The 55,924-nt window shown below is 69.1% G+C and carries 54 protein-coding genes, 2 tRNA genes and 3 pseudogenes (1 of these 59 cut by a window edge); 25 read left to right on the top strand and 34 right to left on the bottom strand.

Features of this window, described 5'->3' with window-relative positions:
• The 3 genes from IE212_RS11925 to IE212_RS11915 form a co-directional block, all read right to left on the bottom strand.
• Positions 1-486 carry the start of a lipase/acyltransferase domain-containing protein gene (locus IE212_RS11925; RefSeq protein ID WP_190197757.1) on the bottom strand. It extends 951 nt beyond the left edge of the window, so the window shows 486 of its 1,437 coding nt (coding positions 1-486); the start codon lies at positions 484-486; its stop codon lies off the left edge, out of view.
• Between the two features lie 150 nt (positions 487-636).
• On the bottom strand, positions 637-1,350 hold the full coding sequence (locus IE212_RS11920; protein WP_190197756.1) for a YidC/Oxa1 family membrane protein insertase: 714 nt from the start codon (positions 1,348-1,350) through the stop codon (positions 637-639).
• A gap of 88 nt (positions 1,351-1,438) precedes the next feature.
• The gene (locus IE212_RS11915; RefSeq protein ID WP_190197755.1) at positions 1,439-1,750 is read right to left on the bottom strand and encodes a DUF6412 domain-containing protein; all 312 of its coding nucleotides are present in this window, start codon (positions 1,748-1,750) and stop codon (positions 1,439-1,441) included.
• Between the two features lie 233 nt (positions 1,751-1,983).
• Here IE212_RS11915 and IE212_RS11910 point away from each other — a divergent pair, with 233 nt between their 5' ends.
• The 10 genes and pseudogenes from IE212_RS11910 (at position 1,984) to IE212_RS11865 (ending at position 13,480) form a co-directional block, all read left to right on the top strand.
• Positions 1,984-3,459 carry a glycoside hydrolase gene (locus tag IE212_RS11910; RefSeq protein ID WP_190197754.1) on the top strand — a complete coding sequence of 492 codons (1,476 nt, stop codon included), beginning with the start codon at positions 1,984-1,986 and terminating at the stop codon, positions 3,457-3,459.
• Positions 3,460-3,562: 103 nt separating this feature from the next.
• Positions 3,563-4,585, top strand: a complete 1,023-nt coding sequence (locus tag IE212_RS11905) for an SEC-C domain-containing protein (RefSeq protein ID WP_190197753.1) — start codon at positions 3,563-3,565, stop codon at positions 4,583-4,585.
• Positions 4,586-4,646: 61 nt separating this feature from the next.
• Positions 4,647-4,847, top strand: a complete 201-nt coding sequence (locus tag IE212_RS11900; protein ID WP_190197752.1) for a DUF5988 family protein — start codon at positions 4,647-4,649, stop codon at positions 4,845-4,847.
• A 421-nt stretch (positions 4,848-5,268) separates the two neighbouring features.
• Positions 5,269-6,254, top strand: a pseudogene (locus tag IE212_RS11895) (alpha/beta fold hydrolase).
• Positions 6,255-6,622: 368 nt separating this feature from the next.
• Entirely contained in the window at positions 6,623-8,176 is a 1,554-nt protein-coding gene (locus IE212_RS11890; RefSeq protein ID WP_190197751.1) for an ATP-binding protein, read from the top strand.
• A 59-nt stretch (positions 8,177-8,235) separates the two neighbouring features.
• Positions 8,236-11,229, top strand: coding sequence for a Z1 domain-containing protein (locus IE212_RS11885; RefSeq protein ID WP_190197750.1), 2,994 nt, complete (start codon positions 8,236-8,238; stop codon positions 11,227-11,229).
• A gap of 11 nt (positions 11,230-11,240) precedes the next feature.
• Positions 11,241-12,203, top strand: a complete 963-nt coding sequence (locus IE212_RS11880) for a NaeI family type II restriction endonuclease (protein ID WP_190197749.1) — start codon at positions 11,241-11,243, stop codon at positions 12,201-12,203.
• A 12-nt stretch (positions 12,204-12,215) separates the two neighbouring features.
• The gene (locus tag IE212_RS11875) at positions 12,216-12,725 is read left to right on the top strand and encodes an NgoMIV family type II restriction endonuclease (protein WP_190197748.1); all 510 of its coding nucleotides are present in this window, start codon (positions 12,216-12,218) and stop codon (positions 12,723-12,725) included.
• Entirely contained in the window at positions 12,647-12,973 is a 327-nt protein-coding gene (locus IE212_RS35405; protein WP_190198003.1) for an NgoMIV family type II restriction endonuclease, read from the top strand. Before IE212_RS11875 ends, IE212_RS35405 begins: the two co-directional genes overlap by 79 nt.
• 12 nt (positions 12,974-12,985) lie before the next feature.
• Entirely contained in the window at positions 12,986-13,480 is a 495-nt protein-coding gene (locus tag IE212_RS11865; RefSeq protein WP_190197747.1) for a very short patch repair endonuclease, read from the top strand.
• Between the two features lie 7 nt (positions 13,481-13,487).
• Here IE212_RS11865 and IE212_RS11860 read toward each other — a convergent pair whose 3' ends face one another.
• Positions 13,488-14,711 carry a DNA cytosine methyltransferase gene (locus IE212_RS11860; RefSeq protein ID WP_190197746.1) on the bottom strand — a complete coding sequence of 408 codons (1,224 nt, stop codon included), beginning with the start codon at positions 14,709-14,711 and terminating at the stop codon, positions 13,488-13,490.
• A gap of 161 nt (positions 14,712-14,872) precedes the next feature.
• On the opposite strand from IE212_RS11860, the gene IE212_RS11855 reads away from it, so the two are divergent.
• The gene (locus IE212_RS11855; RefSeq protein ID WP_190197745.1) at positions 14,873-15,622 is read left to right on the top strand and encodes an HNH endonuclease; all 750 of its coding nucleotides are present in this window, start codon (positions 14,873-14,875) and stop codon (positions 15,620-15,622) included.
• Here the strand turns inward: IE212_RS11855 and IE212_RS35620 are convergent.
• Positions 15,619-15,711, bottom strand: a pseudogene (locus IE212_RS35620) (ATP-binding protein); the annotation flags it as partial. The gene IE212_RS11855 and the pseudogene IE212_RS35620 overlap by 4 nt on opposite strands.
• 201 nt (positions 15,712-15,912) lie before the next feature.
• Here IE212_RS35620 and IE212_RS11850 point away from each other — a divergent pair.
• Entirely contained in the window at positions 15,913-16,485 is a 573-nt protein-coding gene (locus IE212_RS11850) for a hypothetical protein (RefSeq protein WP_190197744.1), read from the top strand.
• 429 nt (positions 16,486-16,914) lie between these two features.
• On the opposite strand, the gene IE212_RS11845 is transcribed toward IE212_RS11850, so the two are convergent.
• Together IE212_RS11845 and IE212_RS11840 are read right to left on the bottom strand one after the other, a co-directional pair.
• Positions 16,915-17,454 carry an AAA family ATPase gene (locus IE212_RS11845; protein WP_190197743.1) on the bottom strand — a complete coding sequence of 180 codons (540 nt, stop codon included), beginning with the start codon at positions 17,452-17,454 and terminating at the stop codon, positions 16,915-16,917.
• A 113-nt stretch (positions 17,455-17,567) separates the two neighbouring features.
• Complete coding sequence (locus tag IE212_RS11840; protein WP_190197742.1) at positions 17,568-20,735, bottom strand: AfsR/SARP family transcriptional regulator; 3,168 nt, start codon at positions 20,733-20,735, stop codon at positions 17,568-17,570.
• Between the two features lie 191 nt (positions 20,736-20,926).
• On the opposite strand from IE212_RS11840, the gene IE212_RS11835 reads away from it, so the two are divergent.
• Positions 20,927-21,196 carry a hypothetical protein gene (locus IE212_RS11835; protein ID WP_190197741.1) on the top strand — a complete coding sequence of 90 codons (270 nt, stop codon included), beginning with the start codon at positions 20,927-20,929 and terminating at the stop codon, positions 21,194-21,196.
• A 122-nt stretch (positions 21,197-21,318) separates the two neighbouring features.
• Here IE212_RS11835 and IE212_RS11830 read toward each other — a convergent pair whose 3' ends face one another.
• Together IE212_RS11830 and IE212_RS11825 are read right to left on the bottom strand one after the other, a co-directional pair.
• Positions 21,319-21,816 (bottom strand): DUF2267 domain-containing protein, encoded by a 498-nt coding sequence (locus IE212_RS11830; RefSeq protein WP_190197740.1) that lies wholly within the window; start codon positions 21,814-21,816, stop codon positions 21,319-21,321.
• A 135-nt stretch (positions 21,817-21,951) separates the two neighbouring features.
• On the bottom strand, positions 21,952-22,374 hold the full coding sequence (locus IE212_RS11825; protein ID WP_190197739.1) for an Hsp20/alpha crystallin family protein: 423 nt from the start codon (positions 22,372-22,374) through the stop codon (positions 21,952-21,954).
• A 204-nt stretch (positions 22,375-22,578) separates the two neighbouring features.
• On the opposite strand from IE212_RS11825, the gene IE212_RS11820 reads away from it, so the two are divergent.
• On the top strand, positions 22,579-22,881 hold the full coding sequence (locus tag IE212_RS11820; RefSeq protein ID WP_190197738.1) for a hypothetical protein: 303 nt from the start codon (positions 22,579-22,581) through the stop codon (positions 22,879-22,881).
• 255 nt (positions 22,882-23,136) lie between these two features.
• Here the strand turns inward: IE212_RS11820 and IE212_RS11815 are convergent.
• From IE212_RS11815 to IE212_RS11805, 3 genes are all read right to left on the bottom strand, one after another.
• Positions 23,137-23,209: transfer RNA gene (locus tag IE212_RS11815), tRNA-Arg, on the bottom strand.
• Positions 23,210-23,277: 68 nt separating this feature from the next.
• Positions 23,278-24,819 (bottom strand): MFS transporter, encoded by a 1,542-nt coding sequence (locus IE212_RS11810; protein WP_190197737.1) that lies wholly within the window; start codon positions 24,817-24,819, stop codon positions 23,278-23,280.
• An 88-nt stretch (positions 24,820-24,907) separates the two neighbouring features.
• Positions 24,908-26,248, bottom strand: coding sequence for a DUF445 domain-containing protein (locus IE212_RS11805; protein ID WP_229864230.1), 1,341 nt, complete (start codon positions 26,246-26,248; stop codon positions 24,908-24,910).
• A gap of 194 nt (positions 26,249-26,442) precedes the next feature.
• Between IE212_RS11805 and IE212_RS11800 the strand changes: the two genes are divergently transcribed.
• Positions 26,443-27,831 carry an SGNH/GDSL hydrolase family protein gene (locus tag IE212_RS11800; protein ID WP_190197735.1) on the top strand — a complete coding sequence of 463 codons (1,389 nt, stop codon included), beginning with the start codon at positions 26,443-26,445 and terminating at the stop codon, positions 27,829-27,831.
• A 712-nt stretch (positions 27,832-28,543) separates the two neighbouring features.
• Here the strand turns inward: IE212_RS11800 and IE212_RS11795 are convergent.
• The 4 genes and pseudogenes from IE212_RS11795 to IE212_RS11780 form a co-directional block, all read right to left on the bottom strand.
• Positions 28,544-29,224: pseudogene (locus tag IE212_RS11795) on the bottom strand (DUF1707 SHOCT-like domain-containing protein); the annotation flags it as partial.
• Between the two features lie 33 nt (positions 29,225-29,257).
• A complete protein-coding gene (locus tag IE212_RS11790; RefSeq protein ID WP_190198001.1) occupies positions 29,258-30,235 on the bottom strand; it encodes an ABC transporter ATP-binding protein in 978 nt (325 codons plus the stop codon).
• A gap of 13 nt (positions 30,236-30,248) precedes the next feature.
• Positions 30,249-31,070, bottom strand: a complete 822-nt coding sequence (locus tag IE212_RS11785; RefSeq protein WP_190197733.1) for an ABC transporter permease — start codon at positions 31,068-31,070, stop codon at positions 30,249-30,251.
• The gene (locus tag IE212_RS11780; protein WP_190198002.1) at positions 31,063-31,863 is read right to left on the bottom strand and encodes an ABC transporter permease; all 801 of its coding nucleotides are present in this window, start codon (positions 31,861-31,863) and stop codon (positions 31,063-31,065) included. The genes IE212_RS11785 and IE212_RS11780 overlap by 8 nt, the downstream gene beginning before the upstream one ends.
• Positions 31,864-32,294: 431 nt before the next feature.
• Here IE212_RS11780 and IE212_RS11775 point away from each other — a divergent pair, with 431 nt between their 5' ends.
• On the top strand, positions 32,295-35,183 hold the full coding sequence (locus tag IE212_RS11775; RefSeq protein WP_444545057.1) for a transglycosylase domain-containing protein: 2,889 nt from the start codon (positions 32,295-32,297) through the stop codon (positions 35,181-35,183).
• 99 nt (positions 35,184-35,282) lie between these two features.
• Here the strand turns inward: IE212_RS11775 and IE212_RS11770 are convergent, their stop codons facing one another.
• Entirely contained in the window at positions 35,283-35,639 is a 357-nt protein-coding gene (locus IE212_RS11770) for a GroES family chaperonin (RefSeq protein WP_030241656.1), read from the bottom strand.
• 44 nt (positions 35,640-35,683) lie between these two features.
• Positions 35,684-36,013: a DUF3618 domain-containing protein gene (locus IE212_RS11765; protein WP_190197732.1), complete on the bottom strand. Its 330-nt coding sequence runs from the start codon at positions 36,011-36,013 to the stop codon at positions 35,684-35,686.
• Between the two features lie 94 nt (positions 36,014-36,107).
• Between IE212_RS11765 and bcp the strand changes: the two genes are divergently transcribed.
• The 4 genes from bcp to IE212_RS11745 all read left to right on the top strand — a co-directional run bounded on the left by bcp (position 36,108) and on the right by IE212_RS11745 (position 37,957).
• Entirely contained in the window at positions 36,108-36,575 is a 468-nt protein-coding gene (gene bcp, locus IE212_RS11760) for a thioredoxin-dependent thiol peroxidase (RefSeq protein ID WP_190197731.1), read from the top strand.
• Between the two features lie 140 nt (positions 36,576-36,715).
• Positions 36,716-37,357: an HNH endonuclease signature motif containing protein gene (locus IE212_RS11755; protein ID WP_190197730.1), complete on the top strand. Its 642-nt coding sequence runs from the start codon at positions 36,716-36,718 to the stop codon at positions 37,355-37,357.
• On the top strand, positions 37,354-37,854 hold the full coding sequence (locus tag IE212_RS11750; RefSeq protein ID WP_190197729.1) for an HNH endonuclease signature motif containing protein: 501 nt from the start codon (positions 37,354-37,356) through the stop codon (positions 37,852-37,854). The genes IE212_RS11755 and IE212_RS11750 overlap by 4 nt, the downstream gene beginning before the upstream one ends.
• Positions 37,855-37,873: 19 nt before the next feature.
• Positions 37,874-37,957: transfer RNA gene (locus IE212_RS11745), tRNA-Leu, on the top strand.
• 47 nt (positions 37,958-38,004) lie between these two features.
• Here the strand turns inward: IE212_RS11745 and rdgB are convergent.
• The 4 genes from rdgB to IE212_RS11725 all read right to left on the bottom strand — a co-directional run bounded on the left by rdgB (position 38,005) and on the right by IE212_RS11725 (position 40,326).
• A complete protein-coding gene (gene rdgB / locus IE212_RS11740; protein WP_190197728.1) occupies positions 38,005-38,607 on the bottom strand; it encodes an RdgB/HAM1 family non-canonical purine NTP pyrophosphatase in 603 nt (200 codons plus the stop codon).
• A gap of 96 nt (positions 38,608-38,703) precedes the next feature.
• On the bottom strand, positions 38,704-39,102 hold the full coding sequence (locus IE212_RS11735; protein WP_190197727.1) for a hypothetical protein: 399 nt from the start codon (positions 39,100-39,102) through the stop codon (positions 38,704-38,706).
• Between the two features lie 145 nt (positions 39,103-39,247).
• On the bottom strand, positions 39,248-39,985 hold the full coding sequence (gene rph, locus IE212_RS11730) for a ribonuclease PH (RefSeq protein ID WP_190197726.1): 738 nt from the start codon (positions 39,983-39,985) through the stop codon (positions 39,248-39,250).
• Positions 39,986-40,077: 92 nt separating this feature from the next.
• Complete coding sequence (locus IE212_RS11725) at positions 40,078-40,326, bottom strand: PTS sugar transporter subunit IIB (protein ID WP_268250660.1); 249 nt, start codon at positions 40,324-40,326, stop codon at positions 40,078-40,080.
• 257 nt (positions 40,327-40,583) lie between these two features.
• On the opposite strand from IE212_RS11725, the gene IE212_RS11720 reads away from it, so the two are divergent.
• Complete coding sequence (locus IE212_RS11720) at positions 40,584-41,846, top strand: PTS transporter subunit EIIC (RefSeq protein ID WP_190197725.1); 1,263 nt, start codon at positions 40,584-40,586, stop codon at positions 41,844-41,846.
• 64 nt (positions 41,847-41,910) lie between these two features.
• On the opposite strand, the gene IE212_RS11715 is transcribed toward IE212_RS11720, so the two are convergent.
• Positions 41,911-42,663, bottom strand: a complete 753-nt coding sequence (locus IE212_RS11715; RefSeq protein WP_190197724.1) for an MBL fold metallo-hydrolase — start codon at positions 42,661-42,663, stop codon at positions 41,911-41,913.
• A 212-nt stretch (positions 42,664-42,875) separates the two neighbouring features.
• On the opposite strand from IE212_RS11715, the gene IE212_RS11710 reads away from it, so the two are divergent.
• Entirely contained in the window at positions 42,876-43,319 is a 444-nt protein-coding gene (locus IE212_RS11710; RefSeq protein ID WP_190197723.1) for a type II toxin-antitoxin system PemK/MazF family toxin, read from the top strand.
• 58 nt (positions 43,320-43,377) lie between these two features.
• Here IE212_RS11710 and IE212_RS11705 read toward each other — a convergent pair whose 3' ends face one another.
• From IE212_RS11705 to clpS, 7 genes are all read right to left on the bottom strand, one after another.
• Positions 43,378-44,328, bottom strand: coding sequence for a PLP-dependent cysteine synthase family protein (locus IE212_RS11705; protein ID WP_190197722.1), 951 nt, complete (start codon positions 44,326-44,328; stop codon positions 43,378-43,380).
• Positions 44,329-44,334: 6 nt separating this feature from the next.
• Positions 44,335-44,613, bottom strand: a complete 279-nt coding sequence (locus tag IE212_RS11700) for a MoaD/ThiS family protein (protein ID WP_190197721.1) — start codon at positions 44,611-44,613, stop codon at positions 44,335-44,337.
• 114 nt (positions 44,614-44,727) lie between these two features.
• Positions 44,728-44,823: a putative leader peptide gene (locus tag IE212_RS35615; RefSeq protein WP_324605807.1), complete on the bottom strand. Its 96-nt coding sequence runs from the start codon at positions 44,821-44,823 to the stop codon at positions 44,728-44,730.
• A 98-nt stretch (positions 44,824-44,921) separates the two neighbouring features.
• Complete coding sequence (locus tag IE212_RS11695) at positions 44,922-45,344, bottom strand: M67 family metallopeptidase (protein ID WP_190197720.1); 423 nt, start codon at positions 45,342-45,344, stop codon at positions 44,922-44,924.
• A 135-nt stretch (positions 45,345-45,479) separates the two neighbouring features.
• Entirely contained in the window at positions 45,480-46,904 is a 1,425-nt protein-coding gene (locus IE212_RS11690; protein ID WP_190197719.1) for an amino acid permease, read from the bottom strand.
• A 365-nt stretch (positions 46,905-47,269) separates the two neighbouring features.
• Positions 47,270-47,878 (bottom strand): DUF2017 domain-containing protein, encoded by a 609-nt coding sequence (locus IE212_RS11685; protein WP_190197718.1) that lies wholly within the window; start codon positions 47,876-47,878, stop codon positions 47,270-47,272.
• Between the two features lie 35 nt (positions 47,879-47,913).
• Positions 47,914-48,231 (bottom strand): ATP-dependent Clp protease adapter ClpS, encoded by a 318-nt coding sequence (clpS, locus tag IE212_RS11680; protein WP_190197717.1) that lies wholly within the window; start codon positions 48,229-48,231, stop codon positions 47,914-47,916.
• Between the two features lie 107 nt (positions 48,232-48,338).
• On the opposite strand from clpS, the gene IE212_RS11675 reads away from it, so the two are divergent.
• Both IE212_RS11675 and IE212_RS11670 read left to right on the top strand, forming a co-directional pair.
• Positions 48,339-49,685 (top strand): nicotinate phosphoribosyltransferase, encoded by a 1,347-nt coding sequence (locus IE212_RS11675; RefSeq protein ID WP_190197716.1) that lies wholly within the window; start codon positions 48,339-48,341, stop codon positions 49,683-49,685.
• A gap of 115 nt (positions 49,686-49,800) precedes the next feature.
• Entirely contained in the window at positions 49,801-50,391 is a 591-nt protein-coding gene (locus IE212_RS11670; protein WP_190197715.1) for a nicotinamidase, read from the top strand.
• A 382-nt stretch (positions 50,392-50,773) separates the two neighbouring features.
• On the opposite strand, the gene IE212_RS11665 is transcribed toward IE212_RS11670, so the two are convergent.
• The gene (locus tag IE212_RS11665) at positions 50,774-51,115 is read right to left on the bottom strand and encodes a hypothetical protein (protein ID WP_190197714.1); all 342 of its coding nucleotides are present in this window, start codon (positions 51,113-51,115) and stop codon (positions 50,774-50,776) included.
• 134 nt (positions 51,116-51,249) lie between these two features.
• Positions 51,250-53,604 (bottom strand): immune inhibitor A domain-containing protein, encoded by a 2,355-nt coding sequence (locus tag IE212_RS11660; protein ID WP_190197713.1) that lies wholly within the window; start codon positions 53,602-53,604, stop codon positions 51,250-51,252.
• Positions 53,605-54,013: 409 nt separating this feature from the next.
• Between IE212_RS11660 and IE212_RS11655 the strand changes: the two genes are divergently transcribed.
• Positions 54,014-54,286, top strand: coding sequence for a hypothetical protein (locus IE212_RS11655; RefSeq protein WP_190197712.1), 273 nt, complete (start codon positions 54,014-54,016; stop codon positions 54,284-54,286).
• 62 nt (positions 54,287-54,348) lie between these two features.
• Here the strand turns inward: IE212_RS11655 and IE212_RS11650 are convergent, their stop codons facing one another.
• Positions 54,349-55,098, bottom strand: coding sequence for an RDD family protein (locus IE212_RS11650; protein ID WP_190197711.1), 750 nt, complete (start codon positions 55,096-55,098; stop codon positions 54,349-54,351).
• Between the two features lie 75 nt (positions 55,099-55,173).
• The coding region (locus IE212_RS11645; protein ID WP_190197710.1) for an RDD family protein at positions 55,174-55,924 on the bottom strand (751 nt) is incomplete at its 5' end.

The raw sequence follows: 55,924 nt of genomic DNA, 5'->3' as shown, positions 1-55,924 counted from the left end.
CAGGGGGCCCAGCCAGTACCGGGCGACCAGACCGCCCATCGAGTGGGCGACCACCACGACCCGGCCCGCCCGCTCGGACGGGGTGAGATCCTTCAACCGCTCGCGGACGTCGGCCGCGAGCAGCTCCGCGGCGTGCCGGACTCCGAGCCGGAAGTCGTACGGGAACAGCACCACGTTCGCGGCCGGGTTCCGCCGGTCCGGATGCCCGGTGTCGACGACCGCGCCGGGCAGGGCCTGGAGGTTCGCCGTCAGCCGCTCGTAGCCGGGGACGACGGTCCAGCCCGGCAGCAGCCGCTTGGAGCCGATCAGCCCCACCGCGCGCAGCGGCTCGTCCACCGCCAGTCGGCGCGGCCGCGACAGCAGTCCGGCGATGTCACCGAACCCCGCGTCCCACACCACCCGCGGCTCCCCGGACCCGCCCCCGGGCCGTTCCAGCACGCTGCCACCGATCCCGGGCAGCACGTACACCAGATGCCTGCGTCCCATTTCCCCCGCCTCCACCCGGGCCGTGTTGCACGACCCGCGCCCTGCGGCTTCTTCTACCAGCAACAGGGAGGGCCACGGGGGAAGTTCCGGGAATATCATCCTTTCGAAGCACCCGGGGCTTGCCTGATCGCCCAGCCGCCGACCCGGCCGCTACCGATACAGCGCAGCCCGCTCGACCACACTCCACGTCGTACTGGTCACCACGTACAGCGCGGCGGCCAGCGGCACCACCGCCACGGTGACCAGCGTGAAGAAGGACATGAACGGCATCACCTTGGTCACCGCGCCCAGGCCCGGCACCTGCTCCCCGCCACCGACCCGCACGGCCGCATTGGCGGCCATCATGCGCTTGCTCAGCCGGTAACCGAACACGGCGACGCACCCGACGACGACGAACAGCCCGGCGTACACGAGCCCCGCACCACCGAAGGCACCGCCCTCCCCGAGCGAGTCCACCCAGCGCCCACCGAGCGGCGCGGCGAACAACCGATGCCCCAGCAGCTCGTTGGCCCGCCCGCCGATCGTGTCGCTGGAGAACAGGTGGTACAGCAGGAAGAAGGCCGGCACCTGGAGCAGCCCGGGCAGACAGCCGGCCAGCGGCGACACCTTCTCCTCCGCGTGCAGTTCCAGCACTGCCCGCTGCAGCTTCTCGGGGTTCTTCCCGTGCTTCCTCCGCAGCTCGGCGATCTTCGGCTGGAGCGCCGTACGGGCCTTCTGACCACGCGCGGCGGCCCGGGACAAGGGGTGGACGAGGAGTCGTACGAGCGCGGTGAACAGGACGATCGCGGCGGCGGCCGCCGAGGCGCCGAACAACGGCTGGAGAAGGTCGGCGAGGTGCTCGACCAGGTTGGCGAAGACGGACATGCGTGAGCCCTCCGGGGGTCTCGTCGTGCCGGGAGTGGGTCATGGCGGCATGACGACCCGCGCGGGGCCGGACTACGTGGAGATGCCCCTACGCGAAGGTCGCCCAGAGGGCGTGACCGGGTGCCCGGGGCCGGGTGCGCCCCCGGGCGTCGGGGTCGCGTTGCGGCAGGAAGGCCGTACGGAGATCACGGTCGCGGATGGCCGTACGCACCCGGGTGCGCGGCACGGCGGGCGCGCAGCGGGAGGCGACGAGTGCACAGACCGCGAGCGCGGCCGAGGCCGCGGCGGTCGCGGCGAGGGCGACGGTGGCGGAGAGGCTGCCGGTGTCGAGCAGGGCCACTTCCACGACCAGGAAGAGCAGCACGAGAGCGGGACGCAGAGTGGACCAGCCGCGGCTCATCGACTTCCTCCCCTCGCGCCTGTGTATATGCCCTGCTGCCGTTATACAGGATCAGCTCCCGGGACAGGCACGAGACTTTGTACACGGCTTTGAGGAAGGTTCGTCACAACTCTCGACAACGCACCTGCCGCACCCGATGCTTCTCGATGCCACGAACGGGCAACCCCGCGACGCCGGACCGGGTGCTTCCCGAACACCCCGACGCCTGCCCCGAATTCCCCTACGGAGGAGCCGTGATACGACGCAGATCCCTGCTGGCCGCAGCAGGCGGTACGTTCCTCGGCAGCGCCCTGGCGACCGGCACCGCACACGCGGACGCCACGATCGCCATCAACCCGTCGACCACGTACGGCACGTGGGAAGGCTGGGGCACCTCCCTCGCCTGGTGGGCCAACGTCTTCGGCGCCCGGGACGACTTCGCGGACCTCTTCTTCACCACCAAGTCGGTTGCGTACAACGGCCGTTCCCTCCCCGGCCTGGGCCTCAGCATCGCCCGCTACAACCTCGGCGCGTGCAGCTGGAACAGCGTGGGCGGCGAGACGATGGTGAAGTCGCCCAACATCCCCGGCTTCAAGCAGATCGAGGGCTTCTGGCAGGACTGGAACAACGAGGACCCCGCCTCCTCGGCCTGGAAGTGGTCGGCGGACGCCAACCAGCGCGCGATGCTGGTGAAGGCGACACAGCGCGGCGCGACCACCGAGCTCTTCGCCAACTCCCCCATGTGGTGGATGTGCGCCAACCACAACCCCTCCGGAGCGGCGAACGGCGGCAACAACCTCCAGACCTGGAACTACCGCCAGCACGCCGCCCACCTGGCCGCGACGGCCCGCTACGCCCGCGACAACTGGGGCGTGAACTTCGCGACGGTCGACCCCTTCAACGAGCCGGCCTCCACGTGGTGGACCGCGACCGGCACCCAGGAGGGCTGCCACATGGACCCGGCGGTCCAGGCGGCCGTACTCCCCTACATGCGCAGCGAGCTGGACAAGCGCGGCCTGACGAACATCCGCATCGCCGCCTCCGACGAGACGAACTACGACACCGCCCGCTCCACCTGGGCCTCCTTCGACTCCTCAACCAAGGCCCTGGTCTCCCAGGTCAACGTGCACGGCTACCAGGGCTCGGGCGGCCGCCGCGACCTCCTCTACACGGACGTGGTGACGACGTCCCGCAAGAAGCTGTGGAACTCCGAGACGGGCGACAGCGACGGCACCGGCCTCACCATGGCCTCCAACCTCTGCTACGACTTCCGCTGGCTGCACCCCACCGCCTGGTGCTACTGGCAGGTCATGGACCCGTCTACAGGCTGGGCGATGATCGCCTACGACCCGAACACGCTCCAGCCGACCACCGTCCAGACCAAGCACTACGTGCTGGCCCAGTTCAGCCGCCACATCCGCCCCGGCATGACGATCCTGGACACGGGCGTGAGCTACGCGGTCGCCGCGTACGACGCGACGTCCCGCCGCCTGGTGATCGTCGCGGTGAACACGGCGACGTCGGCCCAGACCCTCACCTTCGACCTCTCCCGCTTCTCGACCGTGACCGGCGGCTCCGCGGGCCTGGTCCCCCGCTGGAACACGGTGACGACGGGCGGCGGCGACCTCTACACCCCGCGCTCGGACATCCGCCTGAACGGAAAGTCGGTCAGCGTCCCCTTCGCCGCGAAGTCGGTCCAGACGCTCCAGATAGACGGCGTAACCCTGTAGCCCGCGTAGAGCCGGAGTGGCGGGCATGGGGAACTTGCGCAGGCCGGAGGCCTGGCCTGCGTCCCCCTCACGCTCGCCACCTCCCGGCAGTACGGTGTCCCCCATGCGCCCCGACACGCCTGCCGAAACCGTCGACCACACCGCCGAGGCGGCACGCCTGGAGCGGACCGCCGGCCTGTATCCGGAGGACGCCGAGGCCCTGCTGCTGCGGGCGGCGGCCCACCTGGAACTCTCCGGCGACCGCCCCGCGGCCACCGCCCTCTACGACCGCCTGCTGTCCACGTCGGACGGCCTGGACAACCCCCACCTGGTCCGCGCCCTGAAGGCCTCGAACCTCTGGGAGTACGGCCACGAGGCCGAGGCCCGAGCGATCATCGACGGCGTCCGGGCCGCGGCCCCGAAGGACGCGGCCCCCTGGGTGATCGTCGCGGAGGCCCTGGAGTCCCACGACGAGCTGGAAGCGGCGCACGACACGTTCACCGAGGCCGTACGCCACCTTCTGACCGGCGTACCGCAGCCCCCGCAGCCGACCCACCCCCTCCTCTTCGGCCGCCACAGAGTCCGCCGCATGCTGGGCGTGTCCCACGACGAGTGGGACGCCCTGGCCGACTCGGTCCACTCCCTCCCCGTCTCCCTGGACGAACTCCACGACCCGAAGCGCGTCTGGTCCCTGGGCTCGGAGAACCCGGCGGAGCTGGAGGCGGAGATCCTCCGCCTCCGAGCCGAACTGGGCGCCTACCGGGAGGCCCTCTCCCGCCCCTTCCCGGTGGCGATCCTCCACTGGCCGGCGTCGGAACTCACCGAGCTCCTGGAGGCGTACCCGACGCTGACCTCGGAATACCCCTCCCACGAGGAACACCTGGCCTCGATAGAGCAGTCCCTGCGCGAACTCTCCGCCTCCGGCACCCCGAACCTGGGCATCGTCACCGGCACGGTCCCCTCCTACGAGGCCTTCGCGGCATCGGAGCTCTCCTCCCCGTCCGACCCCACCCTGCTCCCCCAGTACGCGACGACCCTGGCGGCCCGGGGGCGTGCGGTGGCCTGGCCGCCACAGCAGGCATCGGCCTGCTGGTGCGGCTCCGGCCGGCCCTACGGCCACTGCCACGGCGGCCCGACCGCGGCCTGACCGGGCCCGGCGGCCACGGCCCCCGAGATGCGCCGTCCAGCCACACGGCAAAACTGGACCTATGAGCACCAAAGCACTCCTGGACGGCGGACCGGACGACCTGGCAGGCAAGGTCGTCCCGGTCACCCCGCCCGGCCAAGAACTCAAGATCCCCCACCGGGGCGGCTACGAGCACTACAAGGTCACCACCCGCCACGAGGACACCGAGCAGGGCTCGGCGACGGTGTACCGGTGGTGGGAACGGACGGAGGTGGCGGAGTAGCGGGGGCCGCGCACCGGAACGGCACACTCGGCGAATCCGATCGGCGACCGCAACTGTCGTTTGAGTCTCAGCGGCACGCCGGGCGTGCGGCGTGCCGCTGCGACTGAGTGGACACTTGGCTCCAGCTGCCCGGATTCGCCAACATCATCCGGACGAGAGCCGGGCCTCGTCGGCCACGCCCGCCGCCCAGACCCGGCCGACAGCTAGCTCCGAGACGCCCCAAGCCAGCACGAAATCTCTGGTCGTCACCGGGTGCGAGCAACAGCCGCCCGTATAGGCCGCTCTCGGTCCGCGACAGCGGACGGGGCGAGCTGGCCCGCAAGCCTTGCCGGAACGGCAACTCCGATCGCGCCGAGCGGCCGCCGCGCCGCATGATCGATGGGCACCGCCGGGCTGCCCGCGAACCGAGGAGAAGCCGCCCATGCGATCCGAGCCGACCGCCGTACTCCGCCACCGCATCGTCGAGGCCCCGCCGGGCGCCTGCACCTGGCCGAGCAGGGCTGCGGCCCGCTGATCCTGCTCGTGCACGGCTTCCCCGAGTCCTGGTACTCCTGGCGCCGCCAGCTCCCGGCCCTCGCCGCGGCCGGGTACCGTGCGGCGGCGATCGACTTACGCGGTTACGGCCGCTCCTCCAAGCCAGCCGCGACAGACGCCTACCGAATGCTCGACCTCGTGGCGGACAACATCGCCGTCGTGCGCGCCCTCAGCGAGGAAAGCGCAGTGGTCGTCGGCCACGACTGGGGCTCCAGCATCGCCGCCGCCTCCACCTTGCTCCACCCCGAGGTCTTCAACGCCGTCGGCTTACTGAGCGTCCCCTACGCGCCGCCCGGCGGCCCCCGCCCCACCGACATCTTCGGCCAGATCGGCGGCCCCGAGCAGGAGTTCTACGTCTCCTACTTCCAGCAGCCCGGCCGCGCCGAGACGGAGATCGAGCCCGATGTCCGGGGCTGGCTCGCAGGCTTCTACGCGGCCCTGTCCGCCGACACCATGCCGGCCGAGAGCGAGCCCGACCCGCACTTCCTCACCCCAGGCTGTCAGATGCGCGATCGCTTTCCCACCGGCCCGCTCCCGGCCTGGTTGAGCGAGGAGGACCTCGACGTCTACGCCGGGGAGTTCGAGCGCACCGGCCTGACCGGCGCCCTCAACCGCTACCGCAACATGGACCGCGACTGGGAAGACCTCGCCCCCTACCACGGAGCTCCGATCACACAGCCCGCCCTGTTCATCGGCGGCGCGCTGGACGCCTCCACCACCTGGATGGCCGACGCCATCAACGCCCACCCCACCACCCTCCCCGCCCTGTCCGCCTCCCACCTCCTGGACGGCTGCGGCCACTGGATCCAGCAGGAGCGCCCCGAGGAGGTCAACAGCCTGCTGACCGACTGGCTCGCAACCATCCGGGACTGAATCAGGTGCGATACCGGGCAGCTTGGCGTGCTTTCCGGGGGGGACGTGTCGGGGTAACGCATGGCGGTCTGACCGGTGATGCCGAAGGGAGCCACCGCACTTACTCCGCCTACGCCAGTGACAACAAGCCTGCCTCTGTGACAGCTAACGTGCCCCCGCTCACAACACTGACCCTACCGAAGATCAAAAGCGGATATGTGCGAACCATCCTTGGCCAAAGCTACTGAACAATAAGGGACGTATCGACCCCGTTCAGCGTTCAACTCCCTCTATGTCCAACCTTTGCAGTACGGTCACACTCTCCGTCTGTTGGATGTATGGGGCTGCTACTTGGTGGTGCATGCCCTGACCTGTGCATTTGAGGAAGCATGCCCTACGAGCCCGGCGCTGACTGGCAATACGACGTCCCTACGACCGGCAGCACGCACTTGCCACCAGATGCGGGATACGGCAGGGCTCTGACCAATCAGGGCTACGGTTTCGAGGTCGCCGTCGCTGACCTCATCGACAACTCCATCGACGCGGAAGCAGACAAGATCGTCGTGCACTTCCTGCGTGACGCCGACCGCATCCTCACGCTGTTGATCATCGATAACGGCAAAGGCATGGACGACGCCGGGCTGGATGCCGCGATGACTGTGGGGCGCCGACGTGACTATGGCAAGGGTGCCCTCGGCATGTACGGCACAGGCCTGAAGGCCGCTTCTCTCTCCCATGCTTCTTCGCTCACCGTGGTCAGCCGCACCAAGCGAAGCCGAGCTGCCGGGCGGCGTGTTACCGCAGAGGGCATCGAAGACAGCTTCCGGTGCGACACCGTCGACCCGCGGTACGCCCAGGACCTCGTAGACCGGTACGACGGGGTCATCGAGTGGCAGGGAACCGTCGTGCGCTGGGACGGCGTCCGGGCCTTCGAGACAGTCGCGCGCGGCCAGAGCGACCAGTTCCTCTCCAAGGCAATCTCCCGCCTTGAGACTCACCTTGGCCTCTATCTGCACCGGTATCTGCAGCGCGGCCTGCAGCTCGACATCGCTGTGTGGGACGTAAGCAGCGGGGAGCGTGGCCTTGGCGAGGAAGTGGACCACATCGCCGTGGAAGCCCTGGACCCGTTCGGCTACAAGGTGCCGGGCAAGCCGGGCTACCCCCGCGAGTTCACGGCACCGGTGGAAGGCCTGGGAGACCTGTGCCTGACCGCTCACATCTGGCCTGCCAAGTCCAAGCAGGCGGGCTTCCGGCAGATCGGTTCACTCACGGAAAGGCAAGGCTTCTACTTCTATCGGAACGACCGCCTCGTGCAGGCGGGGGGATGGAACGGCTGGCGAAACCCTGAAGGACATCATGTCCTCGCCCGGGTCGCCGTCGACCTTCCGTCTCGTGAGAACAACGTCCTGAGCCTCGATGTGAAGAAGGAGAACGTTACCGTCACCCCGGCCTTCACGGACGGCCTCGATAAGGCAGTGGACTCCACGGGGCACACATTCCGGGGTTACCTGCTGGACGCCGAGAATGCCTACAGAGACGGTTCGAGGCGAAACGAGATCGTCCGCAAGCCGGTCACATCGCCGGGCAAGGGCCTAGATCCCAGGGTCAAGCGAGTCATCAAGGAAGAACTGCCTGAGAAGCCGGGCGAGGAACCGATCAGCTTCACGTGGGGTGTGCTCCCGCCCAACCAGTTCTTCGACCTCGACCGTGAGCGCAGCGCAATCATCCTCAACAAGACCTACCGGGAGGACTTTAACGACGGCAGGCGCGGCGGCGCGAACGATGCCCCGGTCACCAAGACGCTGTTGTATCTGCTCCTGGAGGATTGCTTCGGGCTGGGGCGCTGGGAGCGGAGCCGCCAAGACCGCTTGGACTACTGGAACACCATCCTCCTAGCCTCGGTGGACGCACAGCGCACACGGCGTGCACAGCAGCTCTCCTGACGCCAACGGTCAGCAATCACTCCTTTTCCACACCTCTGAGCGGACTGAGGACCTCGCACATGCGTAACACCCCAGCCAGCGTGCTACTTGAGATTCACACGCACGTGCTGGCCGGCATGCTGAATGTTCCAAGCCACTTCGCGCGTTGGGCCGCTGTCGCAGCCGACGACGACCATCCGGACGCCGACCTGAGCGAAGAACTGTTTCACGCTTACCTCGTCAACGGCGACGAGCCACTCAGAGCCCTGTGGAGCCGTCACCTAACAGCCTGGGACTTCGCCGAAGATGCTCAGTGGGCACCAGGAACTCCCGCCCGCACCGATGCACGGCGTGCAGCCGTGTATGAGCGGCTGCGTTTTGGAAGTGACCTGCGGAAGGCGCTGGATGACGCAGTACCGGTGGCGAAAGTCCCGGGCCCCACGGTGATCACACGTGATTTCACCCCTTGGTACACCCCTGAGCGGGCTGCCGCCCGTTCCTTCTATTGGACGTCGTATGAGCAGAAGCTCCGTGCCAAGGGGTGGTCCGATGCTGCGATCGCAAGCCTCGATGAGGCAAGCCGGGCAGTCGTGGAACGCCTCACCGATCCAGAGCAGCCGACAGCCCGACAGGCGAAGGGCCTGGTCGTCGGATACGTGCAGTCAGGCAAGACAGCCAACTTCACTGGCGTTACCGCCAAGGCGATCGACGCCGGCTACCGCCTCGTCATTGTGCTGGGAGGCACGCTCAACCTGCTGCGTGCGCAGACCCAGCGCCGTCTCGACATGGAGCTGGTCGGGCAGGAGAACATCCTGCGAGGGGCCGATATCGCGGATTTGGACTCCCTCGTAGGCATGGACTACGTAGGCGACGACGAGGACTGGGACGACTTCGTCCAGCACGGGGCACTCCCGTCTGTACTCGGTGCGTTTGACATCGAGCGCCTGACAACTCGCGACAAGGACTACATCAGCCTCGCTCAAGGCATTCGGGCGCTTCAGTTTGAGAAGCGCGAACCGACCCGCCCGCTACATGACCCGGCAAACCTCCACCATGCAGCGGCCCGCATCCTGGTGGTGAAAAAGAACAAGTCTGTTCTGACCAAGCTCGTCAAGGACCTCAAGCAGATTCACGGACTACTCGGTGAACTGCCCGCCCTGATCATCGATGACGAGTCCGACCAGGCATCCGTGAACACCCTGGACCCCAAGAAGTGGGAGCAAGGAAGCACTGAACGGACGGCCATCAACGGGCTGCTCTCCCATCTGCTGAAACTACTACCGCGCGCGCAGTACGTCGGCTACACGGCGACCCCCTTCGCCAACGTCTTTGTTGATCCCGGAGACGACGAGGACATCTTCCCCAGCGACTTCCTGATCTCACTGCCTCGCCCCTCTGGATACATGGGCGCCCAGGACTTCCACGACTTGGACCTGGCGATACCTCGGGACGAGCGGTCGTTCGCAAACTCCCAGGAGAAGGCGCACATCCGGGACATCTACGAATCCACTGGCGATCGCCTTCAAGAGGCCATGGACGCCTTCGTCCTGTCGGGTGCGTTGAAGCTGTACCGAGCCGACCACGGCGTCGATGACGGCCCGTTCCGGCACCATACGATGCTCGTGCACCAGTCTGTACGGAAGGATGATCACGCGGAGCTCGCGCTGCGCATCAATTCCATGTGGCATCAGGCGGGATACAGCTCGGCCGTCGGCCACGAGCGCCTTGCCGGGCTCTGGACTTCCGACTTCTCAGCAGTCAGTGAGGCCCGGGCGTCAGACCTACCCGCTCCAACCTCCTATGAGGACCTGCGCCCCTACGTCAATGCCGCACGTCAGCGCATCGGCTCAGGAGGACAGCCAGTCGTTGTCGTGAACGGTGACTCCGATCGCTACTTCGACCAGCTGGACCTCGACTTCGACCGGACACCACACGTCTGGAAGATCCTGGTAGGCGGAACGAAACTGTCTCGCGGCTTCACCGTGGAAGGCTTGACCATCACCTACTACCGGCGCACGACCCAACAGGGGGACACTCTGATGCAGATGGGACGCTGGTTTGGGTTCCGGCCCGGCTACCGGGACTTGGTGCGGCTCTACATCGGGCGGGAGGAGCCCTTCGGCCGCAACAGATACGCCGACCTGTACGAGGCGTACGAAGCGATCTGCCGTGACGAAGAGACGTTCCGGGAGCAGCTAGCCCAGTACGCTGCAGTTGTCGATGGTCAGCCTCAGATAACGCCCATGCAAGTGCCGCCCCTTGTGGCACAGCACTTGCCCTGGATCAGGCCTTCCGCTCGCAACAAGATGTTCAACGCAGAGCTGGTGGAGATCCGGTCGCCTGGCCGCCCCATTGAGCCCGCGTCATACCCACTCAGCAACGCGGCGTTGAAGAGGAACACCGAGCGCTGGCGCCCCTTGCTGGACTCGCTCAGCGCAGTCCCCGCTTCCTTCAGCAATCCGCCAGATCATTCCAGCTCGCTCACGCGGACCTTCGAAGCGCTGACGGGAACCGTCCCTCACAGCGACCTTCTCAGCGTGCTGGCTCAGCTCGAATGGGAACGACCAGGGCATTTCGACCCCCATCTGACCTACCTCAGCCAGCTCGATGGCACGCTCGCCAAGGTGGACGACTGGCTGCTCCTGTCCCCCCGCCTGGCCACCACCACGCGCACAGAGGCACGCGTGCTCGGTTCGCTGCCACTGTCTCTTGTTCGCCGAAATCGGCAGGACGGCAAGGCCTCCTTCGGTCGCATCGCCAGCGTCGAACACCGTATGGCGGCACAGCGCCTGATCGATGCGGCGCACTCGCCGGCTGAGACGCGACCGGACGGAAGTGCCGGTATCGGTCCTACGACAGGGGTAGCGCTGCTGTACGCAGTTGCGGTGGGACGCAGCCATACCGATGTGCAAGCGGTCGTGCGGAATGGCTCAGCGGACCCGGCAAAGATCGTGATGGCCTTCACCTTGATCCCGCCGACCTCAGCGGTTAGCGCCGACCGGCGCCTGGTGCGTTTCCGTGCCAAGGATTCACGACACATGCACGACGCTACTATCCCAGTCAGTTCGCCTTGAGGGGACCCCAGTTGCTGCCTTTCGATATCAGCGCCGCACAGAACATTGCCCTGACCGAGGAGCTGAAGCAGGACGCAGAACTTCAAACAGTACGTAAGGAGCTGATGGCTATCGACCCCACAGGGGAGCGATTTGCAGCGGTACTGCGTGACACAATCGATCAGTTACTACAAGGGGAGGTTACAGGGCGCTACGACTGGGCAACTCTAAGCAAGACCGAGCGGACCCACGCAGGGACGCTGGTCGAAATCAATCTCCAACGCGAATTCAAATTCGCAGACGGCCACGCGATGGACTATCGGATAGCCGATATTGACGTGGACTGCAAGTACTCTCAGAACTTCGGTGGATGGATGATCCCGCCAGAGGCCAGGGGGCATCTCTGCCTGCTCGTGTGGGCCAACGACTATGAGAGCCGCTGGAGCGCCGGCCTCTTCCGGGTGCGGGAGGAGTGGCTTAACAGGGGCAGCAATCGCGATGCGAAGCTCACTGTAAAGGCAATACACCGAGACAAGATCGTCTGGCTGTGGCACGACTCAGAGCTGCCGGAGAATGTGCTCCTCCACATGAACCCCTCTGACCGCGAGGCAGTCTTCGCATCGAATTCCGGACAGCAGCGTCTAAACGAGCTGTTCCGGCGTGTACAGAAACGGCGCATAGGCCGCAACGTGATTCGCACAGTCGCCCAGCAAAAGGACTACATGAAGCGCGTCCGCGGCAATGGAGGGTCGCGTTCAGCCCTCAGGAGCGACGGCATCCTCATCATGGGGGATTACGAGAGCCATCGTGCCGTAGCTGAAAAACTCGGCCTCCAGCCTCCACGCGATGGAGAATTTGTAAGCGCGCGCGTTGCTATGCAACGTCCACACCACGGGGATGCACCCCACGTGATTTTGAACGGGCAGCCCTGGGTGATCGCCACCCCAGATGACGCTCCAGAAATAGCCCCGCTACTCCCCTCCCACACGAAGTAGAAAAAAATAGACATGAGCGCACCCTTCGCGACCCAGCTTCTCGGCTGGAAAAAGCTGAAGGCAACAGGGGAACCGGTTCCTAACAGCGCCGACAGCAACAGCACGACATCGAAGGCACTGGCAGAGAGAATCCTTGAATACTTGGGTGTCACGTCAGAGGTAATCTTGCCGGGCACGCCGAAGAGCCTTGGGACCGCATTGGAGCGGCTGGTGCAAGAGGACCTAGAAAAATCCCTGCCGATAACCGACAGTTCCCGCACCTGGCACGTAGACCACAAAAAGGTCATTGCAGACTTCCTGCAGTATGCCCACCTGGGGAACCTCAAGAAGGTCGTTGCTAAGAACCCTGTCCTGAGTGCCGACCTTGGGCTCGACTACCTGATCAAGCCCGACGTCACTGTCGGCCTCAAGCAGGACCTCTCTCCCCCGATGCTCGCCCATTTCTGCACGCCGCCATCTCCTGCAAGTGGACAATCCGGTCCGACCGGGTACAGAACATCCGGCACGAGTTTCTACAGATGATCAGGCACAGGCGTGGTCGGCTTCCGCATCTTGTTACTGTGACTGCCGAACCAATGCCTAGCAGGATCGCTGCTATCGCCCGAGGCACCGGTGAGGTCGACGCCGTCTACCACATCGCCCTCGACGCCTTGCAGGCGGCTGTGCGGGAAGTCGGAAGCAGTCAGCAGAAGGATGACCTGTCGGAGTGCATCCGCCAGGGACGTCTCCGGCCGTACGAAGAACTCGCCACCACGTTGACCACCTGGTAAGTCAGAACGACTATGAGTAAGACATCAGGCTCCCCGGCCCAGCCGGACGGTGAATGGTTCCCTCCGTCGGGCTCATGGGCCTCCTCCGCGGCTCGCCGCCGGAACATGCAGGCCATCCGCAATAGGGACACCAAGCCAGAGTGGCTTATCCGTCGGCTCGTTCACGCCAAGGGCCTGCGTTACCGGGTGGCGGCCAAGCCACTTCCGGGCCTTCGCCGGACCGCCGACATGGTCTTCGGTCCAGCGAAGGTCGCAGTCTTCATCGACGGCTGCTACTGGCACGGCTGCCCGGAACACTACGTGCCCCCGAAGACCAATCCGGGTTACTGGTCAGACAAGGTAGCCCGGAACGTCGCACGTGACCGGGACACCGACCAGCGCCTAGCGGAGGCCGGCTGGGCTGTGCTCCGGTTCTGGGAACACGAACCGGCCTCAGAGTGTGCAGCCCAAATCGCTGCGGAAGTCTCAAAGCGCCGCCCTCAATCGCGCCCGGCCGACAGCCGATAGCGGCGGCTCAAGCCTTCTCGCTGTCCCGCTCCCTCGCAGCTCTCAGGACATCAGCGATCGACTCACCGACCGCCTTGGCCACGGGCGGCGGGAAGGCATTGCCGACCTGCCGGTACTGCGCGGTCTTACCACCCGCGAACTGCCACTCGGGCGGGAACCCCTGGATAATAGCCGCCTGCTGCACGGTGAGCATCGGTCCGTTCGGCCCGAACAGGTCACGATCCTCAGTACCCTTCTGCCTGCAGGTCTCGGGATCGTTAGCCACACCCAAGGCATTGATGCCGAGCTGCTTCCAGGCAGCTTTCGCCCGGCTAGGACCAAGGTCGGCCCCCCCGTGCTTCTTCGATCCGCCGACTAGCGTGGGGGCGATACCACTACCGCCTTTTTCCAAGAGGGCTTGGTGACGCTTACGTGCATTGTCGAGCCAAAGCTCGTATGCCGCATGGGCCTGCTCAGCACGAGCGCCTTGGAAATACGGCTCGAACCGGGCACGCATGGACTCCTCTAGCGCTTCCGCAACGCTGACATGGTCATGAGTCCCAGCAGGCCACTCGTACTTAACGTCCTTCAGGACATCGCTTCGGAAAGCAACGAGGATGGCACGAGGACGAAGCTGCGGGACACCGAAGTCACTGGCCTCCAGAACACCCCATTCACATACCTTGTAGCCGAGACCGTCTTCCCAGACCCTCTGCCCGTCGTCACCGCGGTACCAGCCACCTTGGAGCCGCGCCTTGATCCAGTCCCGGTAGTCTTCGAACTTCGGATCCATAATCCCGCGGACATTTTCGATCATGACGGCGCGGGGGTTCAACTCCTGGATGAGGTCCAGCATCGCCGGGAAAAGGTCGCGCTCGTCGGCCTTGCCGAGTTGCTTGCCGGCATGGGAGAACGGCGGGCAAGGAACTCCACCAGCCAGCAGGTCCAATCCGCGCCGCCGGAGTTCCTCCGCACTCTTCTGCAGATGCTTTGTCGACTCGAAGTCATTGACGTCCGTGGGCGGCAGAACGTCACAGTTCCTTCTCTCCCAGGCCCACTCAGGGTGAGATTCGACGTTCGCCTGCAGCGTCCTCGCCGCATACTGATCAATCTCTACGAGGGCGAGGTGACCGAATCCAGCCTGACGGAGGCCAAGGGCTTGCCCGCCCGCTCCAGCGCAGATCTCGATCGAGGTGAACTCGGGCTCCTCGACCTCGCCGTCGGAGCGCTGCTGTTCGTTCGTGTGGGTCATGCCCCCTCCTTATAGCTGTACAGCGGCAGACACAGTTTGCAATCCACCATCACTGAGGGTGACAGACCCCACTGACAACGAGACCTCACCAAGTGTGCAGCACGCCCCGAGGCGCACTGAACGCACCCTCCGTTACGCCGAACACTCATACGATATTGCCCATGCGCATACCTACGTGGACCGAAGACGAGCTTGTGCTGGCCGGAGCACTGGTTGTGAGGAACGGCTGGCGCGAGCTGCGCACCACGGACCGCGCGGTACACGAGCTCTCGGAGCTGCTGCGGTCGCTGCCGCTCCACAGGCCCGAGGCTCGGGCGCTGCCCAGCTTCCGTTCTCCGGACAGCGTCAGCCGCAAGACGACAGACTTCATGACGAATCACAGCTCGTACTCCGGCAAGAAGACACGATGCGGGAAGCCCACGCTGTTCATGATTGAGGCCTTCACGACACGTGAAGCTGAGATGCTTCAAGCAGCGAGGGCGATCGAGGAGGGCATCGCTTCTGGCGACCTGCACGCCATCCCGCCGCAACCTGACGAGGTCGACGAGGAGGGCGTGACAGCCATCGAAGGTCGCCTGCTCGTCCGCCGCGCACTCGCCCGGGAGCGAGACCCTAAGCTCCGGTCGTTGAAGATCGAGCAAGTACGGCGACGTGGCAGCACGCTGCAGTGCGAGGTCTGCGAATTCGACTTCGCCCGTATCTTCGGAGATCTGGGGGAGGGCTACATCGAAGTGCATCACCTCACTCCCCTCCATGCTTCCGGACCACGAGAAACCAGTCTTGACGACCTCGCATGCCTGTGTGCCAACTGCCATCGCATGTGCCACAGAAGCCGTCCCGGGGAATCCTGGCGCACACCGACCGTTCTCCGGGAGCTGATACGCAAGTCCGTTCAGTCGCCGACTCACTAGGCCGCGTCCGCTTCAGCCTCGTAGTGCATCTGAGCGCGGTCGAGGATGTCGTCCGGATCATGGCCTCGGGCAGTGGTCCAGTGGAGGAGCCGGCGATCAGCTCGCCTGCCGATTCCAGAAGGCGCACGTCTCTCCCCCGGCCATTCGGGGGTAGCCCGCCATCATCGCTCTCGTAGTTTTCAAGTCAGTCCGAACCATCCCTGACGGGATTCTGCAGGCCCTCGGTCTGTGCCACGCTGTGGCCAGACCGGGGGCGTCCCGCTTAGTTCGACTCGTCACAGGAGACTGCGGTGAACCGCATCGAATGGCAGAATCTCCCCTCTGCGGCTCGGATCGCCGTCGAGCGGCACACCGGCCCGGCCCAGGCGGCCGAGGCCCCGCCGCACGGCGTCATGTCCCGGCTCGCCTGCACCGTCAGCACATCGACGGGGCGAGCGTTCGTCAAGGGCACCCGCCGTGACGACCCGCAGGCATGGGTGTATCGCCACGAAGCGAACGTCACGCGCATCGCCCCGTGCGCCCCCAAAGTGCTGTGGGAAGCCGACGCTGGCGGCTGGCTGCTCTACGGCTACGAATACGTCCATGGCCGCCACCCGGACCTGACTCCGGGCTCCCGCGACCTCGTCCAGCTCGTGCGCACCCTCTCCGTACTGACCGAGGCGCCGTGGCCCGAGACCCTGCACAAGAAGCCGCTCCACTCACGCTGGACCGAGTTTCTGTCCGAGGACGTGCCGTCCGGACTGCAAGGCAGAGGACTCGCCCACACGGACACGTCTCCGCACAACATGCTGATCACCCCAGCGGGCGAACTGCTGCTGCTGATCGTCCCATTCCAATCGGTGGCAACCAGGCCCCTCACGTGATCTCCCCCCCCCCCCGCAGCACGGGCAAGAAGCGAGGGGTGGATACGTATAAGCAAGCAGGGCGTGCTGGGGCGGGGCGTGCGGGTCGGTCTGCTGATGGCTTGCGTACCGGGCATCCCCTGGGGTGCTGATGGGCTTGATCCCCGGCGGAGGACGGGCTCTCGCGTCTCGCGCCATCACCCGTGCGTGGGGACTTGCCCTCGTAGGAACACTGCTCGCAGTGCTGGTCTTCCCGGCCGAGTTCGTGGTCGTCGCGATCGGCACGGGTGGGGCTTACGCGCAGCTTGGGACGACTCTGCCGGCTTGGCCGGTGATGACGGTGGTGGCGGCCGTGCACAGCGCCGACATCGCAGGCGTAAGCCGCAGCCGTACATGGCTCTGGGCTCCAGGACTGACGCGGCGGATGAGGCGGGGCGAGCGGAAACCAGCTTAAGTCCCGCCTCTCAGCTCCCGGACCGCGTCGAGCACGCTGTCCGCCACCTCGGTCACCGGCTTGGATGCCGCATCGATGACGGTCGCGCCGAGGCTTTCGTAGATCGCTCGCATCCGAGGGTTCCACTTCAGGGCCGCTGCGAGTTCTTCGGGATGTTGACCGAATGGGTTCGTCGTCCGGGTCGCGAGCCGGTGGCGGAGGGTGTCCTCGTCGATGACCAGGCACACGGTGAGGTCGAAGAGATCGCGGACGTCTGCCTCGTTCTCCGCCGAACCACACAGGAACGCGATGCGGGAACATGATTCCTCGGCGAGGGTCTCGACGCGCTCGCGGCTGATCACCCAGCCGTATCGATCTAGCCAGCCCCTGGGAACCGGATACGGAGGGTCCGTCACGAGGTCGCCGTTGGCTCGATCGATCCAGCGGCTGAAGCCGTCCTCGTCGGCGTCGAGCGCGACGTAGCCGCGCTCTCGCAACACCCCGCAGACCGCGGACTTACCAGTACCTGAATTACCTGTCAGCCACACCAACGTCACGCCGCGAGCCTACGCACGCCGTCGCGGCCCGTCACCGATGACGACTTACAGCTGATCCCCATGCCGGCGGGTTCCGGAGGGTCCGGCCCGCCATCGTAGCCGTAGCCGTAGCTTCAAGTCTTGCGTACCTCTTCGGCCTCGTCGCGGGCGCGGGCCGCGGCTGCGTGGTCGCCGGACAGGGCGTGTGCCTCGGCGAGGGTGTCCAGGCCGACGGCCAGCCACCTGCTGGAACCGATCTGTCTCCAGAGTCGGACGGCGGCTTCGGCGCGTCTGCGGGCCGGTGCCGGACGGCCCACCGCGAGTTGTGCCTCGGCCAGCGCGTACAGGGTCGCCGCTTCGCCCCAGAGGTTGCCGAATTCCCGGTACGTCCACAGGCTCCGGGCCAGCAGGCGGCGTCCTTCCCGGTGTTCGCCCTGCCGGATCAGGACGTCTCCGAGCCAGCTCGTGGCGTGGGTGGCGCTGAGGCGGTCGCCGAGGTCCTCGCTGATCGCGACGGCTTGCCGGTAGGCGTCGGCGGCGGCTGGGTAGGCGCCGAGTGCGCGATGGCTCTGGCCCAGACAGCGCAGGGCCCGGGCCTCCCCCGGGCGGTAGCCCGCGACCCGGCTGACCCGCAGGCACTCCGTGAACCGCGCGATGGCGGCCTCGACACGGCCCTGTTCGAGATCGATGACGCCGAGGCCGTTGATCGCGTAGGCGAGACAGTTGACGTTGCCCGCCGATTCGGCGAGTTCGGCGGCCTCTTCGAAGTGGAGCACGGCGGAGGCGTACTGGCCGAGGAGCCGGTGCACATAGGCCAGCCCGGCCGTGGCGCTGGCCCGGTACGTGGGCCCCTCGCCCTCGGCGAGCAGCAGGGCCTGCTCGAAGTGGTCGAGTGCTTCCGGGTAGCGGTCGAGGATGGTGGTGAGTTCGCCGAGGCAGCGGTGGATTTTCGCGGCGCTGTGCCGGTCGCCGCTGCTGAGGGCGGCCTTGAGCGCCCGGTTCTGGAGCCTCTCCCAGTCGTCGAAGTGGCTGCCGACCTGGAAGAGGGTCGTGAGGGCGGTGGCCAGTCCGGCGGCGGGAACGACATCCTCCCCTCCGTCCAGGGCCTGTTCCGCCACGGCGATGAGGAACTGGCGTTCGTCGTTGAACCAGGCGAGCGGGTCGGCGAGCAGTTGATCGGCTTCGGCGGGGGTCAGCCGCCAGGGGGCCAGGTCGAGCTGTGAGATGCCCTGGAAGTCGACGCTGAGGGTGTCCGCGGCGAGGTCGGCGAGGTGCAGGCTCGCCCCGAGTAATCGGGTGAGGGCGGCCGTGCGCTCCCGCTCGGGGAGGTCCTGCTCCGCACGCTCTCTGGCGAACAGCCGCACCAGGTCGTGCAGTTGGTAGCGGATTCCGGTCGCGTCCACCGAACCGGTCTGCACCAGGTGCACCTCGACCAGGTCGTCGAGGACGGCCTCCGCCTCGGGCAGGCCTGTGTCCAGCAGCGCGGCCAGGGCCCAGGCGGCGAAGTTCGGTCCGGGCAGCTGGGCGATCAAGCGCAGGGCGTGCTGGGTCGCCGCGGACATCTGCTGGTAGGTCAGTTCGAGGCTTGCCCGTACGGCGATGTGGCCGACGGCCAACTCGTCGAGTTTGCGCTGCTCGTCGGCGAGGGCGCGCGCCACCTTGGCCAGGGGCCAGTGCGGCCGGGCGGCCAGCCGCGCCCCGGCGACCCACACCGCGAGGGGGAGTCCGCCGCAGGTTTCCACGATGGAGCGGGCGGAACCGGAGTCGGCGTCGGTCCGGTCCCGGCCCAGCATCTCGCGCAGCAGGTCGAGTCCCGTGGTGGGGTCCAGTACGTCCAGGGGGAGCCGGCGGCCGTTCAGTTCCGCCATGGTCGTCCGGCTGGTGATGATGGTGGCGCAGCGCACGCCGCTGGGCAGGAGGTCGCTCACCTGCTGGGCACTGGCGGCGTTGTCCAGGACGACGAGCATCTGCCGTCCTGCCAGGAGGGTGCGGTAGAGGTGGACGCGGCCGGTCAGCTCGGCGGGGACGGTGCCGCCGGGGATGCCGAGCGCGCGGAGGAAGGTGCCGAGGACCGTGAACGGCTCGGCCGGATCGTCGCCGAAGCCGCGCAGGTCCGCGTGGAGCTGGCCGTCGGGGAAGCGGGAGGCGAGCAGGTGCCCCGTACGCACGGCGAAGGCGGTCTTGCCCACTCCGGCGGGGCCGGTGACCAGCAGCGTCACCGGGCCGGGCCGTTCCTCGCCGAGCAGTTGGCGGGCCTCGTCCGTCTCGTCCTCCCGGCCGACGAAGAGTGACAGGTCCGCTGGGAGGAGCCGGGGAGCGAGCTGGCGTGCCATGGGCGGGCCCGCGTTCACGCCCCCACCCGTTCCGCTCTTGGCGGGCGGTTTCGCGGTGGCGGACGGTTTCGTGGTGGCGGACGGTTTCGTGGTGGCGGGCGCTCTTGTGACGGTGGCCGGTTGCGTGACGGTTGCCGGTTGCGTGACGGTGGCCGGTTGTGCGGCGGTGGCCGGTCCGGTGGTGCCCGCCGGTTTGGTGGGGGCGGGTGGTGCGGTGGAGCGGGGCGCGGCGAGCTGCGGGTCGGCGGTGAGGATTCGTTCGTACAGCCGCCGCAGCGCCGTGCCGGGGTCGACGCCCAGTTCGTCGGCGAGTCGTCGTCGAGCGCGCTCGTACACCTCCAGCGCTTCGGCCTGCCGTTCACACCGGTACAGGGCCAGGATCAGTTGCCCGATCACCCGTTCGTCGAGCGGATACGCCTCGGCCCGGGCGGTCAACTCGCTCACCATCGCGTGGTGTTGCGCCAGGCGCAGCCGCACGTCGGCCAGCTCCAGCTCGGCGGCCAGCCGCTCGCCGTCGAGGAGGTGGCGCTGCGCGTTGAACCACGGGGTGTCCACGCCCGCGAACGCGCTGCCCCGCCACAGCGCCAGGGCTTCCCGCCACAGGGCCTCCGCCTGCTCGTCGCCGTTGGCCTGCCGGGCCCGGGCCGACAGTTCGCGGAAGCGGTGTGCGTCCACCGCCGAGGGCTCGACCGCCAGGCGGTAGCCGCCGCCCCGCTCCCGTGTGATGGCGGTGCCGTCGGCAGCGAGTACGTGCCGCAGCCGGGAGAGGTATCCGTACAGCGTCCGGCGGCCGTTCGCCGACTCGGTGTCCCCCCACACCCGGTCCACCAGCGCGTCGGCCGACACCGGCCGGTCCGCGTCGACGAGCAGCGCGGCGAGCACCCGGCGCTGCATCGCGTGTCCTACGTCGACCGGGGCCCCGTCCCGCCGTACCTCTATGGTCCCCAGGATCCCGAAGCGCGTGGCCATCACACCCCCTGCGACACCCGGCCAGCCCTACGCCACACACTCTGGGCGCCACCGACCTGGGGTTCCAGGCGGATTCCAGCTTTTCCGAAGGTTTGCCGACACCCGCCCTTGCACTGTGAGTGGCACGTCCCCGGCCGTACAGCGGCCACAGGGGAACAAGGGCATCAACTCATTCGACCTCGAGGAGAAGCATGCGTAATCGACTCGCGCTTGCCGGCGCCGCCGTGGTGGGAGCCGTCATGCTGACCGGTGGTACCACCGCCGCCGCGCAGGCCGCCCCCGCGCCCGTCGACAGGGGCACGACGACCACGAACACCATCCAGCGTGAGATCATCGTCGGCTACTACCCGACCTTGGCAAGGTGTGAGGCGGATGGAGAGAACTCCGCCTACTCCTACTGGCGTTGCGCCTGGAAGAGCGGCAAGCGGGCCTGGGCGCTCATCGTGGACGACGAGTCCTGAACACGTGACGGCCGGGGCCTCCCGGCCGGGCTGATGTGATGGGCGGAACGCGTGCCGAGGCAACCTGCGCGTCGGCCACCCCTCGTCCTCACCAGGGGTGGCCGACGTACACGCCTCAGTGCTTACGACGCCGGGCTCAGATCCGCCCGTCCGAACAGCAGGGCGTAACCGGGCGGGAGTTGGGTCAGGATGCGGGTGATCAGGTCGTCGCCGACCAGGGGTGGCAGCACGCTGAGGACGGAGCTGACATCCCAGCGAGCCGTGGCGGGGGTGGCTCCCTCGATGCGGGCGGCGACGGAGTCGACGAACTCCGCCGCGGTCAGCGGGCGGGTGGCCGGGATCTGGGAGGCGACCAGCCGGGCGGCCTCCTCGGGCAGGGCGCGGGCGAGGTCGACCCGTTCGTCGCCGATGACGTGGCCGCCGAGTGCGGACAGGACGATGCGGGTGACGCTCTCCGCCTCGGGCCTGGTGACGTACTGGCCTGACTCCCGCACGGCCTCGATGAGCCGGGTCCAGCCGTTGTCGTCGCTCGCGGGGCGGTGGGTGTGCGACGGGGCGGGGATCACGGTGGCCGGGGCCGTGCGCCCCGTTGTCGCGCTGGGCACCGTAGTCAGGCTCATGGGTGGGTCTTCCTCCGTGTCCGGTGTCGCGTCGCGTCGGCGGCTTCGCGCGTGGCGGCGCGGGGTGTGCTGGGGGGATGGGCCGGTCCTGCGGTGGGGTGCCGCGGGACCGGCCCGGTGGGTGCGTGGGTGCGGTCAGCCGCTGATCTGCTTGCGGCTGTCGCCACCCGTGATCTGGATGCGGCGCGGCTTGGCCTGCTCGGCCACCGGGATGCGCAGGGTCAGGACACCGGCCTCGTAGGAGGCGTCGATGCGCTCCGTGTCCAGCGTGTCGCCGAGGAACAGCTGGCGGGTGAAGGAGCCGGTGGGGCGTTCGGCGACCAGCATCTCCGCGCCCTCGGGGGCGGGGGACCTGCGTTCGGCTCGTACGTTCAGGACGTTGCGTTCGACGTCCAGCTCGATCGTCTCCGGGTCGATGCCGGGGAGGTCGAAGTGGACGAGGAAGTCGTCCCCGGAGCGGTAGGCGTCCATCGCCATCGCCGACGGGCGTGCGGCGGGGCCGAGAACCTGCTGAGTGAGCCGGTCGAGTTCACGGAAGGGGTCCGTGCGCATGAGCATCACTGGTCACTCCTCTCTTCAGGCGCTGTCTCTGCGATGCCCTACGTTCTTCGCCTTCTTATATAGCTCGGTAAAGAAAAGTTGACAACCCTGGGCTCAGGTTCGGGGTGGGCGTGTTCCGCGCCCTGAAGCATGTGCCCCTCACCGCGGGAGTTAGCCTCAAGATCTCAAGCAGTTTCCGGAGGCAGAACGCAGGAGGCAGAGATGGCGAAGGTTCCCAGCGCGGTGGTCGCCGCGAGCGGTCTGGTCGGCGGGTACGGCGTGGCTCGCTGGACCAGGCAGCGGCCGCTGGGCGGGGCCGTGCTCGCCGTCGCGGGGGTGGCGGCCGCCCGGCAGTGGCGGGAGTCGGCCGGCGGGGTGGCCGCGGGGGCGTTGTCGGCCGCGTATGTCGCCGCCTTCGCGGGGTCGCATCCGCTGGCGAGGAAGGTGGGGGCCTGGCCTGCCGTGTTCGCGGTGGCGGGGGCCGTGGGGCTGGCCTCGTGGGCGGTGGCGGATCGGCGCGGCTGACTCGGGTCCGGGGGCCTTGGCGCACCGGCCGGCCCCCGGCACACGAAGAACCCGGCGGCAGAGGAAGAACCCGGCGCCGCACGAAGAACCCCGCGGCCGAGGAAGAACCCGGCGCCGCACGAAGAACCCCGCGGCCGAGGAAGAACCCGGCGCCGCACGAAGAACCCCGCGGCAGAGGAAGAATCCGGCGACAGACGACGAAGCCCGCGGCAAACGAAGAACCCGGCCCTGAATCAGAGGGCCGGGTTCTTGATCTGGAGCGCCGGGCAGGCCTTGCACCTGCATCTCCCCGCAGGAAGCGGGACGTCTTTCCTTGGACCACCAACGCACTGTCCGTCAGCCGGAGTTCCGGCGGCTGGACACAGATCAACTATAGCGCACGCCGGGTGGGCGCCGTTACGCCGTGGCCGGGTTCGAACCCCGCGCATCCGGCTCACGGCCCTGGGACTTGCCGCCGCCCTCGCGGGCCGCGGGCTCGGCTTCGCCCGGCGCCGCCGTCAGCGGTGTGGCGATGTCCTCCAGGGAGCGGCGTTCCGCGCGGACCGCGAGGACCGCCGCCACCAGGCCGGCCAGGCACATGAGTCCGGCGCCGATCTGGAAGGCGAGCGCGGTGTCGCCGACCTTGCCCGTGCCGGTGAGGTCCGCGAAGAGCAGCGGGCCGCTGATGCCGCCGGCGGCGGTGCCGATGGCGTAGAAGAAGGCGATGGACATCGCGCGGGTCTCCATGGGGAAGACCTCGGAGACCGTGAGGTAGGCGCTGGAGGCGCCCGCCGAGGCGAAGAACAGCACCACGCACCAGCAGGCCGTCAGCGTGGTCGCGGTCAGGGAGCCCTGGCCGAAGAGCCAGGCCGTGCCGAACAGGAGCAGGCCGGACAGGAGGTAGGTGCCGGAGATCATGATGCGGCGGCCGACCGTGTCGAAGAGCTTGCCCAGCAGCAGCGGTCCGAAGAAGTTGCCGAGTGCGATGACCGCGAAGTAGTAGCCGGTGTTGCCGCTCGGGACGTCGAAGAACGTCGTCAGGATCGCGCCGAAGCCGAAGGTGATGGCGTTGTAGAGGAAGGCCTGGCCGATGAAGAGGGAGAAGCCGAGGACGGCGCGGCGGCGGTAGTCGGAGAAGACGGTGCGGCCGATCTCCAGGAAGGAGACGCTGCGGCGCTGGTGGATGGTGATCTCGCCCTCGGCGCGCGGCAGCGGCTCGCCGCTTTCCCGTTCGATCTCCCGCTCGATCCCGGAGACGATGCGTTCCGCCTCGTCGTCACGGCCGTGGATCAGCAGCCAGCGCGGGCTTTCCGGGACGTGCCGCCGGACGAGGAGGATCACCAGGGCCAGGACCGCGCCGAGCGCGAAGGTGAGCCGCCAGCCGACGTCGGCGGCGAAGATGTCGGTGTCCAGCGCGACGATCGACAGCAGCGAGCCGAAGACCGCGCCCAGCCAGAAGCTGCCGTTGATCATCAGGTCGACGCGGCCGCGGTACTCCTTGGGGATCAGCTCGTCGATCGCGGAGTTGATGGCCGCGTACTCGCCGCCGATGCCGAAGCCGGTGAGGAAGCGGAAGAGGAAGAACCACCAGGTGTCGAAGGCGACCGCGGTGAGGGCGGTGGCGGCGAGGTAGACCGCCAGGGTGATCATGAAGAGTTTCTTGCGGCCCCACTTGTCGGTGAGGCGGCCCCAGAACAGGGCGCCCGAGCAGGCCCCGGCCACGTACAGGGCGGCCGCCAGGCCGGTGACCTCGCCGGAGGTGATGGGCAGGCCGCTGCCGGGCTCCGACAGCCGGCTGGCGATGTTGCCCACGACGGTGACTTCGAGGCCGTCGAGGATCCACACGGTGCCGAGACCGATGACGATCGTCCAGTGCCAGCGCGACCACGGGAGGCGGTCCAGGCGGGCGGGTATGTCGGTTGTCACGGTTCGGCCGGTCCCGGCCTGTGCGGTGGTCATGGGCTCCCTCCCCATCGAGCGGAATTCCGAGCGAGCGGAATTCCGAGCGAGTGCCCTGACCGGGTTCTCTTACGCCCTGAGCGGTTTCTCAGGCCCCGATGGCGTGCGTCACGGTGTAGATCAGCAGCCCGGCCAGCGAACCGACCACCGTGCCGTTGATGCGGATGAACTGCAGGTCGCGGCCGATGTTCGCCTCGATCTTCTTCGTGGTGTGCTCGGCGTCCCAGCTCGCGACCGTGTCCGTGATCAGGGAGGTGATCTCCTTGCGGTAGGTGGTGACGACGTAGACGGCCGCGTCCTCCACCCACTGGTCGACCTTGTCCTGCACCTTGCGCTCGGCCGCCATCCGGGAACCCAGGGACAGCAGGGACGCCCGCACGCGCAGCCGCAGCTCGCTGCGCTCGTCCTCCGCCGCGGCGACGATCATGGACCGTACGGCCGTCCAGGCGCTGGCGATGAGGTCCTGGACCTCGCCGCGGCCCAGCACCTCGCCCTTGAGCCGCTCGACGCGGGCGCGGGTGTCGGTGTCGGACTGCAGGTCGGAGGCGAAGTCGGTGAGGAAGCGGTCGAGGGCGCCGCGGGCGGGGTGGGCGGGCATGTCGCGCATCTCGGTGGTGAAGCGCAGCAGCTCCTTGTAGACGCGCTCGCCGACCTTCTTGTCGACGAACTTCGGCGTCCAGCCGGGGGCGCCGCCCTCCACGGCGCCCATCACCTCCTCGCGGTGCAGCACCAGCCAGTCGTGCGCACGACTGACGACGAGGTCGACGACCCGTTTGTGACCACCGTCCGCGACGACCTTCTCCAGCATCTTGCCGATGCCGGGGCCGATCTCCTGGGCGTTGGCGCGGCGGGTGATCGCCTCGCCGACGACGGCCTGGACGTCGGAGTCGCGCAGGACCGTCAGGGCGCCGCGCAGGGCGGTGGACAGCTCGGCGGTGACCCGGCCGGCGTGTTCGGGGACCGCGAGCCAGGCGCCGAGGCGGCTGCCGATGCCGACGGCGCGCAGCCGCTGCCGTACGACGTCCTCGGAGAGGAAGTTCTCGCCGACGAACTCGCCCAGGGAGACGCCCAGCTGGTCCTTCTTGGTGGGGATGATCGCGGTGTGCGGGATGGGGATGCCGAGGGGGTGGCGGAACAGGGCGGTGACGGCGAACCAGTCGGCGAGCGCGCCGACCATGCCCGCCTCGGAGGCGGCGGCGACATAGCCGGCCCAGGGGCCCGCGCCGGAGTTCTGGGCCCACTTGGCGAGGACGTAGACCAGGGCGACGAACAGCAGGAGCCCGGTCGCAGTGAGCTTCATGCGGCGCACGCCGCGCTGCTTCTCCTCGTCCGCCGGACTGAAGGTCGTCATCGCGCGGTTGACGGCGGCGCCGGGGCGGGCATGCTGCCCTCGGACGCTGACCTTTTCTTCCACTTTTGTCTGTTCCATCCGCTCCACCCGCCTGGTGATCTCGCACACATTGTCCCTTCCTGACCGACTCCTGGAACGGAACAGGAGTTCCCGGCGTCTGTCGGGAGGGGTTCTGCCACGGGGTCCGTGTGCACTTTCCCCGGCCCATGCCGCATCATGGGCACATCAGATCGGAGCCTGAGGCTCCCATCGCCTGAGGAGAACTGAAGAGCATGACCCGAGGACGGGCCGGGGGTGTGGAGCCCGCTGCGCAGCAGCAGGTTTCCACCGCTCCCACCAAGTACCGCGCCCTCTTGGCCGTAGTCGTCGCAACGATCATGGCCCTTTCCACCGCCATATACGTCGGAGTGGCGTCCGACCGCGGTACGCAGGCCCAGAGAGCCCTCGCCGACGGCCGCCTCCCGAACAACGCCGCCCCCGCATCCACCGGCACCTGGGTCGGCACCTGGTCCACTTCCCCGGCCGCCGCCGAGCCCGGCACGGAGACGACCGGTATGGCGGACCGCTCGGTACGCAACGTCGTCCACACCAGCGTCGGCGGTACGGGTGCCCGCGTGACGCTGTCCAATCTCTACGGCCAGTCGCCGCTGAGCATCACCCGCGCCTCGATCGCCGTGGCCGCCGGAAGCGGCACGGCCGCCGCGCTCCCGGACACCCTGCGGCAGCTGACCTTCAACGGCGGCCCCACGGTCGTCGTCCCGCCCGGCCGGCAGGTGATGAGCGACGCCGTGCGCGTCGTCATCCCGCACGACGCGGACGTCCTGATCACGACGTACACGCCGAACAGCTCCGGGCCGGTGACGTACCACCGGCACGCCCGGCAGATCTCCTACCTCGCGCGGGGCGACCACGCGGCCGACACGACGGGTGCGCCGTACACCGAGCAGACCAGCTCGTGGCGTTACCTGACCGCGCTGGACGTACTGAGCAACGAGGCCGACGGGACGGTCGTCGTCCTCGGTGACTCGATCACCGACGGGATCACCTCCACCATGGGGGCCAACAACCGGTGGACCGACGTCCTGTACGACCGGCTACGCGCGGAGATCGCGGCCGGGCGGCGGGACCTGCCTCGCTACAGCGTGGTCAACCAGGGCATCAGCGGGAACCGGGTCCTCACGGACGGGCTGGGCCGGCCGGCGGACAACCCCAGCGGGCTGAACCGCTTCGGGCGGGACGTGCTGGAGCGGACGAACGTCAAGGTCGTCGTCATCGACCTCGGGGTCAACGACATCCTGCGCAACCCGCGGCTCGCCGATCCGAACGCGGTCCTCGGGGGGCTGCGGACGATGGTGGGGCAGGCTCACGCGCGGGGGCTGAGGGTCGTGGGGGCGACGCTGATGCCGTTCTACGGGCACCGGGGGTACACCGATGCTCGGGAGGCCGTGCGGCAGACCATCAACGCGGAGATCCGTGCGGGGCGGGTGTTCGACGCGGTGGCCGACTTCGACCAGGCACTGCGGGATCCTTATGACCCTCGGCGGCTGAAGGCCGAGTACGACTCGGGGGATCATCTGCATCCCAGTGATGCGGGGTTCACGCGGATGGCCGGCGCGTTTGACCTGGGCAGTCTGAAGGGGTCGGCTCCGGCGGAGCTGTAGGAGTGCGTGCCTGCTGTTGGGTACCGGCGTGGGTGCTGGGGCGGGGGGCGTGCGCAACCCGGCGCCGCGGGGTGCCGCCTGCGCCCACCCGTGCCGCCCCAGCGGCACGACTGCCCGCAGACGGCGGGCGCCGCAGGCACCCAGGACGGCTGGCCCCAGGCGCCGGGCCCCAGGCGACTGGCCGCAGGCGGCACGCGCGAGGTAGCGGGCGGCAGGCGCCGGGCCACAGGCCCCAGGGCGGCTGGCGGCGGGCCGCAGGCCTCAGGCAGCTGCCGGCGGGCGCAGGCCTCAGGCGGCGGGCCGCAGGCCCCAAGACGGCAGGCCCCATGACGGCAGGCCGCACGGGCCAGGTAGCAGGCGCCGGGTCACAGGCCCCAGGCGGCTGGCGGTGGGCCGCAGGCCCCAAGACGGCAGGCCCCATGACGGCAGGCCGCAGGCCGCAGGCCGCACGGGCCAGGTAGCAGGCGCCGGGTCACAGGCCCCAGGCGGCAGGCCGCAGGCCGCAGGCCGCAGGCCGCAGGCCGCAGGCCGCAGGCCGCAGGCCGCAGGCCGCAGGCCGCAGGCCGCAGGCCGCACGGGCCAGGTAGCAGGCGGGCAAGCGCCGGGCGGCAGGCCCCAGGCGGCTGGCGGCACGCGCAGGTAGCAGGCGCCGGGCGCCGGGCCGCAGGCCCCAGGGCGGCGGGCCGCAGGCCGCAGGGTGTTAGCCGTCCAGTTGGCGGCGGGGGCGGTGGTCCAGATTGTGTCGGCGGCGTTCCTCGCGGATGCGTTGTTTCTCGGCGCGCGTCTGCTTTCGCTGGACTCCGACGCCGCCCCAGAACGCGAACCCGGTCACGATCACACGCGGTGCGCCGGGATCACCGGGTACGCCCTCCTCCTGGTGGTCGAAGCCGCCCATGACGCCGATGCCTCGGACGACGACCTCGACGCCGGGCGGGACGATGATGTCCACGCCGCCCATGATCGCGATCGCGTTGATCTCGACCTCGCGGTCGGCGAAGTCGGCCTCGCGCAGGTCGATCTCCCCGCCGCCCCAGAAGGCGAAGCAGGTGAACCGGCGGGGCATCGTCCAGCGGCCCTTGCGCTGGAAGCCGGACATCACGGCGACGGCCCACGTCGAGGAGCCCTCACCGCCGACGATCCGCCCGGCCCAGCCCGGTCCCCCGGCGGGCTCCTTGCTCAGTGACACGGAGGGCGCCGTGACGCCCGTGGCCGGCAGGTCCCGGGTGATCGGAGCCAGTTCCCCGTAGGTCCGCGCCTTGTACGTCGCGTCCAGCCGCTCCTCGAACTCCGCCATGTCGAGACGGCCCTCCGCGACGGCGTCCCGCAGGATGCCGGCGACCCGCTCGCGGTCGGCGTCGGAGGCGCGGAGGTCCGGGACTGCGTCGTCGGTCATACACAGCAGCCTACGAGTTCACCCGCACGGCGGCTACGACGCCGCGCGCTCCGCCTGCTCCGCGTACATCTTGGCGATCACCGCCTCGATGTCGGGCTCGCGCACCGACAGGTCCACCAATGGGTACTCCGCCGCGATCCGCGCCACCAGCGGCGCCGCCGACTGAGCCGCCGGGAACGCCAGCCACTGCCGCGGGCCGTCCACCCGGACGACCCGCGCGGGCTCCGGTGCCTCGATGGGCGGCAGTTCCCGCTCCAGGTCCACCACCAGTGTCCGCTCGCTCTCCCCCGCCTCGTGCAGACCGGCGAGCGGACCGTCGTACATCAGGCGGCCGTGGTCGATGACCATCACCCGCTTGCACAACTGCTCGATGTCCTGAAGGTCGTGCGTGGTCAGCAGCACCGTCGTACCGCGCTCGGCGTTCAGCTCCCGCAGGAACTCCCGCACCTTCGCCTTGGAGACGACGTCGAGGCCGATCGTCGGCTCGTCGAGGTACAGCACCTCCGGGTCGTGCAGCAGCGCCGCCGCGATGTCGCCGCGCATCCGCTGGCCGAGGGAGAGTTGGCGGACCGGCACGTCCAGCAGGTCGCCCAGGTCGAGGAGTTCGACCAGGCGGCCGAGGTTCTCGCGGTAACGGGCGTCCGGGATGCGGTACATGCGGTGCATCAGCCGGTACGAGTCGACCAGCGGCAGGTCCCACCACAGGGTCGTGCGCTGCCCGAACACCACGCCGATGCGGTGCGCGAGCCGGATGCGTTCGCGGGAAGGGTCGATGCCGGCCACCCGGAGGCGGCCCGCGCTGGGCGTGAGGATGCCGGTGAGCATCTTGATGGTGGTCGACTTGCCGGCGCCGTTCGGGCCGATGTAGCCGACCATCTCGCCGCGCTCCACGCGGAAGGAGATCGAGTCGACGGCCCGCACCTGCCGCAGCTCCCGCCTCATGAAGCCGGTCTTCCGGCGCACGTCGAAGACCTTCTCGACGCCGTCCAGTTCGATGAATCCGCTGTCCATTCCGGTCACCCGGTCAACTCCCTGTACTCCGGTAGGAACGAAGCCCGGTCCGCCACGCCAGACCGGCCAGCGCGACGCACACCACCGCCACCAGCGGCGAGGCGAAGGCCGCCCAGTGCGGCAGACCCACCGGGTACGGCCGTCCCAGCACGTAGGCGGCGGGCACCCAGTTGACGAAGGCGAGCGGCAGCACGAAGGTCACCCCGCGCACCAGGTCCCGCCCGAACACGGCCGGCGGATACTGCAGCAGCGTGGTCCCGCCGTAGGTGAACGCGTTCTGCACCTCGGCCGCGTCCTGCGCGAAGATCTGGAAGGCCGCGCCCGCCACGAACACCGCCGAGAAGATCGCCGCGCCGCTGCCCACCATCACCGGCACCAGCAGCGCCTTCGGCACGCTCCAGTCGACGTCCACCGAGACCAGTGCCCAGCCCAGCACCACCGCCCCCTGGGTGATCCGGCCCAGGCGGCGCAGCGCGAAGCGGTCCGCGCCGACCTGGGCGAGCACCGGCGCGGGACGCACCAGCAGCGTGTCGAACGAGCCGTCGCGCATCCGGGCGCCCAGGACGTCCATCGAGCCGAGCGCCAGGTCGGCGATGCCGAAGGCCGTCACCGACAGCCCGTAGAGGAAGGCGACCTCCGGCAGTGACCAGCCGCCCAGCGAGTCGACCTGCGAGAACATCAGCAGAATGCCCACGAAGTCCATGCCGGTCATCGTGAGGTTGCCGAACGCCGTGACGACGAACGAGGTGCGGTAGGTCATGCTGGACCGCACCCACATCCCGGCGATCAGCCGGTAGGCCCGCAGCCCCTCGAACAGGGCACTGTGCTCAGCCACCCTGCACCACCACCCGGCGCGTCGCGGCCGACTGCAGCAGCCGCCCCGCCGCCAGCAGCGCCACCGCCCACGCCGCCTGGAACGCGAACGCCCTGAGCGGTCCGGTCTCCCCCATCAGCACGTCCGCCGGCATCTGGATCTGCGCCGCCCACGGCAGCACCCGCACCACCTCGCCGAACGCGCCCGGGAACGCGTTCAGCGGCAGCACCATGCCCGAGAAGAAGACGCCCGCGACCATCAGGGCCTGGCTGACGCCCATGCCGTCCATCAGCCAGAACACGCTCAGCGCCGCCAGGTAGCGGATCGCGAAGCTGACGACCGTCGCCAGCAGGAGGGTGACCGCGAAGGCCGCCCACGGGGCGACCGACGTCGGCAGCGCCATGGGGAAGAAGACCGCGCCGAACGCGAACGGGATCACGCCCCGCCCCAGCATCTGGAACAGCGCCCGCCCCACGTCACCGGCCAGCCACCACAGTTGCAGATCGGCCGGCCGGTACAGGTCGACGGCGATCTCACCGGTGCGGATACGCTCCATCAGGTCCTTCTCGGCACCGCCGCCCTGGATGGCGAGGGTCGCGTAGAGGCACTGACCCAGCCACACATAGGTCACGGCCTGCGCCTGGTCGTACCCCCCGAGGTGCGGCTTCTCGTCCCACAGCGCCATGTAGGTGTAGACGAGGATGACGCCGAAGACCGTGTTGGTGAACACCCCGGCCAGCGTGGCCGCCCGATACGTGGCGTACCGCCTGAAACCCCCCGCTGCGACGGCGGCGTACAACCGTCCCGAGCCCACCGAGCCCACATCCACAGCCCTCCTCGCCGCCCCGGCACCGAAGCGCAGGAGCCTAGTGGGCCGGGGATCGGGCGTGCCACGGATTTTCCCCCTCCGGTCGGTGCCGCCCGGGTCGTCGTGGGGTGTGACGTTCAAGTCGGCGCCGGTCCAGACGGTACGATCCAGACCGTCCGCGTGGGTCGAGGCGCCCGTGGCCAGGGCGAGCAGAGTGGCGGCGGTGCCGGCCAGGGCGAAGCGCGCGAGCGGTCGCGTCTTCGGCGTGTCTCCCTGCGCTCTCCCGTATCTCGCCCGCGCGCACACCCGTCTCGCCACACGGCTCGCGACCGGCCCTCGGTCAGGGAACTGACCGCCGGATGGGACAGTCTTCATCACAGGGGCGCAAGAGCGAGCAGAGACGTACGGGAACGACGTACGACGCGAAACAGGAGTCCGTGCACGACATGAGTGACGAGCCTCAGCCGAAGCAGCCGGAACCGGGCCGGGCACCGAGAGAGCCGCAGTCGGACGGCACCCCCGGCAGGCCACCGGCCAAGGCGGGCGACGCCGCGGGCAAGCCGCCGGCCGAAGCGGACACCGGTCCCGGCAAACCACGGGCCGAGGCGGACACCGACGCCGGCAAGCCACCGGCCGAAGCGGACACCAGTCCCGGCAAGCCACCGGCCGAAGCGGACACCAGTCCCGGCAAGCCACCGGCCGAGGCAGACACCGACCCCGGCACCATGCAGATGCGCAAGGTCGCCGACCCGGGCAGAGCACGGACGCAGGCGGACACCGACCCCGGCACGGTACAGATCCGGAAGATCCCCGCCCCGGCCGCGGCGCAGGCGCAGACACCGGCGCAGGCGGACACCGACCCCGGCACCGTGCAGATGCGGAAGATCCCCGCCCCGGCCACGGCACGGACACAGGCGGACACCGACCCGGCCGCCGCGCAGACGCAGACGCTCGGCGCCCAGGGCGCGGCAGCGCAGACGCAGGCCCCCGGTGATCCGGGCGCGGCGCAGGGGAAGCCGGCCGGGAAGCCGAAGCGGACGGGCTGGCGCCGGGTGATCCCGACCTGGCGCATGACCCTCGGCGCCTTCCTCGTCGCCGCCCTGCTGCTGGTCGGCGGCTTCTTCCTCGGCTACTCGCTGGTGCAGATCCCGCCGGCCAACGCGTTCGCCACCAAGCAGGCCAACGTCTACCTGTACTCCGACGGCTCCGTCATCGCCCGCGACGGCGAGGTCAACCGGGAGAACGTCACACTCGCGCAGGTCTCCAAGGACGCCCAGCACGCGATCCTGGCCGCCGAGGACCGCGACTTCTACACCGAGTCCGCCGTCGACCCCAAGGCCATGGTCCGCGCCGCCTGGAACACGGCCCTCGGCAAGGGCAAGCAGTCCGGCTCCACGATCACGCAGCAGTACGTCAAGAACTACTACCTGCGCCAGGAGCAGACCGTCACCCGCAAGGCCAAGGAGTTCTTCATCTCGATCAAGCTGGACCGCGAGGTGAGCAAGGACCACATCCTCGAGGGCTACCTCAACACCAGCTACTTCGGCCGCAACGCCTACGGCATCCAGGCCGCCGCCCAGGCCTACTACGGCATGAACGCCACGGACCTCGACCCGGCCCGCGCCGCCTACCTCGCCGCGCTGGTCAACGCGCCCAGCCAGTTCGACGTGGTCGCCCACCCCGAGAACCGCAGGGCCGCCGAGTCCCGCTGGAACTACGTCCTGGACGGCATGGTCAAGAAGGGCTGGCTCAGCCAGTCGGAGCGGACCGGCATGAAGTTCCCCATGCCGAAGGAGTCCACCCTCTCCACCGGCATGTCCGGACAGCGCGGCTACATCGTCCGGACCGTCAAGGACTACCTCACCCAGAACGACATCATCGACGAGGACAAGCTCGACTCCGGCGGCTACCGCATCACCACCACCCTGCAGAAGCCCAAGCAGGACGCCTTCGTGAAGGCCGTCAACGACAAGCTGATGTCCAGGCTGGACAAGAAGAACAAGGTCGACTCCTACGTCCGCGCGGGCGGCGCCTCCGTCGACCCCAAGACCGGCAAGGTCGTCGCGATGTACAACGGCGTCGACTACGTCAAGCAGTACACCCCGAACGCCACCCGCCGGGACTTCCAGGTCGGCTCCACCTTCAAGCCGTTCGTGTTCACCGCGGCCGTCGAGAACCAGTCACAGACCCAGGACGGCCGCGTGATCACCCCCAACACGATCTACGACGGCACCAACAAGCGCACCGTCGAGGGCTGGGCCGGCGACCCCTACGCCCCCGAGAACGAGGACCAGCACTCCTACGGCCCCATCACCGTCACCGAGGCCACCGACCGCTCCGTGAACTCCGTGTACGCGCAGATGGCCGCCGACGTCGGCCCGCAGAAGGTCAAGCAGACCGCCATCGACCTCGGCGTCCCCGAGAACACCCCCGACCTCGCCGACGGCCCCGCCATCGCGCTCGGCACCGCCACCGCCAGCGTCCTGGACATGGCGCAGGCCTACGCCACGCTCGCCAACCACGGCCGGCACGGCACCTACACCATGGTCGAGAAGGTCACCAGGGAAGGCACCCCGATCGACCTGCCCGGCCGTGAGACCCGGCAGGCCGTGAGCCGCGAGGCCGCCGACACCACCACCTCCATGCTGCGCAGCGTCGTCCAGAACGGCACGGCCTCCGCCGCACAGGCCGCCGGCCGCCCCGTCGCCGGCAAGACCGGCACCGCCGAGGAGGACACGGCGGCCTGGTTCGCGGGCTACACCCCCGAACTCGCCACCGTCGTCTCCGTCATGGGCCAGGACCCGGTGACCGCCGCCCACAAGTCGCTCTACGGGGCGATGGGCCTGCCGCGCATCAACGGCGGTGGCGCGCCCACCGAGATCTGGACGCAGTACACCCAGGACGCCCTCGAGGGCAGGCCGGTGAGGGACTTCGAGCTCAGCATCCAGCCGGGCTCCGACGTCCCGCAGCCCCCGGTCGACGAGGCCCCGGTCGATCCGACGACCGACGACACCGCCGACGGCGACAGCGCCACCACCGGCGGCCAGGACACCGGCACCGAGACGCCCGGCGAGACCCCGAGCACGCCCGAGGGACAGACCGAGGGCCAGACCGACGGCGGCACCACCGACGGCGGCGCCTCGGGCGAGTCCCCGACGGGCGGCGGCACCGCGGACGGCGGCACCGGCGACGGCGGGACCGCCACCGACGGCGGCACCACCGACGGCGGCACGACGGAGGGCGGCGACACGTCCGACGGCGGCGCGACCGGCGGCCCGAGCGGCCCCGACTGGGCCGTGGCCCCCCAGGGCGCGCGCCGCGAATGACCCGGTGACCGTGACACGCTGACAAGGCGAACGGGAGAAGGGGCCGGTGACGATGGTCACCGGCCCCTTCTCCCGCTGTCCCGTTCTCCCGCTTCGCGGCTACAGGTACAGCCCCGTCGAGTCCTCCGAGCCCTCGAACCGGTCCGCGGCCACCGCGTGCAGGTCACGCTCACGCATCAGCACGTAGCCGACCCCGCGCACCTCGACCTCGGCACGGTCCTCCGGGTCGAACAGAACCCGGTCGCCCGGCTCCACCGTCCGGACGTTCTGCCCCACCGCGACGACCTCGGCCCAGGCCAGCCGCCGGCCGACGGCGGCCGTGGCGGGGATCAGGATGCCGCCGCCGGAACGCCGCTCGCCCTCGCTGGTGTCCTGCCGCACGAGTACGCGGTCGTGCAGCATCCGGATGGGCAGCTTGTCGGGATGGGTGCTGTGCTCGTTTCTCTTGGCGCTCACGCCCTGAAACCTACCTGTCCTCCCGGCGAACGTGGGCAGTCGGGTCAGCCCTTGCGCCGCCGCGTGCTGACGGCGAGCAGCCCGACCAGGCCCACGACGACCAGGGCGACGGGCACGACCCGCTCCAGGCGCGGCGCCCCGTCCTCGTCCACGAACCGCGCCCGCACATCGGTGACGGCCCGGTTGACCTCCACGTAGGCCCGCCCGAGGGTGTGATCAATATTGGACACGACCTTGGCCTTGGCATCCCCGACGACGGTCTTCGGGTGCACTCGCACGCCGATCTCGTCGAGGGTCTCGGCCAGGGTCTCGCGACGGCGCCTGATGTCCGCCTCGATCTGCGCCGGGGTCCTGGTGTCCGCCGTGTCCGCCACCGTGTCGCCTCCGAAGTCGGTGTGAAGCCTGCACGGACAGTCTGTCAGCTCCACGGCCCATCGCACCGCCCCGACCCCCGGTTAGGCTGGCCCGATGAGCGAGCGACTCCAGCCGGGGGACGTGGCCCCCGCCTTCACCCTTCCCGACGCCGACGGCAACCAGGTGTCCCTCTCGGACCACGAGGGCCGCAAGGTCATCGTCTACTTCTACCCGGCCGCCCTCACCCCCGGCTGCACCAAGCAGGCCTGCGACTTCACGGACAACCTGGAGCTGCTGGCCGGCGCGGGCTACGAGGTCATCGGCATCTCCCCCGACAAGCCGGAGAAGCTGGCCAGCTTCCGCGACAAGGAGTCCCTGAAGGTCACCCTCCTCGCCGACCCGGACAAGAAGGTCCTGGAGTCCTACGGCGCCTTCGGCGAGAAGAAGCTGTACGGCAAGACGGTCGTCGGCGTCATCCGCTCCACGATCGTCGTGGACGAGGCGGGCAAGGTCGAACGCGCCCTGTACAACGTCAAGGCCACGGGCCATGTCGCCAAGATCATCAAGGATCTGGGGATCTGAAGCCCCCTGATCACCCCGCGAGCGGCTCGCACCGGAGAGGCCCGGTACGAGCCGCTTCGCTTTTCGGGCGTGACTGTCCGATAAGCGGTTCGTTACTCCGTGCGAGATCGCGAACGAGTGGTCGATGACGGAGGAGATCGATGGGGGCCAGTGCGTACACCAGGGAGCGGCTGGAGGAAGCAGCTCTGGGGGCGCGGACGTTGTCGGAGGCGCTGGGAAGGCTGGGGGTGGACCCGCGGAGTTCGACGCGTCGGTATGTGTTCGGGCGGATGAAGAAGCTCGGAGTGGACGTGTCGCACTTCGAACGGGAGGGCGTGAAGTGGACGAGGGATGTCCTTGAACGTGCGGTCGCGGTGTCAACGAACATGAGCGAGGTGCTGCGGCATCTCGGGCTCGAGGTGGTGGGCGGGCATCACACGCACATCAGCCGCCGCATCAAGGCATACGGAATCGACACATCACATTTCCGGGTACCGACGCGGCGGGGGAAGCCTTGGCGTCCACGAACCCCGGAGGCGTTCCTCGTCGAGCAACCAGCCGATCGCGCACGACGTGTGCCGAGCGACCGCCTCAAGTGGGCCATGACGTCCTCGGGCGTGGCGGAGCGGTGCGCCTTGTGCGGCTCAGAGGCTGTGTGGCGGGGCCGTCCGCTCCCTCTGGAAGTGGATCACATCGACGGCGACTGGAAGAACAACCGTATCGGGAACCTTCGGCTTCTCTGCCCCAACTGCCATTCGACCACGGACAGTTACCGAGGGCGCGGCAAGAGGCGTGCCTCATGAGGAGCCGTCGGGCCCGGCCCACTCCTGAGGAACTCTGCGCCGCGGTCTCCGAGTCCGTCTCCTTCTCCGAGGTGCTGCGCCGCCTGGGGCGCCCGGACACCGGCACTCAGCGCGCGCATCTGCGCCGGTGGATCGCCGAGGACCAGCTCACCACGGAGCACTTTCTGGGCCAGGCCCACCAGCGAGGGAAGCGCCGCCCGACCTCGGCCAGACGCCCGGAGGACATCCTGGTCAAGCAGGACAGTGGGAGCCGAATTCGGACCGTTGTTCTGCGCCGGGCACTGCACGAGATGGGCGTACCCGAGGAGTGCGCCGACTGCGGGATCGGCCCCGAGTGGCTCGGAAAGCCCATGACGTTGGAGGTGGACCATGTCAACGGGGACTGGAGTGACAACCGCCTCGAGAACCTGCGGTTGCTGTGTCCCAACTGCCATGCGGTAACGAGCACCTGGTGCCGAGGCGGCAGCAGACGTTTCTCGCAGCCGCACAGCACCTGACCGGTACGATGACGTGGATGCGGCCGTGGCGGAATTGGCCTACGCGCAACACTTAGGATGTTGTGGGAGAAATCCCTTGAGGGTTCGAGTCCCTCCGGCCGCACGCCTTTGAATCGATGGCCCGCCCGGTGTACGGGTGGGCCATCGTCGTCAGCCCAACAGCTCCCGAACCACCGGCACCAGCGCCCGGAACGCCTTCCCCCGGTGGCTGATCGCGTTCTTCTCCTCTGGAGTCAGCTCGGCGCAGGTCCGGGTCTCGCCGTCCGGCTGGAGGATCGGGTCGTAGCCGAAGCCGCCCGAGCCGGCCGGCTTGTGGCGCAGGACGCCCCTCAGCTGTCCCTCGACCACGCGTTCCGTGCCGTCCGGGAGGGCCAGGGCCGCCGCGCAGGCGAAGTGGGCGCCTCGGTGTTCGTCGGCGATGTCGGAGAGCTGGGCGAGGAGGAGGTCGAGGTTGGCCTTGTCGTCGCCGTGGCGGCCGGACCAGCGGGCGGAGAAGATGCCGGGGGCGCCGTTCAGGACGTCCACGCAGAGGCCGGAGTCGTCGGCGACGGCCGGCAGGCCCGTCGCCCGGGCCAGGGCGTGGGCCTTCAGCAGCGCGTTCTCGGCGAAGGTGACGCCGGTTTCCTTGACGTCGGGGATGTCCGGGTAGGCGTCGGCGCCGACGAGGTCATGGGGCAGTCCGGCTTCGGCGAGGATCGAGTGGAGCTCGGTGATCTTTCCGGCGTTGCGGGTGGCGAGGATCAGGCGGGTCATGGCCTCCAGTATGGCCGCCGGGCGCGCCCTGTCAGGGGTGCGGGGAACTGCGCGATCAGCCACGCCGAACCCGCACCCGGCCGCCACCCCGCAGCGCTACGGCGTGCAGACCTTGGTGAGTTCTCCCGCCGCGGCCGTGACCGCGCTGATGTCGGGCGTCTCGTCGCCGTTCTCGACGGCCCCTTGAACCTCGGTCAGAGCCTTGCGCATGTCCTGGGTCGCCTTGTCCAGGTCGGCGTTGTCCGTCTTGTCGCCGATCTTGTCGAGGTTGTCGCCGATGGACTGGATGGACTCGTCGAGCTGCGTCGGGTCGTTGGCCGCGTTGTCGACGGCCTGCTGGAGTTCGGTGACGCTGTCGGCGATGGCGTCGGCGGTCTGGACGCAGTCCAGTGCCTTGTCGACGGCGGCGCAGCCGGTGGTGAGTCCGGCGGTGAGCGCGACGGCCGCCAGGGTGGCGGCGACGGCTGCGGTGCGGCGTCGGCGGCTCGCGGCCATGGAGCGGTCCCTCTCGTTCGGGCGGGCCGGTCGGGCCCGTGTGACTGGCCGGGCGCACAGGATTGAGCCGTGCGCCCGTACTCCTTCAGACGCGCGTGTGCTCGGCGCGGTTGCCCGTGCCGAGCACCAGTTCTTGGCGCGCCCTTTACTTTTCGAGGACGGTGTCGAGCGCGGTGCGCTGGTGGGCGGCGAGTTCGGCGCAGCCGGCGACGGCGAGGTCGAGCAGGGCGTTGAGTTCCTCGCGGGCGAAGGGTTCGGCTTCGGCGGTGCCCTGGACCTCGACGAAGCGGCCGTCGCCGGTGCAGACGACGTTCATGTCGGTGTCGGCCTTGACGTCCTCCTCGTAGCAGAGGTCGAGGAGGGGGACGCCGCCGACGATGCCGACGGAGACGGCCGAGACCGTGCCGGTGAGGGGCTGGCGGCCGGCCTTGATGAGCTTCTTGCGCTGGGCCCAGGCGACGGCGTCGGCGAGGGCGACGTAGGCGCCGGTGATCGCGGCGGTGCGGGTGCCGCCGTCGGCCTGGAGGACGTCGCAGTCGAGGACGATGGTGTTCTCGCCGAGGGCCTTGTAGTCGATGACGGCTCGCAGGGAGCGGCCGATGAGTCGGCTGATCTCGTGGGTGCGGCCGCCGATCTTGCCGCGGACGGATTCGCGGTCGCCGCGGGTGTTGGTGGCGCGGGGCAGCATGGAGTACTCGGCGGTGACCCAGCCTTCGCCGCTGCCCTTGCGCCAGCGGGGGACGCCTTCGGTGACGGAGGCGGTGCAGAAGACCTTGGTGTCGCCGAAGGAGACGAGGACGGAGCCTTCGGCGTGCTTGCTCCAGCCGCGCTCGATGGTGATGGGGCGGAGCTGCTGGGGGGTGCGGCCGTCGATTCGAGACATGGCGCCGAGCCTATCCGTACCGGCGGAAGGGGCCCCTCCCGCGGTGGGGAGAGGCCCGTTTCAGGGTGTGAAGCCGGGGACGACGCCCGCGCTCACATGAGGTCTTCGATCTCCGCCGCGATGGGGTCGGCGTCGGTGCCGATGACGACCTGGATCGCGGTGCCCATCTTGACGACGCCGTGGGCGCCGGCGGCCTTCAGGGCGGCCTCGTCGACCTTGGCGGGGTCGACGACCTCGGTGCGCAGGCGGGTGATGCAGCCTTCGACCTCTTCGATGTTGTCGATGCCGCCGAGCCCGGCAACGATCTTCTCAGCCTTGCTGGCCATGTCGTTCTCCCTGATCCGAACCGCTGGGTCGCAGTTAACCGTGTCCGACTGGTCTACACCACGAATCCGCCTCCCGACAAAGCACCGGGGGCGTGATCGTCGGTGTGGGCGGAATTGGCGGGTTCCACTCGTTCGGCCTACCGTGCTACAACTGGTCTACACCACTCACCGGTGGAGGTCGCGCGGTGGTTACCGCGTTCCCCTTTCTTTGAGACGCCGCCGTCCCCCGTCGCATTCTCCCTGGGCGGCGCCGTGCCCCCTGGAGGAAGCCCATGTCCACAGCCACTGACGCGCCCGCGAGCCCGAAGCGAGGGCCTGCGGTGATGGCGGTCCTGCAGCGTATCGGCCGCAGCCTGATGCTGCCCGTTGCCGTGCTGCCGGCCGCCGCCCTGCTGGTCCGCCTCGGTAACACCGACATGCTGGGGCGGGAGTCGTTCCCCGCCTTCATCACCAAGATCGCGGGCTTCATGGCGGCCGGCGGCAACGCGATCCTCGACAACATGGCGCTGCTGTTCGCCGTGGGTATCGCGATCGGCTTCGCCAAGAAGTCGGACGGCTCGACCGCTCTGGCGGCCGTGGTCGGCTACCTCGTCTTCAAGAACGTGCTCGCCACGTTCACCGACAAGAACCTGCCGCAGGTGGCGCAGGTCGTCGACGGCAAGGTCGTCATGGTGGACGCGCCGGTGGACGCCAAGGTGCTCGGCGGTGTGGTGATGGGCCTCGTCGTCGCCCTGCTCTACCAGCGCTTCTACCGCACCAAGCTGCCCGACTGGGCGGGCTTCTTCGGCGGCCGTCGCCTGGTGCCGATCCTGTCCGCCTTCGCGGGCCTGGTCATCGGCATCGTCTGCGGCTACATCTGGCCGGTCCTCGGCACGGCCCTGCACAACGTCGGCGAGTGGCTGGTCGGCTCGGGAGCGGCCGGCGCGGGCATCTTCGGTGTCGCCAACCGTGCGCTGATCCCGATCGGCATGCACCACCTGCTGAACTCCTTCCCCTGGCTCCAGGCCGGAACCTACGAGGGCAAGAGCGGCGACATCGCCCGGTTCCTGGCGGGCGACCCGACCGCCGGCCAGTTCATGACCGGCTTCTTCCCGATCATGATGTTCGCCCTGCCGGCCGCCTGCCTCGCGATCGTGCACTGCGCCCGGCCCGAGCGCCGCAAGGTCGTCGGCGGCATGATGTTCTCCCTCGCGCTGACCTCGTTCGTCACGGGAGTCACCGAGCCGATCGAGTTCACCTTCATGTTCATCGCCCCGGTGCTGTACGCGATCCACGCCGTGCTCACCGGTGTCTCGATGGCGCTGACCTGGGCCCTGGGGATGAAGGACGGTTTCGGCTTCTCGGCCGGCGCGGTGGACTTCTTCCTGAACCTGGGCATCGCGACCAACCCGTGGGGCCTGGCCCTGGTCGGCCTGTGCTTCGCGGCGGTCTACTACGTGGTCTTCCGCTTCGCGATCACCAGGTTCAACCTGCCCACGCCGGGCCGCGAGTCCGACGAGGAGCTCGCCGAGCTGCAGAAGGCGGAGGCGAAGTAGCCCTCGCACGGTGAAGGCCCCGGAACCTCTTGGCGGGTTCCGGGGCCTTGGCGCGCGTAGATGCTCAGATGTCGTACGTCTGCCTGGGCACGGCCAGGTCCACCGGCCCGTCGTACACCGCGCGGGCGTCGGCCAGGTTGGCCTGGGGGTCCGTCCACGGCGGGATGTGGGTGAGGACCAGGCGGCGGGCACCGGCCCGGGCGGCGGTCTCGCCCGCCTCGCGGCCGTTGAGATGCAGGTCGGGGATGTCCTCCTTGCCGTGCGTGAACGCCGCCTCGCACAGGAACAGGTCGGCGTCCCTGGCGAGTTCGTCGAGGGCGGGGCTCACGCCGGTGTCGCCGGAGTACGTCAGGACCTTGCCGTCGTGTTCGATGCGGATGCCGTACGCCTCCACGGGATGGGCCACGCGCTCGGTGTGCACCGTGAAGGGGCCGATCTCGAAGGTGGACGGCTTGACCGTGTGGAAGTCGAAGACCTCGCTCATGGAGGAGGCGGTGGGGGTGTCCGCGTAGGCGGTGGTCAGCCGGTGCTCGGTGCCTTCGGGGCCGAAGACGGGGAGCGGGTCGCAGCGGCCGCCGTCGTGGCGGTAGTAGCGCGCGACGAAGTACGCGCACATGTCGATGCAGTGGTCGGCGTGCAGGTGGCTGAGGAAGATCGCGTCGAGGTCGTAGAGACCGCAGTGGCGCTGCAGCTCGCCCAGGGCACCGTTGCCCATGTCGAGAAGCAGCCGGAAGCCGTCGGCCTCGACGAGGTAGCTCGAGCAGGCCGATTCCGCGGACGGGAACGACCCCGAGCAGCCGACGACGGTGAGCTTCATGAAGCAGAAACCTCCGCTGGCGGGAATGTCTTTGAGGGGCGTCGGGGGTCGTGCGGTTCGTCGAGCGTAAGGCGCGAAACCTCCGGTAGCTCCTCCGCCAAGGCCTGTTGTGGGCGAACTCACCTGTGGTGTCACCGGTTCGGGGGGAAGGGCCGGGTGTGATCCTTGCGAGGAGGGGCGCGTGGGAGGGATGGCGCCGGTAACGTCTCAGTATGGACACGTCCTGGTGGCTGGCGCTCGCCGCGGTGGTACTGCTCGCGCTCGTCGCCACGCTCGTCGACGGCTGGGGGCGGCGGTCGCCGGCGCGGCGCTCCCACTCGGGGGCACCGGCCGCCGTGCTCGCCGGCCGGCCGCAGCCCGCGGAGATCTGGTGGGCGGAGGTCCCCTACGAGGACGAGGCCGGCAGCAAGGACCGGCCGTGCCTGGTGCTGTCGGTGCGGGGAGAGCGCGCGACCGTCGCCAAGATCACCACCCGGTTCCGTCAGGAGAGCTCCGGAGTGATCCCGCTTCCCCCGGGGTCGGTCGGGGACACCCAGGGCCGCGCGAGTTTCCTGGAGACCGACGAGCTGCGCGAGGTCCCGGTGTGGGGCTTCCGGCGGCGGATCGGGGTGGTGGATGCGGCGTTGTGGGACCAGGTGCGGTATCTGTCGGGGTGACCCGGCGGGAAGAAGGGCTGGAGGAGCGCCTCCAGCCCTTCGGTGTGTCTACGGCCCGCTACGCCCAGAGCTGGCCCTGGAGGGTGTCGATGGCCTCCTCCGTCGTGGCCGCCGTGTAGACGCCCGTCGACAGGTACTTCCAGCCGCCGTCGGCGACGACGAAGACGATGTCGGCCGGCTCACCGGCCTTCACGGCCTTCTTGCCCACGCCGATCGCGGCGTGCAGCGCGGCGCCCGTGGACACCCCGGCGAAGATGCCCTCCTGCTGGAGCAGCTCGCGGGTGCGGGTGACCGCGTCCGCGGAGCCGACCGAGAAGCGGCTGGTGAGCACGGAGGCGTCGTACAGCTCGGGGACGAAGCCCTCGTCGAGGTTGCGCAGGCCGTAGACCAGGTCGTCGTAGCGCGGTTCGGCCGCGACGATCTGGACGTCCGGCTTGTGCTCGCGCAGGTAGCGGCCGACGCCCATGAGCGTGCCGGTGGTGCCGAGGCCCGCCACGAAGTGGGTGACGGACGGCAGGTCGGCGAGGATCTCGGGGCCCGTGGTCGCGTAGTGGGCGCCCGCGTTGTCCGGGTTGCCGTACTGGTACAGCATCACCCAGTCCGGGTGCTCGGCCGAGAGCTCCTTGGCGACGCGCACGGCGGTGTTGGAGCCGCCCGCTGCCGGGGAGGAGATGATCTCCGCTCCCCACATGCCCAGCAGGTCCCGGCGTTCCTGCGAGGTGTTCTCCGGCATCACGCACACGATGCGGTAGCCCTTGAGCTTCGCCGCCATGGCCAGGGAGATACCGGTGTTGCCCGACGTCGGCTCCAGGATGGTGCAGCCCGGGGTCAGGCGGCCGTCCTTCTCCGCCTGCTCGATCATGTGCAGGGCGGGCCGGTCCTTGACGGACCCCGTCGGGTTGCGGTCCTCCAGCTTCGCCCAGATGCGGACGTCGGCGGACGGCGACAGCCGCGGCAGGCGCACCAGGGGGGTGTTGCCGACCGCCGCCAGGGGGGAGTCGTAGCGCATCGCCGATCAGACCATGCCGCCGGCCACCGCCGGCAGGATCGTGACGTTGTCGCCGTCCGACAGCTTGGTGTTGATGCCGTCGAGGAAACGCACGTCCTCGTCGTTCAGGTACACGTTGACGAAGCGGCGCAGCTGGTCGCCGTCGACGATGCGGGCCTTGATGCCGGGGTGCCGGGTCTCGAGGTCGTCGAAGAGCTCGGCGAGGGTGTCGCCCTTGCCCTCCACCGCCTTCTGACCGTCGGTGTACGTGCGGAGGATGGTCGGGATGCGGACCTCGATGGCCATGGCTTCAGGGCTCCTGTCGGGAGTAGTCAGTCGGGGCGCGCGGCAGCGCAGGAACAGCGGGGTGGTGCGTGTGTGCAACGCCGCGGCTCACGGCCGTACGGCGGCAGGGTCGCGTCAACAGATGGCGCTGGCGAGCCTGCACAGGTCGACGTGCAGCCGCGCCACGAGCATCTCGCCCGGCGTCTTGTCGCTCACGTCGTGGAAAACCATGGGCACATCGTATCGATTCCCGGTCCGGGTTCTGGAATGTGATCCCACATCGCGGACGGTTTCGGGCCGGGGAATGAGACCGCACTGCTCAGGGCGGCTCAGTACGCCTCGACGACGGCGATCTCTTCCTCCGTGACTTCGCCCTCCACGATCCGGAACGAGCGGAACTGGAACTCGCCGGCCCCGTCTGTGTCGGCGGTGGAGACGAGGACGTAGTGCGCGCCCGGCTCGTTGGCGTAGGAGATGTCGGTGCGGGAGGGGTAGGCCTCGGTGGCCGTGTGGGAGTGGTAGATGACCACCGGCTCCTCGTCGCGGTCGTCCATCTCGCGGTAGAGCTTGAGCAGGTCGCCGGAGTCGAACTCGTAGAACGTTGGCGACATGGCCGCGTTCAGCATGGGGATGAAGCGCTCGGGGCGGTCCGAGCCCGCCGGGCCGGCGATGACGCCGCACGCCTCGTCGGGGTGGTCCTTGCGCGCGTGGGCGACGATCTGGTCGACGAGGGCCTGGGTGATGGTCAGCATGCCCGTCAGGATAAACAGATGGGCCGTTCCGTACCGATGGCTGGTACGGAACGGCCCATATGCCGGACGCCCTGAGCGGCGGCCGCAGGGAGTGCCACGAGTACTCCCTGCGGCTGGGGCCTCCTGGTGGGTTGGTCAGTCGACCTTCTGGAGTTCCGCGTCGCGGCGCTCGGCGATCTGCGGGTTGCGGCTCTTGAGGACCGCCCAGCCGACACCGAGGGCGACGGCCCAGCCGGCCGCGACGTACAGGCAGACCCGCGCGTCCTTGTCGTACGCGATCATGCAGGTCACGCCGATGAGGAAGAGCAGCGCGACCCAGCTGAAGAGCGCACCGCCGGGAGCGGGGAAGGCGGAGGCGCGCAGCCGGCCCGCGTCGACCGCGGCGCGGTAGCGGATGTGGCTGACGAGGATCATCATCCAGGTCCAGATGCCGGCCGCGGTGGCGACGGAGGTGACGTAGAGGAACGCCTTCTCCGGGACGACGTAGTTCAGGACGACGCCGATGCCCATGAGCGCGACGGAGACGGTGATGCCGACGGCGGGCGTCTTGCGGGTGTTGAGCTTGCCGAAGGCCTGCGGCGCCTCGCTGTTGGCGGCCAGGTCGCGCAGCATCCGGCCGGTGGAGTACATGCCCGAGTTGCAGGACGACAGGGCCGCGGTGAGCACGACGAAGTTGACGATGCCCGCGGCGAGCGGGATGCCGATCTTGCCGAAGGCGTGCACGAAGGGGCTCTCGCCGGCGGAGAACTCGGTCCACTTGACGACGGAGAGGATCACCAGCAGGGCGCCGACGTAGAAGACGATGATGCGCCAGGGCAGGGTGTTGATGGCCTTGGGCAGGGTCTTCTCGGGGTTCTCGGACTCGCCCGCGGTGACGCCGACGAGCTCGACGGCGAGGTAGGCGAACATGACGCCCTGGAGGGTCATCAGGCTGGAGCCGATGCCGTTCGGGAAGAAGCCGTCGTGCGCCCAGAGGTTGGAGACGGTGGCGGTGTCACCGGCGTCGGAGAAGCCGAGGGTGAGCACGCCGAGGCCGATGACGATCATGCCGATGATGGCGGTGACCTTGATCATCGAGAACCAGAACTCGACCTCGCCGAAGATCTTGACGGAGATCAGGTTGACGCCGAAGAGCACCACCAGGAAGACCAGGGCGCTGACCCACTGAGGGATCTCGGGGAACCAGAAGTTGATGTAGATCGCGGCGGCCGTGAGTTCGGCCATGCCGGTGACCACCCACATGAGCCAGTACGTCCAGCCCGTGACGAACCCGAAGAACGGGCCGAGGAACTCGCGGGCGTACTCGGCGAAGGAGCCGGAGACCGGGCGGTAGAGCAGCAGCTCCCCCAGGGCTCGCATGATGAAGAAGATGATCACGCCCGCGAGGGCGTACATGAGGATGATGCTGGGCCCGGCCTTGGCGATGTTCGCCCCGGCGCCCATGAAGAGGCCGACGCCGATGGCGCCGCCGATCGCGATCATCTGGACCTGACGGCTGCCGAGTCCGCGCTCGTAGCCCTCTTCAGGTGCTTTCTCCGTGTCGACCTGCGCAGAGGTCATGTGTGGTGCGCCTTTCTCCATGCCGACCCGGACCTGTCGTCGGTCTCGGATCGGGTCTCGATCCCCCCGGATGATGGAGTCGAGCGGGCCGCGCGGGCCCGCTCCTGCCTGTCCGACGATCCGCCGGACACATGGCGCACCCGGCCGAACATTCGGGTGGTGTTCGCCGGGCGGTCGTGAAGATTTATCACGGCCACAACAATGATCACAGGGGCCGCGTGTGACGCACTGCACAAGGAGAACCGGACAAAGCGCGCCCGAAGAACCCATAGAAGGCGGGTGTGGTGACGCGATCGTTATCCGGATTTGAGTGTCCTCTGAGCGAACACCGATCGGTCACCCGGCGGTCACACGACCTGCACGGATCAGGGCATAAGGGTTCCGACCAGCGTCTCCTGGAGTCCGCCCAGCCACAGGTAGGCCATCACCATGGGCTTGCGCGGGTCCTCGTCCGGGAGGCGGTACAGGAGGTCGGTGTCGTCCTCGTCGGTGATCTCCAGCCGGGAGCCGATCGCCAGCCGCAGATCGTTCAGGGCGCCCAGCCACTGCTGGGACTCCGCCACCGACAGCTTGAGCACCGCGCCGCCCTCGCCGGCCGAGGCGGAGGCGAGCGCGTCCAGGGAGCGGATCACCGCGAGGGCGTTGTCCCGCTTGCCGGCTCGCAGGTCGTTCTCGGTGTAGCGGCGGAACTCGGCGGAGTACGCCCGCCGCTCCTCCGCGTCCCGGGGTGTGGCGTGCTGCTCCGGGTCGCTGTAGGCGTCTGGGAAGAGACGCTTGAGAACCGGGTCGGAGGGCGGCTCGCTGGGGCCCTCCGCGAACAGCTCGGCGAGCGGGTCGTCGGGGGCGTCCTCGGCCGGGCCGGGGCCGATGAGTTCCAGGAGCTGGACGGCCAGCGACCGGATGATGGAGATCTCGACGTCGTCGAGGGCGACGGCGGCGCCGCCGCCGGGAAGCGGTTCGAAGGTTCCGGGCATGAATGCCTTTTCGCTGCTGGGCGGGGTGCTGGCTGCTACTTGCGGTCCTGCTGGAGGGTGGCCCACAGGCCGTAGCCGTGCATGGCCTGCACGTCGCGCTCCATCTCCTCGCGGCTGCCGCTGGAGACGACCGCCCGCCCCTTGTGGTGGACGTCGAGCATGAGCTTGGTGGCCTTGTCCTTGGAGTAGCCGAAGTACGTCTGGAAGACGTACGTCACATAGCTCATGAGGTTGACCGGGTCGTTGTGGACGATGGTGACCCAGGGGACGTCCGGTTCGGGTACGGCGAAGGCCTCCTCCGCCGACTCGGTGCGTTCGATCTCCAGGGGTGCGGGTGACGTCACAGTGCCCATGCTGCCACCCGAGGGGGGTAGTCGCACAAACAGGCCTGGCCGTAAGGCGATCGCGTCCCCCGGGACCGCTATCGTCAGATTGACGAAATGGGGGTACGATCCTCGCCATGAACACAGCGGACCTTGGACTGCCGGTGGCCGTCCCCTCGACGGCGCTCTTCACGGACCAGTACGAGCTGACCATGCTGCAGGGCGCGCTGAAGGCGGGCACGGCCGAGCGGCGGAGCGTGTTCGAGGTCTTCACCCGGCGGCTGCCGAACGGGCGGCGCTACGGCGTCGTGGCGGGCACCGGGCGGGTGCTGGACGCGGTGGAGAACTTCCGCTTCGACGCCGGTGTCCTCACCTTCCTGCGGGAACGGGAGATCGTCGACGAGGAGACCCTGGGGTGGCTGGCCGGCTACCGCTTCAGCGGGGACATCTGGGGTTATCCCGAAGGCGAGGTGTACTTCCCGGGCTCGCCGATCATGCGGGTGGAGGGCACCTTCGCCGAGTGCGTGCTGCTGGAGACCGTGATCCTGTCGATCCTCAACCACGACTCGGCGATCGCGGCGGCCGCCTCGCGGATGTCGGCGGCGGCGGGTGACCGGCCGCTGATCGAGATGGGCGCCCGGCGCACCCACGAGCTGGCGGCGGTGGCGGCGTCCCGCGCCGCGTACGTCGGCGGCTTCGCGACCACGTCCGACCTGGCCGCCGGGTTCCGCTACGGCATCCCGACCGTCGGCACCTCCGCGCACGCCTTCACCCTGCTGCACGACAGCGAGCGGGACGCCTTCCAGGCCCAGGTGGACACCCTGGGGCGGGGCACCACGCTGCTGGTGGACACGTACGACGTCGCCGAGGCGGTCCGCACGGCCGTCGAGGTCGCCGGGACCGGGCTGGGCGCGGTCCGGATCGACTCCGGTGACCTGCTGCTGGTGGCGCACCGGGTGCGGCAGCAGCTGGACGAGCTGGGCGCGACCGACACGAAGATCGTCGTGACCTCGGACCTGGACGAGTACGCGATCGCCTCCCTGGCGGCGGCGCCGGTGGACGCGTACGGCGTCGGCACCCAGCTGGTGACCGGTTCCGGGCACCCCACCTCCTCGATGGTCTACAAACTGGTCGCGCGGGCCGAGTCCACCGATCCCAGGGCGCCGCTGGTGCCGGTGGCGAAGAAGTCCACCGGCGGAAAGACGTCCGTGGGCGGGCGCAAGTGGGCCGCGCGGCGGCTGGACAGGTACGGGGTCGCCGAGGCGGAGGTGGTGGGCACGGGGCCGGTGCCGGCCGAGCTCGCCGACCGGCAGTTGCCGGTGGAGCTGGTCAAGGGCGGTGAGGTGGTCGCCCGTGAGCCGCTGGACGCGGCGCGCGAGCGGCACGCGGCGGCCCGTGCGGGGCTCCCGATGTCGGCCACGCAGCTCTCGCGCGGTGAGCCCGTCATCCCGACGGAGTACGCGCACGGCGCCTCGGGTAGCTAATCGCCGTGTGCCGTGACGCGCCGACCCGTGCCCCCTCCCGACCCCCCAACCAAGGCAATAGGCTCGGAAGTTCACCGGCCGGGCTCACCGACCTCATAGCCGAAGGACACCGACCATGCGCCGCGCCTTGATCGTCGTCGACGTGCAGAACGACTTCTGCGAGGGGGGCAGCCTCGCGGTGTCCGGCGGTGCCGACGTGGCCGCCGCCATCACCGAGCTGATCGGACAGGCCGCCGGGTCGGGCTACCAGCACGTGGTGGCCTCGCGCGACCACCACATCGCCCCCGGCGGCCACTTCTCCACCAACCCCGACTACGTCCGCTCCTGGCCCGCGCACTGCGTCGCCGGCACGGAGGGCGTCGGCTTCCATCCGAACTTCGCGCCCGCGGTCGCCTCCGGCGCGATCGACGCCGTGTTCGACAAGGGTGCTTACTCGGCCGCGTACAGCGGCTTCGAAGGCACCGACGAGAACGGGACGAAACTGGCCGAATGGCTCCGCAGCCGCGAGGTCACGGAGGTCGACGTCGTCGGCATCGCGACGGACCACTGCGTACGCGCCACGGCCCTGGACGCCGCGAAGGAGGGCTTCCGTACGCAGGTCCTGCTGGACCTCACGGCGGGCGTCTCCCAGCACGCCACGGAGCGGGCGATCGAGGAGCTGCGCGAGGCGGGCGTGGAACTCTCCGGGAAGCCGGTCGTGCAGTAGGCGGAGCCGGCGGGGCAGGTGTGCCGGAGGCCGGCACGGCAGGCCTGACCGGGCGCACGCTCGACGACGTCCGTGGCCGCACGCGGCCCGGCGCCGGGTCCCTGCCGCCGACGGCCTGAGGAGTGCGCGGGCGGTCCTGCCAGTGGGCCTCGGCCACGCCCGCGGATGGTTCCGTGGGGCCGGTCGGACGTCAGGCGGTCCGGGGCGGGTCAGGTCCCGGGCTTCGGGCCGGGCGGGGGGCGCTTCCTGGCTGTGGCCCCTGGCCGAGGCCGGTCGCTTCCGGTCGGCGGACCCGGCAGGGCCGGGCGGCCGCGTCCCGGGGGGGCGGGCCGGAATACGCGGGTCGGCGCAGCCTCCGGCGTGCCGGGGCAGGGGCCCTCGGTCAGGTCTGAGTCGTCGGGCGTCTCAGGAGGGACCTGATCGGGCGCCACAGCTCCGTCGTGAGGTCCGGGGACAGGACACCGTTGTCAGGGGCCGTGCGCCATATCAGGCCGTCGGGGTGGTGCAGGACGGCCGTGACCTCGTCGGGGGTCGGCGGGGCGGTGTTGCCTCGCAGGTAGACCGATCGCAGGCCCAGGTTGCGCAGCCTGGTCAGGGCGCGTGCCCGGTTCTGGGCGTGTACGAGCACCCGGACGCCACCCGGCCCGTCGGCGGCGGGGCTGGGCAGGTTCAGTGCCACCACCACCGTGCCGTTCGGCAGCTTGCAGAAACCTCCTGCGGCCATGTGGTCATACCCCCGTGTCGGTCGGTGTGTCGGTCGGTGTCAATAAGCGAGCCACAGGACGCACCTAAACACGGATCGGCGGCGACCCGCCAGTGGGTCGCCGCCGATCACACTCTGACCTGCAAGGACGCGGATTACCTAGCCGCGGGGCCGACCTCCAGCTCGATCGTCGAGCCGTCCTTGGCCTCCTTGAGGATCTTGATCTTCGTGTTGGTGTCAGTGATCTTGACACCCGCCGTCGGGTTCGACTCGTCGTAGTAGTCGTTCTTCCGGTCGTTGAAGACCGAGACGCCCTTCGAGCCCGGGATGTACTTCGCCACGTCCGCCTTGTGCAGCGTCATGCCGTCCGTGCGGTACAGGCTGAACGGCGCGTCGTAGCTCTGGATGCGGTTGCGCATCAGCGTGCCGTCGGACCACTTCAGCTGGGTCGGGTGGGAGTCGATCGGCAGGACCAGACCGGTGCCCTTGTGCTGGCTGGTGTTGTTGTCCGCCTGGGAGGTGTCCCACTTCCAGATCAGCAGGCCGTTCTGGTACGCGTAGTGCTCGACCCAGTCCGGGCGCTCCGTGAAGCCGAAGTTGTACGGGCCGGTCTTCAGCGTCCTGTCGTACGAGACGTACTGCCGGTTCTCCGCGATGTAGTACTGCGCGTAGTCGTTGGTGAAGGACGCGCCCATGCGGGAGAAGCCGTTCGCCGTCCAGGCCGCGTCCGCGGACTCGGCGTCGTCGGAGAAGACGGTGGCACCGTCGGCGGTCACGGCGATCCGGTCGGCCGCGAAGCCCTTCATCGCCAGGCCGCCGTCGGTCTGGTAGCGGAAGCGCAGGTCGAACTTCTTGCCCGCGTAGGCGTCCAGGGAGTACGCCAGCTTCTTGTAGCCGTCGACCGTGCCGCTCAGGGCCGGCTTGTCGCTGCCGTCACGCGCGATCGGCTTGCCGTCCACGGTGCCGTCCAGGGCGGTCCAGTTGGCGCCGCCGTCGGTCGAGACCTCGGCGTAGAGGAAGTCGTAGTTGGCCTCGATCTCGTACCAGCCGTCGAGGGTCAGCGACGCCGACTTCTTCCCGGTCAGGTCGACGGAACGGGTCAGCGTGTTCTTCAGGTTGTTGCCGCTGCCGCTCCACCACTGGCTCTCGCCCTGGGCCGGGGTGACGAGCTCGGTGGTGACGGCCTTCTTCGGCAGCTCCACCACGAGGGCCTGCTTGTGCTTGGTGTTGTACGCGGCGAGGCCCAGCTTGTGCCAGGAGTTGACGCCGGCCTTGGCCTTGTCGTAGTTCAGCCAGCCGAGCTGCATCTTGTCCCAGGCGGTCATGTCGCCGGGCAGGTCGCCGATCTCGTCCTTGCCCTTGCCGAGCCAGGAGCCGGAGGACATCAGAGTCCAGAACCCGGTGGAGTTCTCGCCGCCGGAGGTGTCGTAGTGGTCCGGCAGGCCGAGGTCGTGGCCGTACTCGTGGGCGTAGACGCCGAGTCCGCCGTTCTCCGGCTGGACGGTGTAGTCGCCGACCCAGATGCCGGTGTTGCCGATCTTCGCGCCGCCGAGCTTGTTGTCCGCGGGACCGGTGGCACCGGCGTCGCTGCCGAAGGCGTACCAGCGGTGGGCCCAGATCGCGTCCGTGCCCTGGGCGCCGCCGCCCGCCGACTCGTCCTCACCGGCGTGCACGACCTGGAAGTGGTCGATGTAGCCGTCGGACTCGTTGAAGTCGCCGTCGCCGTCGAAGTCGTAGCGGTCCCACTGGTCGTACTGCTTGACGTCCGCCTTGATCTGGGCGTCGGTCTTCCCGGCCTTCTTCTGCTGGGCGACCCAGGCGTTGAGACCGTCCTTGACGACGTTCCACACACTCGGGCAGTTGGTGTCGCCGCAGGCGTTGTTGCCGTAGCGGGCCTCGTTGTAGGGGACCTTGACCCAGTCGGAGACCTTGCCCTCGACCGAGTAGCGGCCGGAGGACTGCTTCTCGTAGTACGTCTTGACCGAGTCGACGCCCTTGCCGGCGCCGAAGTAGAGGTCCTGGAAGTACTTCTGGTCGTAGTCCGCGCGCCAGGCCGTGGAGTTGTCCTTCTTGCGGTTCGGCTTGGCTATCTGGTTGTGCAGCGGGCCGGGCGTGCCGCCGAACTCGCTGATCTGGTCGCCGAACTCGACCAGGATGGTGAAGATCTTGTCGGTCTTCTCCCGGCCGAGCTCGACGTACTTGCTGTCGCCCTTCTTGCTCTTGAGCTGGACGACCTTCGATCCCTCGCGGTTCTTGACCTTGGTCTTGCCGGATATGACCTGCTTCAGGGCCTCTTCGCGCTGGGCCTCCTGGGTCTTGCTCAGCGGGCCTTCGAGGTTGTGCTCGTCCTTGTGCCGGTCCGCCGGGTCGTGCCGGTCCACGGTGGTGGGCCTGGGGGCAGAGGTGTTGTCGTCGGCCTGCGCCACACCGTATGCCGAGAGGGACGCGGTGGCCGCCGCGAGCGCCACGCCGATGGCTGCCGCCCTGAACGTCCAGGGTCTACTGGTCACTTGAGTTCCTCCCCCGCGTTCGCTGCGCGCGGAGGGAAGGATCCTGGTCAGGTGAGGTTCCGCGCGCGCGTGATCAACGCGTGTAGTCAAGTGACGACATTTGACTAGAGGTTCGCCAGAAAAGACAGACCTTGACTTGCACAAGTCAAGTGCACTATGCGGAGCCGATGTTCGTTTTACGGACAACCAACGGGATGCCCATCCGGCAGTGGGCGCGTGCATATGTCCACCAGGTGGACGCGATGACTCCGTGCGCCCCCTGTGCTCCGGCCCTGTCGGTCAGGTCACGCTTACCGTTCGTTCCGGTCGGGCAGCCTGCCCGTGAGAATGTCGCTTGGCGCAACGCCGGAAGCCTGCGGAAAGCCAGGCCGACACCCCCGTGGACCCCACTTCCGAGGACATGATGGCCATGCCCCGTCCGACCGCCGCACAGCTCGCCTACGGTTCGTGCACCGTGATCCTGTCGACCCTCGCCATGCTGCTGCTGTCACAGACGAGTTCGGGCGCGGGGATCGCGCTGATCGCCCTCGCGGCGCTCACCCTCGGACTGCTGGTCGCCATGACGGTGCCGCTGCCCGGGCGGCGCGGGGCCGCCGGGGGACGGACCGCGCCCCGGGAGTCCGCGCGGCCCGCGGTCACCGCGCCGGCCTCTGAGCCGGTGCGTGAGCGGGCCGTCTCCTGACCGCCCGCTGATCTCTGTTATCTCTTCTATCTCTTTTTGGTCTCAGTCGATCCCGGCGCGCCTCAATCGGTGCTGACCACGACCGTTTTGGCCGCCTTGTCGTGCAAGCCCTGCTTGTAAGGCCGGTCGAAGAAGCTCCAGCCTCCCGAGATCGCGGTCCACACGCAGGCGCAGCAGAAGGCGAACGGGAGCCACAGCACCGCCGCGCGCGTCAGCGCGGTCTGCACGGAGGGCGTGGCGCCGTTGTCCAGGTTGGCCACGCGCAGGTGCAGCAGCTTCTTGCCGAGGGTCTGACCGGTCCTGGCGGTCAGGACGGTGTCGTAGGCGATGTAGAGGACCGCGGCGACCGCCGCCTGCCAGAGGGACTTGTCGACCTGGATGCGGTCACTGTCCACGTCGTACTCGCTGACACCGACGCCCCAGGTGAGCAGCCAGACCACGACGCCCACCAGGATCATGTCGAGGATGCGGGCGAGCGTGCGCTTGCCGCTGTCGGCGAGCGGGGGCATCCCGGCGAGGGGGTCGGTGGGGTAGGAGCCACCACCGTACGGGGAACCCCCGTACGGGCCACCGCCCTGTCCGCCGCCCTGTCCGCCGCCCGGAGGGCCGTCGTAGGGGCCGCCGCCCGGGCCGCCCCCTTGGCTGCCGCCCTCTCTGCCTGCGCCGCCCTGGCCGCCACCCGGGTACGGCGGGGGTTCGCTGCCGTAGGGCGAGCCCGCACCCTCTCCTGGCGGCTCGTTCGGGGGCCGCTTCCTGAACGGGTCGTCTTCCGGGGGCTGCTGACCGGAGCCGGTGGGCGGTTCACTGCTCATGGCCCGAGTCGACCGCGAAGACCCCGGCTCCGCATCCGGCAGACGGCCGTCCGAGGTACGGACCGCCGGGGCCGCTCAGCCCGCCACGAAGGTGTGCGCCGCCTTGTCGTGCCAGCACTGGCGCCACGGCTTGTCGAAGAGGCACCAGAACACGCCGACGATCCCCACGCCGAGGAGACCGGGCACGCTGTAGACCAGCCAGCGGCGCAGCGCAGCACCGAACTCCGGGGCGTCGTGGGCCTCGATGTCCCGCACTTCCAGACCCATCAGCTTCTTGCCGAGGGTGCGGCCCCACTTGGCGGTGGGCAGGACCTCGGCGACGACGCCGACGAGCAGCAGCACCGCCAGGACGATACCGAGGTACACCGACGTGGTGCCGTCGAGCAGCCAGACGGTGACGGTCTCGCCGGAGAGCCGGGCCGCCTCGATCTTCGCGTTGACGTGGTCGACGGCCTTGATGCCGAGCGGTACGGCGGCCACGGCGGTGACGCCGGCGACGACGACGGTGTCCAGCAGCCGGGCGGCCAGCCGTTTGCCGAGCCCCGCGGGGCGGGCCGCCGCCTGCCGCCGGGCCGCCGCCAGGAACACGTCCTCGACCGGCGGCTTCCACGGCGCGACGGGCTGCTCGCCACCGTCCCCGGCGAGCCGGTGCACCTGCTGCGCCCAGGAGGACTGGCCACCACCGGGGCCGGTGCTGAGAGGCGTGGCGGAGGAGGCCGCGGCACCGGGCTGAGGTCCGACGGCCGCGCCGGCCTGCGGGGGCACGGCGGCGGCCGACTGGGGGCCGGACAGCGCTGACGGCGCGGCCGCGGCGGCCTGGGCGGTC

The organism is Streptomyces djakartensis (assembly GCF_014651075.1).
In the GTDB taxonomy this organism is placed as follows: domain Bacteria; phylum Actinomycetota; class Actinomycetes; order Streptomycetales; family Streptomycetaceae; genus Streptomyces; species Streptomyces djakartensis.
Note: the sequence above shows the minus strand (reverse complement) of the source record. Positions and strands in the feature narration are given on the sequence as shown.

Bases quoted from the DNA above. Each gene is read 5' to 3' on its own strand.
- IE212_RS11875 (WP_190197748.1), top strand. From the start codon at position 12,216: ATGAGCGCACCCTTCGCGACCCAGCTTCTCGGCTGGAAAAAGCTGAAG.
- IE212_RS11920 (WP_190197756.1), bottom strand. From the start codon at position 1,350: ATGTCCGTCTTCGCCAACCTGGTCGAGCACCTCGCCGACCTTCTCCAG.
- IE212_RS11805 (WP_229864230.1), bottom strand. From the start codon at position 26,248: ATGGAACAGACAAAAGTGGAAGAAAAGGTCAGCGTCCGAGGGCAGCAT.
- IE212_RS11860 (WP_190197746.1), bottom strand. From the start codon at position 14,711: ATGACCCACACGAACGAACAGCAGCGCTCCGACGGCGAGGTCGAGGAG.
- IE212_RS11835 (WP_190197741.1), top strand. From the start codon at position 20,927: ATGCGTAATCGACTCGCGCTTGCCGGCGCCGCCGTGGTGGGAGCCGTC.
- IE212_RS11840 (WP_190197742.1), bottom strand. From the start codon at position 20,735: ATGGCCACGCGCTTCGGGATCCTGGGGACCATAGAGGTACGGCGGGAC.
- IE212_RS11710 (WP_190197723.1), top strand. From the start codon at position 42,876: ATGGACACGTCCTGGTGGCTGGCGCTCGCCGCGGTGGTACTGCTCGCG.
- IE212_RS11855 (WP_190197745.1), top strand. From the start codon at position 14,873: ATGCGCATACCTACGTGGACCGAAGACGAGCTTGTGCTGGCCGGAGCA.
- clpS (WP_190197717.1), bottom strand. From the start codon at position 48,231: ATGGGCACTGTGACGTCACCCGCACCCCTGGAGATCGAACGCACCGAG.
- IE212_RS11750 (WP_190197729.1), top strand. From the start codon at position 37,354: ATGAGGAGCCGTCGGGCCCGGCCCACTCCTGAGGAACTCTGCGCCGCG.
- IE212_RS11830 (WP_190197740.1), bottom strand. From the start codon at position 21,816: ATGAGCCTGACTACGGTGCCCAGCGCGACAACGGGGCGCACGGCCCCG.
- IE212_RS11885 (WP_190197750.1), top strand. From the start codon at position 8,236: ATGCGTAACACCCCAGCCAGCGTGCTACTTGAGATTCACACGCACGTG.
- IE212_RS11690 (WP_190197719.1), bottom strand. From the start codon at position 46,904: ATGACCTCTGCGCAGGTCGACACGGAGAAAGCACCTGAAGAGGGCTAC.
- IE212_RS11905 (WP_190197753.1), top strand. From the start codon at position 3,563: ATGCGCCCCGACACGCCTGCCGAAACCGTCGACCACACCGCCGAGGCG.
- rph (WP_190197726.1), bottom strand. From the start codon at position 39,985: ATGTCTCGAATCGACGGCCGCACCCCCCAGCAGCTCCGCCCCATCACC.
- IE212_RS11755 (WP_190197730.1), top strand. From the start codon at position 36,716: ATGGGGGCCAGTGCGTACACCAGGGAGCGGCTGGAGGAAGCAGCTCTG.
- IE212_RS11915 (WP_190197755.1), bottom strand. From the start codon at position 1,750: ATGAGCCGCGGCTGGTCCACTCTGCGTCCCGCTCTCGTGCTGCTCTTC.
- IE212_RS11715 (WP_190197724.1), bottom strand. From the start codon at position 42,663: ATGAAGCTCACCGTCGTCGGCTGCTCGGGGTCGTTCCCGTCCGCGGAA.
- IE212_RS11900 (WP_190197752.1), top strand. From the start codon at position 4,647: ATGAGCACCAAAGCACTCCTGGACGGCGGACCGGACGACCTGGCAGGC.
- IE212_RS11670 (WP_190197715.1), top strand. From the start codon at position 49,801: ATGCGCCGCGCCTTGATCGTCGTCGACGTGCAGAACGACTTCTGCGAG.
- IE212_RS11890 (WP_190197751.1), top strand. From the start codon at position 6,623: ATGCCCTACGAGCCCGGCGCTGACTGGCAATACGACGTCCCTACGACC.
- IE212_RS11865 (WP_190197747.1), top strand. From the start codon at position 12,986: ATGAGTAAGACATCAGGCTCCCCGGCCCAGCCGGACGGTGAATGGTTC.
- IE212_RS11720 (WP_190197725.1), top strand. From the start codon at position 40,584: ATGTCCACAGCCACTGACGCGCCCGCGAGCCCGAAGCGAGGGCCTGCG.
- IE212_RS11810 (WP_190197737.1), bottom strand. From the start codon at position 24,819: ATGACCACCGCACAGGCCGGGACCGGCCGAACCGTGACAACCGACATA.
- IE212_RS11685 (WP_190197718.1), bottom strand. From the start codon at position 47,878: ATGCCCGGAACCTTCGAACCGCTTCCCGGCGGCGGCGCCGCCGTCGCC.
- IE212_RS11800 (WP_190197735.1), top strand. From the start codon at position 26,443: ATGACCCGAGGACGGGCCGGGGGTGTGGAGCCCGCTGCGCAGCAGCAG.
- IE212_RS35615 (WP_324605807.1), bottom strand. From the start codon at position 44,823: ATGGTTTTCCACGACGTGAGCGACAAGACGCCGGGCGAGATGCTCGTG.
- IE212_RS11705 (WP_190197722.1), bottom strand. From the start codon at position 44,328: ATGCGCTACGACTCCCCCCTGGCGGCGGTCGGCAACACCCCCCTGGTG.
- IE212_RS11650 (WP_190197711.1), bottom strand. From the start codon at position 55,098: ATGAGCAGTGAACCGCCCACCGGCTCCGGTCAGCAGCCCCCGGAAGAC.
- IE212_RS11665 (WP_190197714.1), bottom strand. From the start codon at position 51,115: ATGGCCGCAGGAGGTTTCTGCAAGCTGCCGAACGGCACGGTGGTGGTG.
- IE212_RS11790 (WP_190198001.1), bottom strand. From the start codon at position 30,235: ATGGACAGCGGATTCATCGAACTGGACGGCGTCGAGAAGGTCTTCGAC.
- IE212_RS11735 (WP_190197727.1), bottom strand. From the start codon at position 39,102: ATGGCCGCGAGCCGCCGACGCCGCACCGCAGCCGTCGCCGCCACCCTG.
- bcp (WP_190197731.1), top strand. From the start codon at position 36,108: ATGAGCGAGCGACTCCAGCCGGGGGACGTGGCCCCCGCCTTCACCCTT.
- IE212_RS11695 (WP_190197720.1), bottom strand. From the start codon at position 45,344: ATGCTGACCATCACCCAGGCCCTCGTCGACCAGATCGTCGCCCACGCG.
- IE212_RS11820 (WP_190197738.1), top strand. From the start codon at position 22,579: ATGGCGAAGGTTCCCAGCGCGGTGGTCGCCGCGAGCGGTCTGGTCGGC.
- IE212_RS11655 (WP_190197712.1), top strand. From the start codon at position 54,014: ATGCCCCGTCCGACCGCCGCACAGCTCGCCTACGGTTCGTGCACCGTG.
- rdgB (WP_190197728.1), bottom strand. From the start codon at position 38,607: ATGACCCGCCTGATCCTCGCCACCCGCAACGCCGGAAAGATCACCGAG.
- IE212_RS11825 (WP_190197739.1), bottom strand. From the start codon at position 22,374: ATGCTCATGCGCACGGACCCCTTCCGTGAACTCGACCGGCTCACTCAG.
- IE212_RS11700 (WP_190197721.1), bottom strand. From the start codon at position 44,613: ATGGCCATCGAGGTCCGCATCCCGACCATCCTCCGCACGTACACCGAC.
- IE212_RS11675 (WP_190197716.1), top strand. From the start codon at position 48,339: ATGAACACAGCGGACCTTGGACTGCCGGTGGCCGTCCCCTCGACGGCG.